Source organism: Nocardiopsis prasina DSM 43845 (assembly GCF_000341265.1).
GTDB classification, from domain to species: Bacteria; Actinomycetota; Actinomycetes; order Streptosporangiales; family Streptosporangiaceae; genus Nocardiopsis; species Nocardiopsis prasina.
In genome coordinates this window covers 56469-113953 of sequence record NZ_ANAE01000125.1, presented here as the reverse complement: position 1 = coordinate 113953, position 57485 = coordinate 56469, and the positions used below count along the sequence as shown (strand labels likewise).

Below are 57485 nucleotides of genomic sequence, written 5' to 3'. Positions count from 1 at the left end.
ACTCCACGGGGCACCAGAATAACAGGCCCCCCGTTCGTCCACACCCGGGAACGTCCGCCCTGCCCCCGCTGTTCCCCATCCCCACCTGCGCGGTTGCCGCGAACCCCTGGTGGCGCGGGCCTCCCGCGCGAACCACCGCCCGCCGGGTGGCGAAGGCAACACCGTTCCGAACTCCCCCATGGAGCCCATGGCGGCTCCGGACCACCACTCACCGGCCCGGAGCCCGTGCCGTGGGTCAGACGGGAAAGCCTCCGGCGCGGCCGAGGTAGGCGGGCGGCTGCTTGCCGAGCCGCTCGCCCATCCAGTCGCCCAGTGCGGCCGCCCCGGACAGGCTCACCCCGGTGCGCAGACCACTGCGGTGCAGCATGTACAGCAGGTCCTCGGTGCCGATGTTGCCGGTGGCGGCGGGAGCGAACGGGCAGCCGCCGAAACCGCCCAGGCTGGAGTCCAGGACCCGGACGCCCTCCTCCACCGCGGCCAGGGCGTTCGCGTAGCCGGTGTTGCGAGTGTTGTGGAAGTGGCAGCGCAGGGTCCGGCCGCCCGCCACCTCGGCGGTGCGGTGCAGGAGGTCGCGCACCTGCGCGGGGACGCCCACCCCGATCGTGTCGGCCAGGGCGATCTCCACGGCTGCGGTGTCCGCGATCCGCCGCACGACCTCCACCACGCGTTCCGGCGCGACCTCGCCGTCGAACGGGCACCCGAAGGCCGTGGAGACGGTGACGCTCAACGGCACCCCCGTGCCCTCCAGGGCCCGGTCCATCTCCACCAGGGAGTCCAGCATCGCCTCGACGGTGGTGCCCTGGTTGCGGGTGCTGAAGCCGTCCGTGGCCGGAACCGCCACGTTGACCTCGGACACCCCGGCCTCCAGCGCCCGGTCCAGCCCGCGCCGGTTGAGGGCCAGACCGATGAAGGAGACACCGGGCAGCCGCGTGACCCCGGCCATGACCTCCTCGGCCCCGGCCATCTGCGGCACCCGCTTGGGGTTGACGAAGCTGACCGCCTCGATCCGCCGCACCCCGGCGGCCACCGCACGGTCGATCAGCTCCACCCGGTCCTCCACCGACAGCACGGTGGACTCGTTCTGGAGGCCGTCACGCGGCCCCACCTCCACGATCTCCACGTGCTCGGCACCCTCGGGCCCACGGTCGTCCGCGCTCATCGACTCCACCTCTCCCCGCCACACTGCGCTTGCGCGCCCAGGCTAACCAGCCCGCCCCGTGAACTCCGTCACCGGGGCGCCGGTCAGTCGGGGGTGCGCGCCGAGGTCAGCGCAGCGCGAGGGCGGGACGGACCTCCCAGGTCGTCCACACCGGGCGGTAGCCCATCCGGTGCCAGAACGGCCCGGAGAGCGGGTTCATGGCGGCGTAGTTGAGCACCGACACCCCCACACCGTGGCTGTCCAGCGCCTGGTGCGCCTGGCTCACCAGAGCGGTGCCGATCCCGTGGCCGCGCTCGGCCTCGGAGACCACCCCGTAGCCGATGTGCGCGATCGGCCGAGCCCGGACCAGGGACTTCGCCCAGCGGGAGCGCTCCGGCGGTGACACCCACAGCAGCCCCACGGCCCGGCCCCGGCGCTCGGCCAACCAGATCCACGAACGCGAACGGTTGAGCGCCCGCGCGGCGACCTTGCGGGTCTGCTCGGCGGTGTCGGGCTGGAGGAACACCCCGCCGAAGTGCTGTTCGTACCGGTGCTCCTCCATCAGCAGACCCACCACCTGGGTGAGGTCGCTGGTGTCGGCCAACCGGATGACCACGTCACGCGGGGGCAGGGAGGGCGGCACACCGCGGCGGCGCTGGCGCGCGGCGAGCACGGTGTAGGGCTGGAGGCCGTGGCGTTGCAGGGGGATGATCCCGGCGACGTCACGCGCGGGCCAGCTCACGAGGGCCGCCGACTCCGAGCCGGTGCCCGTGGGCAGGTCCTCGATCTGGTCGCGCCAGCTGGTGAGCAGGGAGTCCAGCGCGCGGGCGGGTTCGGGGCCGCCGACGATGGGGGTGAGCCAGTGCTGGTCGGGCACGCCCCAGATGCGGCCCACCTCGCCCGGCTGGTACCAGGTGTAGTGCATGCTGCCCGCGGCGACGGTTCGGCCGTCCTCGTCGCTGACGGTCAGCAGGGGGTAGGAGTTGGCCGCGAACCCCACGGGTTCGGGCAGCAGGGGGTCCGACTCCGCCCAGCGCTGGGCAGCGGAGTGCACCAGCGGATCGAGTCCGATGTCGCCGCCAGGCGACTCATCATGCCGCACCCGAGCGACATAACCACTCACCCGCCCCACCCCTCCATTCGTCAAGAGCGTGCCCCGACCGGACTGACGGGTGCGGTCGCGTCGCGGCGCCCTTCGCGGACCCCGGACCGTCGTCCGAACCAACCGACGTGTCGGGACAGGATCGACCGTACCGCCTCGAAGCGGTACGGGTGACCGAAAGCCGGAGAACACGGGCCCGTCCGTCTCTCCGGAGGGGTCTCGGCGAACCCCTGCCCGACCACGCCGACACGGCAAGCTCGCGAACGCGCACCACGGTAACGGATGGAGGGGTCGCGCCCGAAGGGCGGGGAGGCTCCTCGGTGACGGGGCTATTCGGCCTCGGGGCTGGCGGTACCGCCCTCGGAGACCGTGGTGTTGCGTCCGTGGTTGATCACCTCGGGGTCGCCGGAGGCGAAGGAGACCTGGTTGTCCACGCCCACGAGGACGATCTTCTTCGCCGTGCCCACCTCCACGACGGAGTTGCGCCCGGTGGCGCGGACCAGCCCGCAGTCGCCGTCCAGTATCACGACGGCGTCGTCTGCCTTGACCACGACCTCGCGGTCGGCGCAGTCCTCGTGCACCTCGGCACCGTCGTCGACCACCACGATGACCTGGTCGTTGGAGACTCCGTCCACCGGCTCGTCCTCCGGCCCCTGGCCGAGGTCGGGAGTGGGGGCGATCTCCTCCGGGTCGTCACCGCCCCGGTCGAGCCCGCACCCGGCCACCAGGAGACCCGTCAGCACCGCGACGAACGCGATACCCAGAACTCGACCGACCATGAACTCCCCCACACCCGAAAAAGGCAAAAGCGACATTCGACTTACGCAAAGCACAAGAATATGTCACGTGAAGGTAACTATGCGACCCAACCGTACTGGGATCGTGCTCGATTCGAGACGGGAACGGCGGTCGCCGTGGGGATTCCCGGTGCGGAACCCCCGCACCGACAGGCCTGGAGGCACCCTACCGGGTGCAGCCAGGATCACTTCAACCCGGCCGCGTCCATCCCCCGAAGCTCCCGCTTCAACTCGCCGATCTCGTCCCGCAGCCGGGCGGCCAGCTCGAACTGGAGATCGGTCGCGGCCTGGTGCATCTGATCGCTCAGCTGGTCGATCAGCCCGGCCAGCTCCGCACGCGGCATGTTCGCCACGTCCGCGCGCTCGCCCAGGGCGGGCACCGGCGCCCGGCCCGCCTTGGCGCCCTGGCGGTACCCCGTCGACATGAGCTCCTCGGTGTCCACGTCCTCGCGGTTCAGGGTGTCCAGGATGTCCGCGATCTGCTTGCGCAGCGGCGTCGGGTCGATCCCGTGCTCCGCGTTGTAGGCCAGCTGCTTGTCCCGGCGCCTCGTGGTCTCGTCGATCGCCGCGCGCATCGAGTCCGTGACGTTGTCGGCGTACATGTGCACCTGACCGTCCACGTTGCGCGCCGCGCGGCCGATCGTCTGGATCAGCGAGGTCTCCGAACGCAGGAAGCCCTCCTTGTCCGCGTCCAGGATCGCCACCAACGACACCTCCGGCAGGTCCAGGCCCTCACGCAGCAGGTTGATGCCCACCAGCACGTCGAACTCGCCCACCCGCAGCTCACGCAGCAGCTCCACCCGGCGCAGCGTGTCCACCTCGCTGTGCAGGTACCGCACCCGGATGCCCAGTTCCGCGAAGTAGTCCGTGAGGTCCTCGGCCATCTTCTTGGTCAGCGTGGTCACCAGCACCCGCTCCGAGCGCTCCGCGCGCTCGGTGATCTCGTGCACCAGGTCGTCGATCTGCCCCTCGGTCGGCTTGACCACCACCTGGGGGTCCACCAGGCCGGTCGGCCGGATGACCTGCTCGACCACGTCGCCGGCGGCCTGGCGCAGCTCGTACTTGCCAGGCGTCGCCGACAGGTACACCGACTGATCGATCCGCGTCGTGAACTCCTCCCACTTCAGCGGCCGGTTGTCCAGCGCCGAGGGCAGCCGGAAACCGTGGTCGACCAGGGTCCGCTTGCGCGCCGCGTCACCCTCGTACATGGCGCCGATCTGCGGGACCGTGACGTGCGACTCGTCCAGGACCAGCAGGAAGTCCTCGGGGAAGTAGTCCAACAGCGTGTTGGGGGCGCTGCCCGGCTCACGGCCGTCGAAGTGCCGCGAGTAGTTCTCGATCCCCGAACACGTGCCGAGCTGGCGCATCATCTCCAGGTCGTGGGTGGTGCGCATCCGCAGCCGTTGCGCCTCCAGGAGCTTGCCCTGGCCCTCCAGCTCGGCCAGCCGTTCGCCCAGCTCCGCCTCGATCGTGCCGATGGCCCGCTCGGTGCGCTCCTCACCGGCCACGTAGTGGGAGGCCGGGAAGATGAACATCTCCTGGCTCTCCCCCAGCACCTCGCCGGTCAGGGGGTGCAGGGTCAGCAGCCGCTCGATCTCGTCACCGAACATCTCGATGCGGATCGCCAGCTCCTCGTAGACCGGGATGATCTCGATCGTGTCCCCGCGCACCCGGAACGTCCCCCGTGTGAACGCCATGTCGTTGCGCGTGTACTGCATCTCCACCAGGCGGCGCAGCAGGTCGTCGCGGTCCACCTCCATGCCCACCGACAGCTGGGCCATGCGGTCCACGTACTCCTGCGGGGTGCCCAGACCGTAGATGCAGGAGACCGACGCCACCACGATCGTGTCCCGCCGTGTGAGCAGCGAGTTGGTCGCCGAGTGCCGCAGCCGCTCCACCTCGTCGTTGATCGAGGAGTCCTTCTCGATGTAGGTGTCACTCTGCGGGACGTAGGCCTCGGGCTGGTAGTAGTCGTAGTAGGAGACGAAGTACTCGACGGCGTTGTTCGGCAGCATCTGCCGCAGCTCGTTGGCGAACTGCGCGGCCAGGGTCTTGTTGGGCTGCATCACGAGCGTGGGCCGCTGGAGCTGCTCCACCGTCCACGCCACCGTGGCGGTCTTGCCCGTACCGGTCGCTCCCAGCAGCACCGTGTGCTGGTCGCCCTCCCGTACCCGCTTGGTGATCTGCTCGATGGCCCCCGGCTGGTCCCCGGCGGGGGTCATCTCCGAGACGACCTCGAAGGGTGCCTCACTGCGCTTGATGTCACTGACCGGTCGCACTTGCCCTCTTCTCCCTACGAACGTCGGGCCGCCCCTCGCCCACGTGTCCCTCACTCCAACGCTACAGACCGCCCACGACATCCCGGAGGCCACGGACGCCTCCCCGTCGGCCCCCGAACGGAGCGTCACCGCCGCCGAGCGCACCGTCCTCGCGGCACGTCGACCACGGCGCACGACTTCCCGAAGGCGTCGGGAACCGGTGGGGACCCGGCGGCATCTCACCGACGTCCGATCCCCGAAGAAGGGTGATGTGCACCGTGACCCCCAGCACACAGGCGACCTTCGACCCGAACCTGCGGTCCGGGACCCTCAGGCGTCTGAAGGCCTCCCCCGAAGGCCTCAAAAGCCCGAGCCCGATCAGGCTCCCTCTGCCGCGTTGGTACCTGATCGCCCTCGCCGCGGTGGCACCCGCCGTCCTCGGCGCACCTCTGGTCCTGACTCCCGGAGCGTCCGGCTTCGTGGTGCTCACGCCGCTCATCCTCGTGACCGGGCTCTGCTGCGCCTTCCTCTGCCTGAGGGTCGTGGTGCACGACATGCTGGACGACGAGGACGACAGGTTCTCCAACTTGGTCTTCGTCGTGGGCGCCCCCTTGGTGGGCTTCGTGTTCCCCACGTGGTGGATCCTGCTCATCGCCAGGATGCTCGCGGCGGAGGAGCCATCCGTCACGGCGCCCCTGATGCCGGGCACACCTGGCGCGGTCGTGCTCTGGTTCCTTCCCGTGATCACCCTGGTCGTGTTCCTCGTCGTCCGGCGCCCCTGGGACACCGCCGACCTCGCCGCTCGGCACCGTGACGACTACGTCATCCGCGCGGACCTCCGATTCACCCTGAGCGCCCAACTGCTGGACAGGCTCCAGCGGGTGACCGCGCGCGCCGAGCACGCGCACCTGGTCCTCGGCACACCGGTGGGTCTGGACCATGCGCTGCCCCTGCTGCGCTCGGAGGAGTGGCGCCTGGCCAGGGAGTGCCTGCACCTCGACCAGCTGCGCGGAAGGCTGGTCGACAGCCAGAGGGAGGGCACCAGCGCACCGCTCGGGGAGGCGCTCGCTCCGCAGTGGAGTGTCCTGGAGGAGGCCACGGAACGCCTGACCGAGGAGGTCGACCGGTTGAACGCCTACGGCGAGAGGATCCAGACCGCTGTGGAAACCCACAAGGAGTGGGTCAGGCTCCAACGCGTCGCCGACCAGGCGGGCGACTTCGCCGACCTCGCGGCCAGGACACCGACGGCGGCCCCGGGTACGCCGAACGCCCTTGACGACAGCCTCCACGGAGCCGAGGCCGCCCGGGCGGTACGGGAGGAGATGATCCGGGAGACCGTCCAGGCCACGGCCGACCTCTTCCGCGGCACTGACGGGTCGAAGGGCCCCTAGACCGTTGATGTGAAATGTGTGCCCTGGTCAGCGGTCGTCAGCGATCAACGACCGCTTGACTGGGGCACCGAGCATCCGCTTGTGCCAGGTCACCAGCCACATCGCGACCGTGAACAGGGCCGGGTCCGCCGAGCGCACTGGCGGTTGCGTTCGGACTGGTCGGGCAGGCGGGGTGCCCCGCACTGTGGCGCGGCTCGTAGGAAGTGATCACCTCAGCGTCCAGTTGGACGTGGAGCGCTATCGAAAGGGCGTCAAGGTCCCTGGGCACACTCTGGTCCTCGACGCCCTTCGTCCTGCCCGCAGGGGATTCAGGGATCTGCCATCAACGCCCTAGTCCGCTCGTGCCAGGAGTTCTCCCCACAGTTCGGCGACGCGGTCGGCCAGGTCCTCACGGGTTCCGGAGTTGTCCACCACCAGGTCGGCGGCGGCCAGACGGGTCGGCCGGTCGGCCTGGGCCGCGATCCGGGCCCGCACCTGCTCGGGCGGCAGGCCCCGGTCACGGGACACCCGCTCCACCCTGAGTTCGTCGGGGGTGTCCACCACGACCACCACGTCGTAGAGCGGCTCCAGCCCGTTCTCCACCAGCAGCGGCACGTCGTACACCACCACGCTGGCCCCGGAGGCCTCGGCCTGCGCCATGAGCTCACCGCTGCGCTCAGCCACCCGAGGGTGGACGATCGCGTTGAGCCTGGCCAGACGTGCCTCGTCGGCGAAGACGATCTCTCCCAGCGCGGGCCGGTCGAGGCCCCCGTCCGGGCCGAGCACCCCCTCGCCGAACTCGGCGACCACCTCGGCCAGTCCCGGCGTTCCGGGCGCGACCACCTCACGGGCGATGGCGTCGGCGTCGATCACGACCGCGCCGTAGGAGGACAACGCGGACGAGACCGCGCTCTTGCCCGAACCGATCCCACCGGTGAGACCCACTTTCAGCATGGGCCACACCCTAGGGGGCGCGGCGGTCAGGCGTCACGCCGACCCCGCGCCCACCCGGTCCAGTTCCTTGCGCATGTGCACCATCACGAGGTGGTCGGCGACCCGCTCACGGTGCGTCTCGGCGTACCCCAGAGTCCGGTACAGGCGCTGGTTCCTCGGGCTCTGCGCGCCCGTGAACAGAGTGAGAGCCGTCAGTTCGGGCCTGCGCTCACGCAGGTCGTCCTCGACCCGGGCCAGCAGCGCCCCGGCGATCCCCCGACGGCGCATGTCCGGGGCCACGACGAGGCGCCCCACCACCCCGGTGGTCTCGGTGGTCCCGGCCCGGACCGCCCCGACCACACGGTGCCCGACCACGGCCTTGAGCACGAGGGCGTCACCGTCGGCGAGCAACCCCTCGATCCGTGACAGCCCCTCGGTGAGCGGCAGGATGAACGGGTCCCCGTAGGCCTGGGCCTCGTCCACGTAGGCGGCCCGTTGCAGGGTGAAGATCTCACCGGCGTCGTCGGGGGTGGCCGGGTGGATGTCGAACACGTCGCCTCCTCAACTGGTCCCCGCCCTCGGCGGGTACCAGGCAACCCTAGCCGCCGGTACGTAGCCTTGACCCATGGTGAGCAGCAACGCAGTCGATGTCGACGCCTATCTGGCGGAACTTCCCGAGGCCGACCGGGCCGCGCTGAGCGGGCTCCGGGACCTGTTCCGCGCCGAACTCCCGGGGTTCGAGGAGGTGATGGCGTACGGGATGCCCGCGTACCGCAGGGGCGGGGCACCGGAGGTGGCCTTCGCCCGTCAGAAGCGCCACGTCTCCGTCTACCTGATGCGCGAGGACGTCGCGGCGGCCCACGCCGACCGGCTCGCGGGCCAGGACACGGGCAAGGGATGCCTGCGTTTTCGCACCCCCGCGGCCGTCGACCTCGACCTGGTACGGGACCTGCTGCGGACCGTCGCCGCCACCCCGGGACCGAACTGCTGACACGCGGAAGGGCCGCCCCCACCCGTGGGTGGGGACGGCCCTTCACTCAGCCATCACTCGGGCCGGAGCCCGGCGAGGAGACCCTCAGGCCTCGCCGCCCGCGAGCTTCTCGCGGAGGGCGGCCAGAGCCTCGTCAGAGGCGAGCGCACCGCTGGTGGAGTCCGAGCCGGACGACGAACCGCCGGAGCTCTGCGCACCACCGGTGTAGTCCTCCTCGTCCTCCTCCACGGCAGGAGCGTTGGCGGCGTCGGCCTCGGCCGCACGCGCCTCCTCGACCTGCTTGCGGTGAGCCTCGAAGCGGGCCTGCGCCTCGGCGTAGCTGCGCTCCCACTCGTCGCGCTGGGCCTCGAAGCCCTCGAGCCACTCGCCGCTGTCCGCGTCGAAGCCCTCGGGGTACTTGTAGTTGCCCTGCTCGTCGTAGTCGGCGGCCATGCCGTACAGGGTGGGGTCGAAGTCCACCTGGTCGGGCGAGACGCTCTCGTTGGCCTGCTTCAGCGAGAGGCTGATGCGACGGCGGTCGAGGTCGATGTCGATGATCTTGACGAAGATCTCGGTGCCGACCTGGACGACCTGCTCCGGCACCTCGACGTGGCGCTCGGCCAGCTCGGAGATGTGGACCAGGCCCTCGATGCCCTCCTCGACGCGCACGAACGCACCGAACGGAACGAGCTTGGTGACCTTGCCGGGAACGACCTGACCGATCTGGTGGGTCCGGGCGAACTGCTGCCACGGGTCTTCCTGGGTCGCCTTGAGCGACAGGGAGACGCGCTCGCGCTCCATGTCGACGTCCAGGACCTCGACCGTGACCTCCTGGCCGACCTCGACAACCTCGCTCGGGTGGTCGATGTGCTTCCAGGACAGCTCGGAGACGTGCACCAGACCGTCGACGCCACCCAGGTCCACGAAGGCACCGAAGTTGACGATCGAGGAGACGACGCCCTTGCGGATCTGACCCTTCTGGAGGGTGTTGAGGAACGTCTGACGGACCTCGGACTGGGTCTGCTCCAGCCAGGCGCGACGGGACAGGACCACGTTGTTGCGGTTCTTGTCCAGCTCGATGATCTTCGCCTCGAGCTCGCGGCCGACGTAGGGCTGAAGGTCGCGGACGCGACGCATCTCGACCAGGGACGCCGGAAGGAAGCCGCGCAGGCCGATGTCGAGGATGAGACCACCCTTGACGACCTCGATGACGGTGCCGGTGACGACGCCGTCCTCTTCCTTGATCTTCTCGATCGTGCCCCAGGCCCGCTCGTACTGAGCGCGCTTCTTGGACAGGATCAGACGGCCTTCCTTGTCCTCCTTCTGGAGAACGAGGGCTTCGACCTGGTCGCCGACGGCAACGACTTCACCGGGGTCGACGTCGTGCTTGATCGACAGTTCCCGAGAGGGGATGACACCCTCGGTCTTGTAGCCGATGTCGAGCAAGACCTCGTCTCGATCGACCTTCACGATGGTGCCCTCGACGATGTCACCGTCGTTGAAGTACTTGATGGTCTCGTCGATCGCCGCGAGGAAGGCTTCCTCGGACCCGATGTCGTTGACCGCTACCTGGGGTGTCGAGGTGGCCTCGGTGCTGCTCGTCATTTGTGGGTGGACTCCGGATACGGACAGGAACAGGAAATGGGCACGCCGCAGGTTCGAGCCCGTCGATCCGCAGTCCAGAAGTAAGAAGCGAAGGTCACATGTACGGAACGAGCCGTCCGTGACCGCCAGCCGCCGGTCCAGAGTGGAGACCGAAGCGGTGCAACCCTCCTGCCCCCTATCGGAGACAGCGGACGCCCGCACGAACCCACAACGCTGACGCCAGAATATGAGACGTGAGCGCGCAGGTCAATCGGAATCCGGGAAGAGGGCACCGTACAAGGCTGTCGTGGCCGCAATTTACCCGAGCGGGGTGGGGAAGATCAACTAGCTCTTCAGCCATGTCTGCCAGGGCCTGACGCGCCCCGCGCGCCATCCGCGCGGGGCCGGGGCCGGACGTCCGGAAAAAAGTCCGAAACGTGTGGTTCGCTCGACGCTCGTCAGTCCATCGGAGGCCGCGAGCGCGACTTCTTCACGTCACTCCGTCGACGCTTGGCGTCCAGCCGGCGCCGCTTCGAGGCCCGGCTCGGCCGTGTGCCGCGCCGCTGCGGCGGCGGGGGCGCGATGGCCTCCGCGAGGATCGCGGCCAGCCTCTCCCGCGCCTCGGCCCGGTTGCGCACCTGGGAACGGTGTGTCTGCGCCGACACCGTGAGCACCCCGTCCACGAGGCGCCCGGACAGCCGCTCCAGGGCGCGGGCCCGCCGCGTGGCGCCCAGCGCCCGGCACGACGCCACGTCCAACGACAGCGACACCCGGGTGTCCGACGTGTTCACGTGCTGCCCGCCCGGCCCCGAGGACCGTGAGAACCGCCACGTCAACGCGTCGGCGGGAACGGTCACGGGTCCCACGGCCAGTCCGCCCGTGGTCTCTTCCTGCCCCGCCACCGTTCCCACCTCCGAGATCAGCGCCGCGCCCTAGTGCGCGGCGTCATGCCAGTTCTGCCCGCTGCCGACCGAGACGCCCAGCGGGACACGCAGATCATAGGCGGAGCCCATCTCGTGCGTCACGAGGTTTTCGACCGCCTCGCGCTCACCCGGAGAGACCTCCACCACGAGCTCGTCGTGCACCTGCAACAGCACCCGGGAGCGGAATCCTCCCTCGGTCAGCGCCGCGTCCACCTGGAGCATCGCCACCTTGATGATGTCGGCCGCCGACCCCTGGATCGGCGCGTTCAACGCCATCCGCTCCGCCATCTCGCGTCGCTGTCGGTTGTCGCTCGTCAGGTCCGGCAGGTAGCGCCGCCGCCCCAGGATGGTCTCGGTGTACCCCACCTTGCGGGCCTCGTCCACCACCTGGTTCAGGTAGTCGCGCACCCCGCCGAAGCTGGCGAAGTAGTCCTCCATCAGCCTCTTCGCCTCGTCCGGGGTGATCGCCAGCTGCTGCGACAGGCCGTAGGCGCTCAGCCCGTAGGCCAGCCCGTAGCTCATCGCCTTGATCTTGGACCGGGCCTCGCCGTCGACCTCCCCGACCTCGATGTCGAAGACCTGCGCCGCCATGTGCGCGTGGAAGTCGTACCCGCTGTTGAACGCGTCGATCAGCGCCCGCTCACCCGACAGGTGCGCCATGATGCGCAGCTCGATCTGGCTGTAGTCCGCCGTGAGCAGCTCCTCGTAGCCCTCACCGACCACGAACGCGCGCCTGATCCGCCGTCCGACGTCCGTGCGCACCGGGATGTTCTGGAGGTTGGGGTCGGTGGAGCTCAGCCGCCCCGTAGCCGCCACCGTCTGGTTGAACGTGGTGTGGATGCGGCCGTCGTCGGCGACCGTCTTGATCAGACCCTCGACCGTCGTGCGCAGCTTCGTCTGGTCCCGGTGGTGCAGCAGCACCCCCGGCAGCTCGTTCTCGGTCTGGGTCGCCAGCCACGCCAACGCGTCCGCGTCCGTCGTGAACCCCGTCTTGATCTTCTTCGTCCTGGGCAGTTCCAGGTCCTCGAACAGCACCTGCTGCAACTGCTTGGGCGAGCCCAGGTTGAACTCCCGGCCCACGATCTCGTGCGCCCGCTCCACCGCACCGCGCGCCGCCGAGGCGAACTCCCCCTGGAGACCCTCCAGGTACTCGCGGTCCGCGGCGATCCCCGCGCGCTCCAACCGCGCCAGCACGTCGACCAGCGGCAGCTCCACCTCGTGCAGCAGGTGCGTGCCGCCCCGCTTGTCGAGCTCCGCCACGAGCACGGCGGCCAGGTCACGGGTGGCGGCGGCCCGCACGGCCAGCCCGTGACCGCGCCCGCTGCCGCCCTGCTCCCCCAGGTCCAGGGCCATCTGGTCGCCGTCGGTGTCCTCCTCCAGCTCCCGGCCCAGGTACTTGCGGCACAGGTCGGCCAGGTCGAAGCGGCGCTGCCCCGGCTGCGCCAGGTAGGCCGCCAGGGCGGTGTCGCTGACCACCCCGTTCAGGTCCCAGCCGTGCGCGCCCAACGCCAGCAGCGCGCCCTTGTACTCGTGCACGGCCTTGGGCCGCCCGGAGTCCGCGAGGAAGGCGGCCAGCGCGTCGGTGTCGGCGGTGTCCAGCACGGTGGGGTCCACGTACAGCGAGGCCCCGCCCGGCACCGTGACGGCCAGGGCGTCCACCCGTCCGGTGCCCGCGCCCCAGGTCCCGTCGATCGCCAACCCGGCCGGGGCCTGGTCCGTCAGCGACTCGGCGGAGGCGTGCTCGATGATCCAGGCCGCCACCCCGCCGGTGGCCGCCATGGTCACGTCCACGGTGAAGCCCTCGACGGCCGCGCCCTCCTCGGCGCCCTCCTCGCCGCCGTCCGCGCGGATCACCGCGTACAGGCGCTCACGCAGGTTGGAGGCGAACTCCAGGTTGTCGAAGAGCGCGTCGACCCCGGCCCGGTCGGCCTCGCCCAGCCCCAGGTCCCGCACAGCCGTGTCCAGCTCCACGTCGGTGACCAGTTTGTTGAGCCTCTGGTTGCGCAGCACGTCGTCGAGGTGGTCGCGGAAGTTCTGCCCCGCCTTGCCCGGGACCTCGTCCGCGCGGGCCACCAACTCCTCCAGGGACCCGAACTTCGTGATCCACTTGGCGGCGGTCTTGGGACCCACCCCCGGCACCCCGGGGAGGTTGTCGGCCTTCTCCCCCACCAGGGCCGCGAGGTCGCGGTACCGCTCCGGGGTGACCCCGTACTTGTCCTCGACCGCCTCCGGGTCCATCCGGCGCATGTCCGACAGGCTCTTGCCCGGGTACAGGACCGTGCAGTCCTCGTTCACCAGCTGGAAGGCATCCCGGTCACCGGAGGCGATCAGCACCTCCATGCCCGCCTCGCAGCCCTGGTGCGCGAGGGTGGCGATCACGTCGTCGGCCTCGAAGCCGGGCGCGGACAGGTTCGCGACCCCGATCAGGCGCATCAGGTCCTGGGTCAGCGGCACCTGGGAGGGGAACTCCGGCGGGGTCTCCGACCGGCCGCCCTTGTACCCGTCGTACTCCTCGTCCCTGAAAGTGGGGCCCGAGAGGTCCCACGCCACCGCGACGTGCGTGGGCTCCTCGTCGCGCAGCAGCTTCACCAGCATGGAGGCGAAGCCGTACACGGCGTTGGTGGACTGCCCGGTACTCGTACCGAACTTCTCCACGGGGAGCGCGAAGAACGCGCGGAAGGCCATCGAGTGGCCGTCCAGGAGGAGCAGCCGGGCGCGCCCGCCGTCGGCCCGGGATGTCTGTTCAGGGGTCTCTCGCTTGGTCACCACAGAACGAATCCTAGGATGCGCTACGGACAGCCCGCGGCCATCACCACGGGAACACCTCCCCGCACCGGTCGGTTCGACCGGTTACGGGGCCACCTGACCGGATCGGAAGGCAACACCATGACCACAGACGCCGAGGGCCTGCGCGAACTCATGGACTCCGGGGCGCTCTCCGGCGGCCTGGGCCAGAGCATGGGCATCGAGATCACCGAGGCCTCCGCCGAGCGCGTCGTGGGCCGCATGCCGGTCGAGGGCAACCGCCAGCCCTTCGGGCTGCTGCACGGCGGCGCCTCGTGTGTGCTCGCCGAGTCCCTGGGATCGATCGGCTCCACCCTCCACGCACAGGGGTTCGGCCGCGTCGCCGTGGGCATCGAGATCAACGCGACCCACCACCGGTCCGCCACCGAGGGGCACGTCACCGGGGTGGCCACCCCGGTCCACCTGGGCCGCACCCTCGCCACCTGGGACATCACCATCACCGACGACCGGGGCCGGAAGGTCTGCACCTCGCGTCTGACCTGCATGCTGCGCGACGCCCCCCAGTAGAGAAGCCCGGACGGCGGGGCGCCCCCGCGCCCCGCCGTTGGACACCCGCCACCGGGGATGAAGCCCGGCTAACGACGGCCCCCGTCACTCCGAACACTGGACGAACCGGCACCCCACGCCCTCACACCACGACAACCAGTCATCACATCCCCCCACCACACCATGCATCCGTCCAGTCACGCCCGGCCACACGGCTACAGAGTCATAACGAGCAGAAGGCGACTGAGACGCAACCGCTCCCCGCTGCTTCCGCCGGAACCCGATACCGGATTAAGCTCCGCTAACGCTCCTGATTAAGTCATGCCACACATAACGGGCAACAGGACGCAACAGAGCTATCGGCACGGCTGCGCAAGATCAGCCGGTTGAACGGAGTGACCACGAACATGGCAAGCAAGAAGTTCCTGAGCCTCACTGCCGCAACCGCGGCCCTCGTGCTCGGACTGACCGCGTGTGGCAACGGGGACGGCGGCGACAGCGCCGACGGAGGAGAGGGCTCCGGCGAGGAGTTCACCTTCGGCATCCTCTACCCCCAGACCGGCAGCCTGGCCTTCCTGGGCCCGCCCCAGGTCACCGCCGCGAAGTACGCCATCGACGAGATCAACAAGGCCGGCGGCATCCTCGGCACGGACGTCCCCGCCATCGTCGAGGCGGACGAGGCCGGTGACGCCGCCCAGGCCAACCAGGCCGCCAACGACCTCGTCTCCGCCGACGTCAACGCCGTCATCGGCGCCGCCGCCTCCGCCATGACGCAGGCCAGCTACGACACCGTCACCGCCGCCAGCATCGTCCAGTGCTCCGGCTCCAACACGGCGCCCGACCTGAGCGAGATCGACGACAACGGCTTCTTCTTCCGCACCGCCCCCAGCGACCTCCTCTCCGGACCGGTCCTGGCCCGCCAGATGGTCGACGACGGCGCCTTCGACGTCGCCGTGGTCGCCCGCGCCGACGACTACGGCGACGGCTACCGCAGCGCCGTGGAGGCCGAGCTCGAGGCCCTCGGCGCGAACGTGGTCGCGACCGAGAACTACGACCCCGACGCCACCAACTTCGACTCCGTCGTCAACTCCGTCTCCAGCGCCGACCCCGACGCCGTCGCCCTGATCTCCTTCCAGGAGGGCGCCCAGGTCATCGCCGAACTCATCGAGTCCGGCATCACCGGCGACCAGCTCTACATCACCGACGGCCTCAACGACCCCGAGCTCGGCGACACCGTCAACTCGGACGACCCCGACGTCGTCACCGGCGTCACCGGCGTCGCCCCCGGCGCGGACAACCCCGAGTTCAACGAGGGCCTGCGCGCCTTCGACTCCGAGCTCGACGTCTTCCAGTTCGCCCCGCAGGTCTTCGACTGCGTCACGGCGATCGCCCTGGCCGCCGAGTCCGCCGGATCCGTCTCGCCCGCCGACTACGTCGAGCACCTCCCCGAGATCAGCCGTCCCGACGGCACCGAGTGCGGCAGCTTCGAGGAGTGCCGCGACCTCCTCAACGACGGCGAGGAGATCGACTTCCAGGGCACCAGCGGCAACATCGACTTCGACGACAACGGCGACCCCACCTCCGCCACCTTCGAGGTCTTCCACTTCGGTGACGACGGCTACGAGACCCTCGGCTTCGAGGAGTACTCCGTCGACGAGTAACGACGGATGACACCGCCTCCCGCCCGGGGGTCACCACGACCCCCGGCGGAGGCGCCGTCCGCCACACACCACGCGAACCGTCCGGGGGTGCGGGGCACCAGCCCCGCACCCCCGGACCCGTCCGAACACGACCACCGCGAGACCCCCGGCACGGCCGCACCCCGCGCGCCGTGCCTCGTCGTACACGGGCCAGGCGGCCGCACAGCGGCACCGCACGCACCGGGGCCCGACGCCCACGCGTCCAACCCCGGACGCACCACGCCACTCGAACGGACGACCACGCCATGCCCACCCACAGGGCCCTCGCCCTCCCAGCGGCAGCACTCGCCGTCAGCCTCGCCCTCACCGCCTGCGGCGCCCTGGACCTCGGAGACGAGACCGCGGACGACACCGGTTTCACGTTCGGCCTCCTCTACCCGCAGACCGGCAACCTGAGCTTCCTCGGCCGACCCCAAACCGCCGCCGTCGACTACGCCATCGACCAGATCAACGACGCGGGCGGCATCCTCGGCGCCACCGTCCCGCCGCCGGTCGTGGCGGACGAGGCCGGAGACGCCGCCCAGGCCAACCAGGCCGCCAACGACCTCGTCACCGCCGACGTCAACGCCGTCATCGGCGCCGCCGCCTCCGTGATGACCCAGGCCAGCTACGCCACCGTCACGGGCGCCGGGATCGCCCAGTGCTCCGGCTCCAGCACCGCTCCCGACCTCACCAACGTCGACGACAACGGCTACTTCTTCCGCACCGCCCCCAGCGACCTCCTCGCCGGACCCGTCCTCTCCCAGCGCATCGTCGACGACGGCCACCTCGACGTCGCCGTCATCGCCCGCGCCGACGACTACGGCAACGGCTACCTCAACGCCGTCGAGGCCGAACTCAACGCCCTCGGCGTCAACGTCGTCCTCACCGAGACGTACGACCCCGACGCCACCAACTTCGGTGCCGTCATCAGCTCCACCGTCACCTCCGGGGCCGATGCCGTCGCCCTCATCTCCTTCCAGGAGGGCACCCAGCTCATGGCCGCCCTCATCGAGAGCGGCACGGAGAGCCAGTTCTACCTCACCGACGGCCTCAACGACCCCGACCTGGAGGCGACCATCGGCGCCGCCTCCACCAACGCCGTCACCGGCACCACCGGTGTCGCCCCCAGCGCCGACAACCCCCAGTTCAACGAGGACCTACGCGCCTTCGACCCCGAACTCGACGCCTTCCAGTTCGCCCCGCACATCTTCGACTGCGTCACCACCATCGCCCTGGCCGCCGAGTCCGCGGGCTCCACCGACCCCACCCAGTACGTGGACCACGTCGCCGAGGTCACCCGCCCCGAAGGCACCGAGTGCACCTCGTTCGCGGAGTGCCGCGACCTCCTCGCCGACGGCCGGTCCATCGACTACCAGGGGATGAGCGGCAACATCGACCTCGACGACAACGGCGACCCCACCTCCGCCACCTTCGAGATCTTCCACTTCGGCGAGGACGGCTACGAGATCCTCGAATACGTCGAGTACACCAACGACTGAGCCCGCACCCCCCGCACCGGGCACGGCACACACCGGGCACACGAAAGGGGGCGGGACCCGCGACGGGTCCCGCCCCCACACACGCCCTGATCAGCCCTTCGCGAGCGTCCCCAGGTACAGCTCGATCACGTTCGGATCGTTCAGCAGGTCCCGACCCGACCCCGTGTACGCGTTCCGGCCCTGGTCCAGCACGTACCCGCGGTCACAGATCTGGAGACACCGCCGCGCGTTCTGCTCGACCATGACGACCGAGACCCCGGCGGCGTTGACCTCCTTCACCCGCTGGAAGACCTCCTCCTGGTAGATCGGCGACAACCCCGCGGTCGGCTCGTCCAGCAACAGCACCGACGGGTCCATCATCAGGGCCCGGCCCATGGCCACCATCTGACGCTGACCACCCGACAGCGAACCCGCCTTCGCCCGACGCCGGTCCGCGAGCAACGGGAACAACCCCGCCACCACCTCGAACCGCTCCGAGAACGACCTCGGCCGCAGGAACGCCCCCATCTGGAGGTTCTCCTCGATCGTCAGGGACGGGAACACGTTGCGCGTCTGCGGGACGTAACCCACGCCCCGCTCCACCAACGAGTGCGCCGCCAGCCCCGCGATGCTCGAACCCCGCAGCGTCAGACCGCCCTCACGCACCGGGATCAGACCGAAGATCGTCTTGATCAGCGTCGACTTGCCCGCGCCGTTCGGACCGATGATCGCCACGACCTCACCCTCGGTGAGAGTCAGCGTGCACCCGTTCAGGATGTTCACCCCGGGTACGTAGCCGGCCACCAGGTCCCGGGCCAACAGCAGGTAGTCGTCCGGACCACCCACCTCGAGCGACTCCGCCCGGGCCTGCTCCAGCACCTCCTCGCGGTGCTCCTGCACGGCCGCGGCCTCCTCAGCCTCCTCCGGAACCTCCTCCGGCTCCGGACGGACCCCGCCGTTCCCCTCACTCATCGCCACTCCCCTGGGTCTCACCCTCGACCTCCTGGGCACCCAGGTAGGCGTCGATCACCTGCTGGTTGGACCGGATGTCCGAAGGACGCCCCTCCGCGATCACCTGGCCCTGGGCCAGCACCACGATCCAGTCACTGATGCCCATGATCACGTCCATGTCGTGCTCCACGAACAGGACCGTCTTGCCCTCGTCACGCAACGACGTGATGTGGTGCAACAGGGACTGCACCAACGCCGGGTTCACACCCGCCATCGGCTCGTCCAACATGATCATGCTCGGATCGGTCATCAGCGCGCGAGCCATCTCCAACAGCTTGCGCTGACCACCCGACAGAGCGCCCGCCATGTCCCGGCGCTTGTCGATCAGCTTGAACCGCTCCAACAGGTCCAGGGCCTTCTCGGTGTTGACCTTCTCTTGGCGGCCCCACACCGGACGCAGGAACGCCCCCGCCATGCGCTCACCCGTCTGACCCGGAGCGCCCAACAACATGTTGTCGAGCACCGTCATCCGCGTGAGCGCCTTGGTCAGCTGGAAGGTCCGCACCATCCCGGCCCGGGCCACCTGGTGACCCCGACGACCGTTGATCCCGCGACCCTCGAACGACCACTGGCCGCCGTCGACCCGGTCGAACCCCGTCAACAGGTTGAACAGGGTGGACTTGCCCGCACCGTTCGGACCGATCAGCGCCGTGATCGTCCCCCGCTGCACCTCCAGGTGCTCCACGTCCACGGCGGTCAGACCGCCGAAGGAACGCTTCACCCCGTCAGCCACCAGGATCGGATCCGGCTTGGCCGAACCCGGCTCCGGGACCGCCCCGGCCATCCGGTCGACCTCGACATCCGCCCCGGAGGCGTTCACCTCGTCACTTGACATTGATCAACATCTCCTTGCGGTCACCGATCAGGCCCTGCGGCCGGAAGACGATCAGCAGCACCAGCAGCACACCGACGAACGCCAGCTGGATGGCGCCGAAGTCCGGACCCGACAGGAACGGCAGGTAACCCTCACTGCCCAACCCGCGCAGCAGCTTGTCCGTGAAGTTCATCAGGAACCAGAACACCATCGACCCGACGATCGGACCCAGGACACGGCCCGCACCGCCCAGCAGCAGGATCACCCACAGGAAGAACGTCACCTGCGGCTTGAACTGGTCCGGCGCGATCGCACCCTGGTGCACCGCCATCATGCAACCGGCCAGCGAACCGATCAGGCCGCCCAGGACCAGCGCCTGCATCTTGTACGCGAAGACGTTCTTGCCGAGGCTGCGCACCGCGTCCTCGTCCTCGCGGATGCCCTTCACCACGCGGCCCCACGGGCTGTGGATCAGCGCCCAGGTCAGCGCCGCCATCAGCGCCACCAGACCCCACGTCACCGTCATCATCCACATGTGGTTGCCGCTGAACGAGAACGAACCGATCCCGTAGCGGCCGGCCGGGTCGAACAACCCCAGCGCCTCGTTCCACTGACGGAACTCCGTGGACAGGTTCTGCAACCCGTAGACACCGTTGGTCAGCGGCTCGGCGAAGCCCGCCCGGTACACCAGCCGCAGCACCTCGGCCGCGGCGATCGTCGTGATCGACAGGTAGTCCGCCCGCAACCGGAGCGTCGGGATACCCAACAACAGCGCCAACACCACCGCGCAGGCCAGGCCCACCAGGAACCCGACCAGCAACGGCAGCTCGAACACCGCGACGCTGATACCGACGCCGTAGGCGCCCACCAGCATGAAGCCGACCTGACCGAAGTTCAGCAACCCCGCGTAACCGAAGTGCATGTTCAGGCCGATCGCGGCCAGCGCGTAGATCGCGGCCACCGGTCCCACCGCGGATCGGGCGGACTCGGCGAGGATCAAGAAAATATCCATCGTCTACCTCTCCTAGCCGACCCGCTCGCGCCGACCGAGCAGGCCCTGGGGCCTGATCAGCAGCATGAGGATCATCAGGGCCAGAGCCCACGCTTGCATGAGCTGTGCGGGGAACCACAGGGTGGACAGCATCGCCACCAAGCCCACGGCGATGCCGCCGACCATCGCGCCGTAGGCCGTACCCAGGCCGCCCAGGATCACCGCGGCGAACATGAGCAGCAGCAGACGGAAGCCCATCTCGTAGTCCACGACCTGGTTCAGGCCGAAGAGCACACCGCCCAGGGACGCCAGGCCGCCGCCGAGGAACCACACGTACAGCGTCACCCGGTCGACGTCGATGCCCGACGACTCCGCGAGGTCCCGGTTGTCCGAGACCGCGCGCATCGCCTTGCCGATGCGGGTGAACTGGAGCATGCAGGCCACGAGCACCAGCACCACGATCGCGACGGCCATGATCACCAGGTCGCGCGGGGGCATGGAGATCGGACCGAAGTGCACCATCTCCTGCACCTGGAACCCGGCGTACCGGCGCCGGTTGGCTCCGAAGAGCACCAGCAGCACGTGCCGCAGGACCAGGGCCAGGCCGATGGAGACGATGAACATCTGGATCAGGGCGACGTTGCGCCTGCGCAGCGGACGCCACAGATAGCGCTCCATCGTGCTGCCCAGCACACCGCCCATGATCACCGCGATACCGGCCGCCGCCCACAGCGGCACCTGCCAGCCGAGGTCGTCCCCGAGCACGCCCATGAGCGTCGCCAGCGCGATACCGCCGAAGACCGAGGACCACTGGAGGACGATCAGCGTCGTCCGGTTGAGCCGGTGCTCCAGGAAGGCGCCCAACAGGACGGCGATCCCCAGACCGGCGAAGATCGCCAGCAGGGAGTTGCCCAGTCCCGCGGCGCCGGTACTGAACAGCAGGGCCATCATCGCGCCGAAGGTGACCATGTCACCGTGCGAGAAGTTGATGACCTGCGTCGTACCGAAGATCAGTGAGAGGCCGATCGCGGAGATCGCGATGACCAGGCCGAACAGCAGACCGGCCGCGGTGAGCTGCGCGAAGCGCTCACCGAACCCGCCGCTGACGCCCTCGACCGCCACGGACTCGTCCTCGGCGGCCGCGTCCTCCTCCGTGTCCTCGGTCGCCTCGGCGTCCGGGGAGGGGGAGCTCTCGTCCTGGCCGCCCGCGGAGTCGCCCGGGTTCTCCAACCCGATGAGGAGCAGCCGCTGCTGGCCGGACTCGACCTCAACCTGGGCCTCACCCTCTGCCATGAGGGACGTCTCGCGTACGGCGAACTCGCTGGGGACGGACTCCTGGTCCACCACTACGCGGTAGTCGCCCGGTCCGGGCAACTCCACTTCCCACATTCCATCAGAGTCGGTTTCCACCGCATCGATCTCGTCGTCACCCTGGAGGACCGTGATCAGGATGCCCTCGACACCCTGGTCCCGGTCGTCCGGCTGACCGATCTGACCGTGCAGCGTCTCACCGCCCTGTTCGTCTGCCGTCGCCGCCGCCCCGGGGATCACCAGGAATGCGGTGATCAGGGCGAGCAACACGGTCACGAGGCGTGTGCGCACGCGCGCTCCTTGCGCATCTGAGGTTGGCGGCACCCGAATGGAAGGCATTCGAGGGCCGCTGTCCTTTAGCTGTTCGGTGCGGTGAGTTTAGCCCGATTTATGCCGGTCATTCAGTGTCGCTTAAACCACGTGACCCAACCGTCACCCCATCGTGCGCAACCGAGATCTAACCGGTACTGGATGCGCGTTGACCCTGGACACTCGGACACGTTCCGGAGCCGAAACCTGTCAATCTGTAGGCTCCTCGGCCGGGGGCACCCGAGACACACGAAGGGGCCGCACCCGTTCGGGTACGGCCCCGGTTCAGGGCTGCGGCGGTCGGTCCGTCAGGAGGACTGTCCCCCGAGCGTCTCGACGACGGTCTCGGCGACCTTGCGCATGGTCAGCCGGCGGTCCATGGAGTTCTTCTGGATCCACCGGAACGCCTCGGGCTCACTCATCCCGTGGCGGGTCTGGAGCAGGCCCTTGGCCTGCTCCACGAGCTTTCGGGTCTCCAGTCGCTCCTGGAGGCTGCCGACCTCGGCCTCCAGCGCGGCCAACTCGGCGTAGCGCGAGGTGGCCATCTCGATCGCCGGCACCAGGTCCGACTTGCTGAACGGCTTGACCAGGTAGGCCATGGCCCCGGCCTCGCGGGCCCGCTCCACCAGCTCCCGCTGGGAGAAGGCGGTCAGGATCACGACCGGGGCGATGCGCTCCCCGGCGATGCGCTCGGCGGCCGACAGGCCGTCGAGCACCGGCATCTTGATGTCGGTGATCACCAGGTCGGGTTTGAGCTCCTGGGCAAGCCGAATGGCGGCCTCACCGTCGCCAGCCTCCCCGACGACGGCGTAACCGTCCTCTTCGAGCATCTCCTTGAGATCCAGGCGAATCAGGGCCTCGTCTTCCGCGATCACCACACGGCTCTGCGTCCTCGTCACGTACACGAGGTTACCGAGATCCGCTAGTATGCTGACCGTTGGCCCCGGCAATGCGCGTCAATCGTGACTCCACCGTTGACGGAGCGTCGCCCCGGGAGGCCGAACAGGCAAACCGGACAATCGGAACCAACAACTCAAACGCCCCGATAGACCAACCGGCAGAGTCAATGGTCTCAAACACCATCAAGTGTGGGTTCGAATCCCACTCGGGGCACCAGCAGCCACCCCCACGGGTGGCTTTTCTGCGTTCGAAGCCATCCGGGAATGTCCGAGGCGTGAGTGAACATGCACCGTATGTACTCACCGCATGTCAGGCGCGAGGCCGTCTCCCTCATCGATTCCGGAATCTCCTGCGCGGAGGTCAGCCGTCGGACGGGCATCAACCGGTCCACGCTTCGGACGTGGATCCTCGACCGTTCACTCGTGGACAGGTACGTCGGCACCGACCTGTGTCCCCGGTGTGAACCCGTACCCGCCCCACCCCGACGAACGGATGCGTACGGGTACCTCCTGGGCCTCTACCTCGGCGACGGGTGTCTCACCCCGGCCGGAGACCCCACGAAGGGGGTCTGGCGGCTGCGTGTCATGTGCTCCGACACCTGGCCCGGACTCATAGAACTCTGCGCGGGGAGTATGGCCGCGATCCGCCCCGACCACAGGGTCTCCCGGGTCCCCTCCACGGGGTGCACCGAGGTGCACAGCAACTGGAAGCACTGGCCCTGTCTGTTCCCCCAACACGGGCCGGGCAAAAAACACGACCGCACCATCGCTCTGGAGCCCTGGCAGGCCGCCATCGTGAACCAGCATCCCGAAGCCCTGATACGCGGCCTCATCCACTCGGACGGTTGCCGGGTGATCAATCGGATACGCAGGAAGCGACGGAACGGGGAGACGGTGCACTACGAGTACCCGCGCTACCACTTCACGAACTCCTCGACGGACATCGTGGGGGTGTTCACCGACGCTCTGGACCGGTTGGACATCGCGTGGAAGGTCCACGTGATCAGGCAGGAACCGCGCTACCGGGACAAACACGTCGTTTCGGTGTCCCAGCGGGACGCGGTGGCGCGGATGGACGCGTTCGTGGGGCCCAAGTACTGAGGACGCCCGAGCACCCGTGGGGCACGGGCGGGCGGGGCTACTCCTCACCCCGCCAGCGCCTGAGGTCCTCCTCGGTGATCTCCTGCATCGGTGTGGGCTGGGTGATGCGGAGGTGGTTGCCGAAGGGGTCGCGCAGGGCGCAGTCGATGCCGTAGGGCTGCTGGGTCGGTTCCTCGGTGAACTGGACTCCTCGCGCCCGCAGGGTGTCGTAGGTGGCCTGGCAGTCGTCGGTGTTGATGATGGCGGCGACGCCGAGGGCGCCCTTGGTGAGGAGTTCGCGGACCTGGGCGCCGTTCTCGTCCTGGGAGGGCACCTCCAGGAGGATGTGGCGGTCCGGGTCGGCGGGCAGGGTGATGGTGAGCCACCGCATGAATCCCATGTCGACGTCGTCGCCGACCTCGAAGCCGAGTTTGCCGACGTAGAAGTCGAGGGCCTCGTCCTGGTCGAGGACGGTCACGGAGTGGATGGCGATCTGTGTGAGCATGCCTCAACGCTACGTCTGAGCTGGTCTGTTGTTCCTCTACGGCACGTCAGTTTCGGGTCTGGTCAGGTGGCGCGGAGGTGGTCGCGGAGGGTGCGGGCGGCGCGTCCGATGAGGGCTTCGGCGGCGGGTTGGTGGCGGGCGGGGACGGAGGAGGCGGTGAGGGCGGCGATGGCGTAGGCCTCGCCTCCCCTGTGTTCGACGACGCCGACCTCGTGGCGGTGGTTGAGGACGCTGCCGGTCTTGGAGGACCAGGTGCTGGCGTCGGTGCTGAACTCGGGGGCGAGGCGGTGGCGGATGACGTTGTCGGCCATGAGGGAGCGCAGGCGGGCGGCGGTGTCGGGGTGGATGGTGGTGGGTTTCCACAGGGCCTGGAGGAGGTCGACGTGGGCGCGGGCGGAGCCGGAGTTGGCGCGGGTGACGTCGAGTTGGGGGATGCGGTGTCCGCGTCCGGCGCTGGCCGCCTGGATGGCGAGGGTGTGGGCGAGGTGGGTCTCGTCGGGGGCGAGGCGTTCGGCGGGGGTTTCGTTGAGGTCGCGGACGCGGTGGCGGACGGTGATGCCGTGGATGCCGTGGGCGCGGAGGACGTCGGTGGTCCGTGCGGGTGGGGTGAGGTCGAAGAGGGTGTCGGCGGCGACGTTGTCGCTGAGGCACATGGCGAGGTAGAGGAGGTCGTCGACGGCGACGGTGGCGGGGTGGCGGAAGCGGCCGAGGCCGATGGGGCCGGTGGTGGGGCCGCCGGGTTCGACGCGGACGGGGGTGGTGCCGTCGAGTTCGCCCTGGTGGAGGCGTTCGAGGGTGGCGAGGGCGAGGGGGATCTTGACGAGGGAGGCGGTGGCGTACTCGGTGTCGGGGTCGATGCCGATCTCGTGGCCGGTGTTGAGGTCGCGGACGAGGAGGGAGGCCTGGAGTCCGGCCTGTTCGAGTTCGGTCTGGAGTCGTTGGGTGATCACGGGGTGGCTCCGAGGCATTGGGCGATGTGTGGGTGCAGGTGTGTGCGGAGTGTCTCGGACTGTTCTCCGGTGGCGGTGTAGGTGCGGGTGGGTTGGATCTCTCCGATGGGGCGCCAGTGGAGGTTGAGGTCGTCGGCCTGGCGGGGTGAGCAGAGGAGGAGGTCGTGGGTGGTGAGGATCTCGGCGGTGGCGGTGGTGAGGGTGGTGGCGCGGGTGATCTGGGTGGGTTGGAGGCCGATTGTGTCGCCGGTGTGGGTGAGCGGGTCGCGGATGTGGGGGGTGTCGTCCTCGGGCTGGATCCAGAGGCGGCGGGGCGGGGTGGTGTCGTCGCGGTGGGGGCGGAGGGTTTCGAGGTAGTGGGTGTTGGCGTGGGGAGGGTGGTGGGTGGCGAGGCCGAGGGGGACGGTCCAGTGCGCGCGGTCGGGTGGGACGGCGGTGATGGCGGTGCGGACCTGTCGGGTGTGGAGGAGTTCCTCGCGTTGGGCGGGTGGCGCGGGGTGGGGGTCGAGGTGGAGGTCGTGGCGGCGGGCCTGGGCGGTGAGGTGGGCGAGGTCGTGGGTGGTGCAGGTGGCGGGGACGGCGAGGCGCAGGGGTGTGCGGCGGGCCTGGGCGGCGTCGTGTTCGAGGGTGTGGGCGAGGTCGACGAGGCGTCGTGCGGTGGGCAGGACGGTGTGGCCGAACTGGGTGAGGGTGGCGCGTCGTGTGGTGCGGTCGAAGAGGGGTGCGCCGAGGTGTTTCTCCAGGGCGGCGATGCGGCGGCTGGCGACGGGTTGGGGGATGCGCGCGGCGGCGGCTCCGAGGGTGAAGCTGCCTCGGTCGCTGACGTGGATGAAGGCGGTGCAGGCTCCGACGAGGTCCATGGTCTGAGCTTATGTCGAAATAGCATGGGTGTGGCTGTTTGTGTCTTGGACAGCATGGGTGGTGGTTGGTGAGACTGCGGGGGCGGGTCGGTTCTGGCTCGCCTCTCTTCTGATTCCTGTTCCTTTGGGGGCTTTCGTGGGCTTTGCTGTGCGCGGTGTGTGGTGGCGCGGTTTCGTTGCGTCGGTGGCGTTGGTGCCTCTGGTGGGGTGTGGTGCTGCCGAGGGTGCGGGGGGCACGGGTACGCCCGCGGAGTCGGCTTCGGTGACGGTGGACTTCGAGGCGGAGTTCGAGGCCCTGGAGGAGGAGTTCGACGCCCGGTTGGGTGTGTACGCGTTGGACACGGGATCGGGCGAGGAGGTGGCGTTCCAGGAGGGTGAGCGGTTCGCGTTCGCCTCGACGTTCAAGGCGTTGTTGGCGGGGGTGGTGTTGTCGGGGAACTCGTTGGAGGAGATGGAACGGGTGGTGACCTTCGACGAGAGTGTGCTGGTGCCGCACTCGCCGGTGGTGGAGGAGCACCTGGAGTCGGGGATGTCGTTGTTGGAGCTGTGTGACGCGACGGTGCGCTTCAGCGACAACGCGGCGGCGAACCTGTTGTTGGAGGAGATCGGCGGCCCGGAGGGGTTCGGTTCCGCGTTGGAGGAGCTCACCGGCGACGACGTGACCAACCCGGTGCGGTGGGAGCCGGACCTCAACGAGGCCGTTCCGGGTGACGAGCGCGACACGAGCACCCCGGAGGCCCTGGCGGGGAGCCTGGAGGCTTTCACTCTGGGCGAGGTCCTGCCGGAGGACCGCCGTGAGGTGCTGGTGGATCTGCTGGTGCGGAACACGACGGGTGACGATCTGATCCGTGCGGGTGTGCCGGAGGGCTGGGTCGTGGGCGACAAGACCGGTGGCGGAGGTCACGGGACGCGTAACGACATCGCGGTGCTGTGGCCGGAGGAGGGCGAGGGCGACCCGATCCTGCTGGCCGTGCTGTCGAGCCGTGACGTCGAGGACGCGGAGTACGACGACGCGCTGGTCGCGGAGGCGACCGAGGTGGTCGTGGAGGCCCTGGGCTAGGGGGTTTTCGGCGGTTGTCGCGGGGGTTCTGGCCGGGTCGGGACAGACTGGCCAGAACCTCTGTAACTACCCGACCTATTCGACCCCAAATAGGCCTTTTGTCATTTTATGTAGCTACAAGCTGGCTGAACCGGTCACATCACGGCCACAACCTGAGCACAACCCGTGGGTTCGGTCGCCTGGAAGCCGTCGCGTCCCTGATCCTTGATGGCGGAAAGCCCAGTCGGATCGGGCACGCAGCGAGAGAGGGGCGACGGTTGTTGACCGCGGTGGCCGGGGTGATCGGCGCGCTGGTGATCGGGGCCTGGGTCGTGGTGGCCTGGGGTTCCCGGCGTCGGCAGCCGTGGTTGTGGACCCCGGTGGCCCTGCTTGCGGTCCTGCTCGTCGCGGTGGACCTGCCAGGCTGGTCGTTCCTTCCCCTGCTGGTCCTGGCCGCGGGTTCCTTCGCCGAGTTGGTGGTGGGCTCGCGTGAGTCGCCGACGATCCGGACCAAGGACCCCGAGGCCCCGTTGAGCACCGAACGCTGGGCCGCCGCGGCGGCGGCCCCGTTCCGTGTGGCGCTGGCCGAGCCCTGGGACGTGGTGGCGCGGCCGAGTCTGCGCCGCCGGTACCGGCGGATGCTGGAGCGCCAGTGGTCGGTGGTGGACCGGGAGTCCCTGCTGGCCGCGGTCGACACCCTGTTGGCGGGGCTGCACCAGGGGCCGAGCCTGGACCTGGCGGTGGACCTGCGCGCGGGCACGGCCCGGTCGCGGCTGCCCCTGGACCAGGGCGGGCTGGACACCGGCGAGACCGTGGAGCTGTCTCCGGAGCAGGTGGCCCGGCTGCGGTCGGTCACGCGCGTGACCGAGGCCGACGAGACGGTGATCATCGGCGCCTACCAGTGGTGGAAGTCGGTGCACGTCATCCGGTTGGTGTGCGGCGGGGCGACCCTGGACTGGCTGAGCCCGGTGGAGACGCAGACGCTGCTGCGGCGGGTGGCCTCCGACCTCCAGCGCCGTTACTCGTCGTGGGGACAGCTGTCCACGGCCTTCCACGCCGGTTACCTGCTCTGGCCGGACAAGGGCGTGGACGGTGACCCGGTGGAGTTCGACCGGCCGGACGCCGACCGTGTGTGGGTGGCACTGGGTCTGTTGGACGAGGACCCGAGGAGCCCCTGGAACCTGTTGCCCTGGGACATGCCGTTGGACCGGGTGACCTTCGAGGGCGGGGTCTCCTCCCACCAGGAGCAGTGATCCCCGGGGAGCAGTGACCCCGGAGAGCCGTCGTGGCGCTTCCGCGTGCTCCGGCGCACGCCCCTCCCCCGCGTCGGCCCGACCCCGGACATGACATCGGCCGCACCGGTCGGCCCGGAGAGGTCGGCGCGGCTCAGTACGCCTTCCCCCGGGCCGGACCTGATGCGGCCCGTCAGGTGGCGCCCGGTCGGGGCGCCCGTTCACGCGTCAGCTGGTTCAGCTGGTACCGAGGGCGACGGCGTCGCCGAGTCGGTGGACACGCAGGGAGTTGGTGGAACCGGTGGTTCCGGGCGGGCTGCCGGCGACGATGACGACCTTGTCGCCCTTGTGGTAGTCGCCGAGCTGGAGGAGCTCGTTCTCGACCTGGCGGACCATGTCGTCGGTGTTGTCGACCCACGGGACCTGGTTGCTCTCGGTGCCCCAGGTCAGGCAGAGCCTGCCCCGGGTCTCGGCCTCGGTGGTGAAGGCCAGGAGCGGGATGGGTGAGCGGTAGCGGGCCAGGCGCCGGGCGGTCTCACCGGACATGGTGAAGGCGACCAGGGCCTTGGCGCCGACGGTGGCGCCGATCTCGGCGGCGGCGCGGGCGATGGCCCCGCCGGTGGTCTCCGGCACCCGGTTGAGGATGTGCGAGGCGCGCAGGGACTCCTGCTCGGCGGCGCTGACGATGCGCGCCATGGTCTCGACGGTCTCGATGGGGTACTGGCCGACACTGGTCTCGCCGGAGAGCATGACGGCGTCGGCGCCGTCGAGGACGGCGTTGGCGACGTCGGAGGCCTCGGCCCGGGTGGGTCGGGGCGCGCTGATCATGGACTCGAGCATCTGCGTGGCGACGATGACCGGCTTGGCCTTGTCGCGACAGCGTTCGACGGCGCGCTTCTGCACCATCGGGACGTTCTCCAGGGGCAGTTCGACACCGAGGTCGCCTCGGGCGACCATGACGCCGTCGAAGACCTCGATGATGTCCTGGAGGCGCTCGACCGCCTGGGGCTTCTCGATCTTGGCGATGAGGGGGACGGTGACGCCCTCCTCGTCCATGATGCGGTGGCACTCCTCGGCGTCCGCGGGGCTGCGGACGAAGGAGAGGGCGACCATGTCGACGCCCTGGGCGAGGGCCCAGCGCAGGTCGGCCTCGTCCTTGTCGGTGAGGGCGGGCACGCTGACGGCGACTCCGGGGAGGTTGAGTCCCTTGTGGTTGGAGACGGTGCCGCCGAAGATGACGCGCGTGTGGACTTCGGTGCTGGTGGTCTTGGTGCACTCCAGCACGACGCGGCCGTCGTCGATGAGGACGCGGTCGCCGGGGCGGACGTCGCTGGGAAGCCCCTTGTAGGTGGTGGAGACGCGCTGGCGGTCGCCGGGCACGTCCTCGATGGTGATGGTGAACTCGTCGTCCGCGGCGAGTTCGACGGGTCCGTCGGGGAAGGTTCCCACGCGGATCTTGGGTCCTTGGAGGTCCGCGAGGACCCCCACTGCTCGGTTGGCGTCCGCCGCGGCCTGCCTGAGATTGGCGAGGCTGGCGCGGTGGTCGTCGTGGGTTCCGTGGCTGAGGTTGAGACGGGCGACGTCGAGGCCCGCGTCGACGAGGCGCCGGAGTGTCTCCGGGCTCGATGTGGCGGGGCCAAGGGTCGCAACGATTTTTGCTCGACGTGTCACGACTATCACTTTAGAGCGTCTGGGGGATGGAGTGGTCTAAACCAGGTTGCGAATACACGTATCTGAGGTGGAGTTGGGGCGAACGTGGTGACCCTGCGTAAGGGGTGTTGGATGTGGGCGCGGCCGTGGAGCCGTGTTCGGTGTCTGACGGAGGGGTTGTCGGTGTTCGATCGTTCTGTGGTGGAGTCCGCTCTGGTGGCGGAGGTCATGGCGCTGGAGGGGGTCCTGCTGGGCCTGTCGGAGGCCGAGGTGGTGTTGCCCACACGGTGTGTTCCGTGGGACGTGGCGGCGTTGTCGGTGCACACCGCGGGTTCGTTGAACCAGGTGCTGGTGGCCCTGGACCAGGGTCGGCCGGGCGTGTCGGAGGGGTTGGTCTCGGCGGCGGGGTACTACGTGCCCGAGGTGCGGTTCTCGCCGGAGGTGAACGCGGCGCGTGTGGAGGGCGCGGTGGAGCGGGCGGCGCGGCGTGAGGACGCGGCGGAGCCGGGCCGGGTGCTGGGCGGGATCTGGGACGCTCTGGCGGGGCGTCTTCCGGGTGAGCCGGCGGACCGGCGGATCGTGACGCGGCACGGGGACCCGATGCTGTTGACGGACTACCTGGTGACCCGGGTGGTGGAGTTGGCGCTGCACGGGTTGGACCTGGCGGACGCGCTGGGCCGTGAGCCGTGGACGTCGGGGGCCGCGTTGGACGTGCTCCGCGGGGTGCTGTTCGGGTCGGTGGACCCGGAGGAGCTGCGGCGGGTGCTGCCGGAGGGGGTGGGTCCCCGGGGCCCGTCGTGGGCGGCGGTGCGCGCGGTGACGGGGCGGTCGGACTCCGAGGTGGACCGGGCGGCGTTGGCTGCGGCCGGGGTGCGTCTGCTGGCTCTGGGCTGAGCCGGGTCTCGGTGCCGTGGGCGGCGGTCCGCTCCTGCTGATCGCCGCCCCCCTGTCGGCCCGCTCCCCCGCGCGGGTCCCTCAGCCGGCGCGGCGGGGGCGGGGCAGGTCGGGCTGCACGTGCCCGTAGGCCCGCAGGATGCGCAGCCGCTGGATGGTGCGCATGCCCTCGCGTTCGAGGGTGGCGACGGTGTCCCAGTCGTCCCAGCACGCGTCCCAGCCCCCGTCGGGGCGCTGCTGGTCCTCGAAGGCCTGGAGGTTGCGTTCGATCTCCTGGTCGGTGAAGAGCGGCCGGGCGATGTGGCCCGGGTGTGAGGCCAGGTCCAGCGGCGTGTGGACGTGCCCGGTGGCCCGGGGGTGGACGTCGATGACGGCGCGGATCATGTGGGAGAGGTGGTTCATCGCGACGATGGCACGGGGGCGGTCCGGGACGTGCTGGAGGAAGCAGCAGATGCCGATGGCCTCGTGCGGGTTGGTCCACTTGAGCGAGTCGACGTGCTTCCAGCAGAAGGCCGTGGCGTGGTCGCGCCAGGGGTGGGTGATGTTGTTCTTGTGGAGGAGCCCGGTGATCATCGCGGTGATGTCGAGCCGGCTCCCGAAGTCGTGGTTGTGGCGGTACCAGGGCGCGGACGCGGTGTAGCGGGCGTTGGGGAGCGAGGTCGGGAGCCCGCCGTCGTCGTTGCTGACGGTGGCGAGGTACCGGCAGACGCCGGCTCCGATCTGGTCGGGGACGGGGCCGAGTTCGTCGAGGTAGCGCAGGGCGATCTCGGTGGCCACGGGCTGGCTGGCGTGGCCCCTCAGGTCGGGGTCGAGTCCGTTGCCGTAGCCGCCGTCGAGGTTGCGGTAGGCGGAGAGTGTGGCGCGGACCGGTTCGGCTGGTCCGCTCTGGAAGAGGTAGGCGAAGCGGTGCCGGTCGACGAGCCGGGCGCTGCGCATGGTGAAGTGTTCTGCTGCGCGGTACGAATCCCAGGTCACAACGGTCATAATTCGACGGTACGGCGGGGTCTGGGCAGGGAGAACAGTGTGGCCCTGATCCATTCGCGATCTTTACGCGGCGTTCTCGGGGCGCTTGCGTTGGCGGTGCAGGTAAAGCGCTCCGGCCCAGGACACGGCGACGCTCAGGGCCACCAGAAGCTGCGCTGTGAGGAGGTGCTCGGCGGGGTAGATGACGCCGGTGAGGTAGTGCGCGATGAACCCCTCGGGCGGGAGCCCGGCCTGTCCGGCGTTCCGGCGGCCCCAGTCCTCCACATGGGTGAGGGGGCACTGCCAGCCGATGACGGTGATGCCCAGGCCGTAGAGGGCGATGGCCAGGTGGGGCCAGAACAGGCGGGGCCAGCGCCAGGCCGGGAAGCCGCCGAGCGCGACGTAGGCGAGGAAGACCAGGTGCAGGACCATGGCCCCCTCACCGATGACGCGGTACACCATGGCTCGATGGTAGGGGGAGGGCCGGGCGCGGGGACAGGCCCCCGCGCCCGGGTGGTGGTCTCCTACACGAGCGGGCGCTCGGTGGGCGGGATGGCCACGGGCAGGACGGTGTCCTGGGTGAGGTGGCGGTCCACCCCGGCGGCGGCCGAGCGGCCCTCGGCGATGGCCCAGACGATGAGCGACTGGCCCCGGCCCATGTCCCCGGCGCAGAAGACGCCGTCGACGGTGGTCCGGTAGTCGGCGTCGCGGACCACGTTGCCGCGGCCGTCGAGTTCGACGCCGAGCTGGTCGAGCAGGCCCTCCTTCTCGGGGCCGACGAAGCCCATGGCGAGGGTGACGAGGTCGGCGGGGATCTCGCGCTCGGTGCCCTCGACCGGTTCGAAGCCGTTGGAGCCGCGCTTGACCTCGACCAGCTTCAGGGCGCGGACGTTGCCCTCCTCGTCCCCGAGGAACTCCAGGGTGTTGACGGAGTAGATCCGCTTGCCGCCCTCCTCGTGGGCGCTGGTGACCTTGTACAGCATCGGCATGGTGGGCCAGGGCTGGTGATCGGGGCGCGTGGTGGGGGGCTTGGGCATGATCTCCAGCTGGGTGACCGAGGCGGCCCCCTGCCGGTGGGCGGTGCCGACGCAGTCCGCGCCGGTGTCGCCGCCGCCGATGACGACGACGTGCTTGCCCTCGGCGTGGATGGGCGCGCGGTCGAGGTCGCCCTCCTGCACCCGGTTGGCCAGGGGCAGGTACTCCATGGCCTGGTGGATGCCGTTGAGTTCGCGGCCGGTGGCGGGCAGGTCGCGCCACTTGGTGGCGCCGCCGGTGAGGACGACGGCGTCGTGGTCGGCCCGGAGCTGGTCGCCCGTGACGTCCACGCCGACGTTGACGCCGGTGCGGAAGGTGGTGCCCTCCGCAGTCATCTGGGCGAGGCGGCGGTCGATGTGCCGCTTCTCCATCTTGAACTCGGGGATGCCGTAGCGGAGCAGGCCGCCGACGCGGTCGGCGCGCTCGTAGAGCGTCACGTCGTGTCCGGCGCGGGTGAGCTGCTGCGCGGCGGCCAGTCCGGCGGGGCCGGAGCCGACGACGGCGACCGTCCGGCCGGTGCGGTGGGTGGGGGGCAGGGGCTTGACCCAGCCCTCCTCCCACGCGCGGTCGATGATGGAGACCTCGACGTTCTTGATGGTCACGGCGGGCTGGTTGATGCCGAGCACGCAGGCGGACTCACAGGGCGCCGGGCAGAGGCGCCCGGTGAACTCGGGGAAGTTGTTGGTGGCGTGCAGCCGTTCGATCGCCTCGGCCCAGTCGTGCGTGTACACGAGGTGGTTCCACTCGGGGATGAGGTTCCCGAGGGGGCATCCGTTGTGGCAGAAGGGGATGCCGCAGTCCATGCAGCGCGAGGCCTGCTTGGTGACGGTTCCTCGGTCGAAGTCCTCGTGGACCTCGCGCCAGTCCTGGATGCGGACGTCGACGGGGCGGTGCTTGGGGAGCTCGCGCTCGGTGATCTTCAGGAAACCCTTGGGGTCAGCCATGGTTCCTCCTCCTCTCGTGTGCTGACTTCAGGACTGTGCGGAGGCCATGACGGCCTCGTTGACGTCGCGACCCTCGCGTTCGGCCTCGGCCTGGGCGAGCAGGACGCGCTTGAAGTCGCGCGGCATGACCTTGGCGATGCGGTCGAGCCCCTTGCTGCCCTCGGCCAGGAGGCGTTCGGCGACGGTGGAGCCGGTCTCCGCGTGGTGGCGGGTGAGGACGCCGGTGAGGAACTCGCGGTCCTCGTCGGTGAGGGCCTCGACCTCGACCATCTCGGGGTTGACGCGTTCGGTGTCCAGGTCGAGGACGTAGGCGATGCCTCCGGACATGCCCGCCGCGAAGTTGCGCCCGGTACGGCCGAGGATGACGGCGCGCCCGCCGGTCATGTACTCGCAGCCGTGGTCGCCGATGCCCTCGACGACCGCGGTGGCGCCGGAGTTGCGGACGCAGAAGCGTTCGCCGACGACGCCCCGGAGGAGGATCTCCCCGGAGGTGGCGCCGTAGCCGATGACGTTTCCGGCGATGATGTGTTCCTCGGCGGCGAGGGTGGAGGCCTGTGCGGGGCGGACGATGACGCGGCCACCGGACAGGCCCTTGCCGACGTAGTCGTTGGCGTCGCCGGACAGCCGCAGGGTGATGCCCTGGGGCACGAAGGCGCCGAAGGACTGCCCGGCGGAGCCGGTGAAGGACACGTCGATGGTGTCGGCGGGCAGGCCGTCGGCACCGTAGCGCTTGGTGACCTCGTGCCCGAGCATGGTGCCCACGGTCCGGTTGACGTTGCGCACGGGCAGCTCGAGGCGGACCGGCTGGCCGAAGTCGAGAGCTCCCTCGCTGAGCTGGATGAGGGTGTTGTCCAGCGCCTTCTCCAGACCGTGGTCCTGGATGCGCCGGTGGGCGCGGTGGTCCCCGGCGATGGGCTCGACCTCGTGCAGGATCGGCGACAGGTCCAGGCCCTGGGCCTTCCAGTGGTCGACGGCCTCGGCGGTGTCGAGCAGGTCGACGGAGCCGATGGCCTCGTCGAGGCTGCGGAAGCCGAGCTGGGCCAGGTACTCGCGGACCTCCTGGGCGATGAACTCGAAGAAGTTCACGACGTACTCGGCCTTGCCGGAGAACCGCTCGCGCAGGGCGGGGTTCTGGGTGGCCACGCCCACGGGGCAGGTGTCGAGGTGGCAGACGCGCATCATGACGCAGCCCGAGACGACGAGGGGCGCGGTGGCGAAACCGTACTCCTCGGCGCCCAGCAGGGCGGCGACGACGACGTCGCGGCCGGTCTTCATCTGGCCGTCGGCCTGGACGACGATGCGGTCGCGCAGGCCGTTGAGCAGCAGGGTCTGCTGGGTCTCGGCGAGGCCGAGCTCCCAGGGGGTGCCCGCGTGCTTGAGGGAGGTCAGCGGCGAGGCGCCGGTGCCTCCGTCGTGACCGGAGATGAGGACGACGTCGGCGTGCGCCTTGGACACGCCGGTGGCGACGGTGCCCACACCGGCTTCGGAGACCAGCTTGACGTGGACCCGCGCGGACGGGTTCGCGTTCTTGAGGTCGTGGATGAGCTGGGCGAGGTCCTCGATGGAGTAGATGTCGTGGTGGGGCGGCGGCGAGATGAGGCCGACGCCGGGGGTGGAGTGGCGGGTGTTGGCCACCCACGGGTAGACCTTGTGGCCGGGCAGCTGGCCGCCTTCGCCGGGCTTGGCGCCCTGGGCCATCTTGATCTGGATGTCGTCGGCGTTGCTGAGGTAGTGCGAGGTGACGCCGAAGCGGCCGGAGGCGACCTGCTTGATGGCGCTGCGGCGCAGGTCACCGTTGGCGTCCGGGGTGAAGCGGGCCGGGTCCTCGCCGCCCTCGCCGGTGTTGGACTTGCCGCCGAGGCGGTTCATCGCGATGGCGAGGGTCTCGTGGGCCTCGGCGGAGATGGAGCCGTAGGACATGGCGCCGGTGGAGAAGCGCCTGACGATCTCCGAGACGGGCTCGACCTCGTCGATGGAGACGGGTTCGCGCACGCCCTCCTTGAGGCGGAACAGTCCCCGGAGCGTCATGAGCCGGGCGGACTGGTCGTCGACCCTGTTCGTGTACTCCTTGAAGATGTCGTACTTGCGGTCGCGGGTGGAGTGCTGGAGCCGGAAGACGGTCTCGGGGTCGAACAGGTGGGGCTCGCCCTCGCGGCGCCACTGGTACTCGCCGCCGACCTCCAGGCGCCGGTGGGCGTTGGGGTTGGCGGCGTGGGCGCGGCGGTGGCGGAGCGCGACCTCCTCGGCGAGGATGTCGAAGCCGACGCCGCCCAGGCGGGAGGTGGTGCCCGTGAAGCAGCGGTCGATGACCTCCTGGCCCAGGCCGAGGGCCTCGAAGATCTGGGCGCCGGTGTAGGAGCTGACCGTGGACACGCCGATCTTGGACATGACCTTCAGAACGCCCTTGCCGAAAGCCTTGACGGTGTTGCGGACGGCCGTGTCGGCCTCCACACCGCCGAGGGTGCCGCGCTCGACCAGGTCGCGGACGGTCTCCAGGGCCAGGTACGGGTTGACCGCCGAGGCTCCGTAGCCGACGAGGAGGGCCACGTGGTGGCACTCGCGGACGTCGGCGGCCTCGACGAGGAGGCCGACCTCGGTGCGGGACTTCTCGCGGACCAGGTGGTGGTGGACCGAGCCGGTGAGCAGCAGCGACGGTACGGGGGCGCGTTCGGCGTCGGCACGGCGGTCGCTGAGCACGAGGATGTGGGCGCCGTCGGCGATGGCCTGGGAGACCTCGGTGTTGATCTCGTCGAGGCGGGCGGAGAGGGCCTCGCCGCCGCCGTCGACGGGGTAGGTGCCGTCGACGGTGAAGGTGCGCAGCGCGGGGTTGTCCCGCCCGGCGGCGACGATGGCGGCGAGCTGGGCCTGGTCGACGACCGGGGTGGGCAGGACGAGGCGCTGGGTGTCGCCCGGGGAGGCCTGGAGGAGGTTGCCCTCGGCTCCGAGGAGGGTGGACAGGCTGGTGACCATCTCCTCACGGATGGCGTCCAGCGGCGGGTTCGTGACCTGCGCGAAGTTCTGCGAGAAGTAGTCGAAGAGCTGGCGCGAGCGCGCGGACAGGGCGGCCACCGGGGTGTCGGTGCCCATGGAGCCGATGGGTTCGGCGCCGGTGCGGGCCATCGGTGTGAGGATGATCCGCAGTTCCTCCTCGGTGTAGCCGAACACCTGCTGGGCGAGGTTGAGTTCGGTGACCGGGGCGGGTTCGGCGGCGGGGAGGTCGGCCAGGCGCAGGACGCCGGAGTCGATCCACTCCTGGTAGGGGTGTTCGGCGGCGAGTTCGGCCTTGATCTCCTCGTCCTCGATGATCCGCCCCTGGGCGGTGTCGACGACGAAGATGCGGCCGGGCTGGAGCCGTCCCTTGCGCACGACCGTGGCGGGGTCGATGTCGAGGACGCCGGCCTCGGACGCGAGGACGACGAGGCCGTCGTCGGTCACCCAGTAGCGGCCGGGGCGCAGTCCGTTGCGGTCCAGGACGGAGCCGACGACGGTGCCGTCGGTGAAGGACACCGAGGCGGGGCCGTCCCAGGGCTCCATGAGGGTGGAGTGGTACTCGTAGAAGGCCCGGACGGCCGGGTCCATCTCGGTGTGGTTCTCCCAGGGCTCCGGGATCATCATGAGGACCGCGTGCGGCAGCGAGCGGCCGCCCAGGTGGAGCAGTTCGAGGGCGTCGTCGAAGGACGCGGTGTCGGAGTCGTCGGGGTCGACGATCGGGAACACGCGGGACAGGTCGCCGGGGATGAGCTCGGTGGCGAGCTTGGCCTCGCGTGACCGCATCATGTTGCGGTTGCCCTTGACCGTGTTGATCTCACCGTTGTGGGCCACGTAGCGGAACGGGTGGGCGAGCGGCCAGGACGGGAAGGTGTTGGTGGAGAACCGGGAGTGGACCAGGGCCAGGCCGGAGGCGTAGCGGCGGTCGGACAGGTCCGGGAAGAACGGCTCCAGCTGCGGGGTGGTGAGCATGCCCTTGTAGGCGATGGTGCGCGGGGACAGGCTCGGGAAGTAGACGTCGGCCTCGTGCTCGGCGCGCTTGCGCACGCAGTAGGCGTGGCGTTCGAGGTCGATCCCGGTGAGGCCCTCGGTGGCGGTGCCGGGGGTGCCGGTGATGAAGAGCTGCCCGAAGTAGGGCATGGCCTCGCGGGCGGCGGGGCCGCTGTACTGGGGCTCGAAGGGGACCTCGCGCCAGCCCAGGAGGGTGAGGCCCTCGTCGGCGACGATGGTGTTGATGGTCCGCACGGCGGCGGCGCGCTCGGCGGCGTCGGAGGGCAGGAAGCCGATGCCGGTGGCGTAGGCGCCCGCGGCGGGGAGCGGGAAGTCGCAGACCTCGGTGTAGAGCTCGTGCGGGATCTGCGTGAGGATGCCCGCGCCGTCGCCGTCGTCGGGGTCGGCTCCGGAGGCGCCCCGGTGGTCGAGGTTGCGCAGGACGGTGAGCGCCTTGCTGACGATGTCGTGGCTCTGACGACCGGTGAGGTCGGCCACGAAGCCCACTCCGCAGGCGTCGTGCTCGAAGGCGGGGTCGTACAGGCCCTGGGGGGTGGCGTCTGCGTTCGTTCGGACGGACGAACGCCGCACGTTTCCAGCGGGCATCTGCCCTCCAGTCGTCTCTCGTCGGCTTCGTGAAAAGCGCATCCGGGACGACGTTGGCCCTGCTGCGTGCGTGATTCTGTTGTTCCGCCCGGGGGCGGTTCCCGACCGTGTGGGTTGCCCGTTCCGTGGCACCGTGTCGCGTACACGTCCTCGTGTCGCCGGTGGCGGTGGGCGGCCCGTGTCGGGCAGGTTCTCTTATACAGGCTGGTCCGGCCCCGATGCGAATCGGAGGTCTAGACCAGATGGCGCCGCGGTGCGCCGTGGCCCGTGGTGTGCCCGCTCCCTGGGGAGTGGCGTGGGTCCCTCTCGGACCGGGGTCCGATGAGGGCTGGCCTTGCGGGTTTTTCCACGAGGGAAACCCGCTAAACCTCCCAAAGGGGATGAAAGACCGATCGTTGTCCGGTTCTTCTCCCGACGCGTGAAGGCGCTGAGCACTGCCTTCCCACGTTACCCCGGGGGTGACACCACTCCCAAGGGCGAACGGAACGCACCGGGCAGTGATATCCCCCTCATCCGGTGGGGACCGCCCCGTCCGCGGCGCCTCCGGGGCGTCCGCGACGTGGGAGGATCACGGAATGGCAGGACACCCGACTTCCCCCGGCCCGGTCGATCCCGGAGCCGACTCCCCCGAGGCCGCCCGCGTAGCCGGCGCCCCGGAGACTCAGACGCCCCCTCGGCGCGCCGACCGCCCGCCCCTCCCCGAGGCGGTGGAGGACTTCCTGCGCGAGTACGGTCCCGACGCCCCGCGCCCCCGGTCGGTCCTGGCGCTGCTCTCCGACGGCCGTTGGTGGAGCGCCAACGACCTCGTGCGCGCCAGCGGTGTCGCGCACGCCGTGGTGGCCTCCCTGTTCAGGGCTCTGGAGGCCGCTGGAGAGCTGGAGCGCGAGCCCTCGGGCGACCGGCACCGGCTGACGCGGCCGGCCCCGTACACCGGTGCGCCCGCCCCGGCGCTGGCCGACCCGGTGGCCCACCTGCTCCCCGCCCACACAGGGGCCACCGCCGAGCTGGCGCGGGCGATCTCCGAGGGACCCGCCTCCGACCTGGACCTGGACCACGTGTCCGCGACCGCCGAGACCGCGCTGCGCCGCGCCCTGTTCCTGGCCACGAGGTTCGACCTCCGCCAGCGCACGCTGCTGTGCGTGGGCGACCACGACCTCACGTCCCTGGCGCTGGCGCTGGTGCAGCCGGAGGCCCGGGTGCGGGTGGTGGACCTGGACGAGCGGGTGCTGGCCCACATCGACGCGGTGGCCGAGCGGCTGGGACTGCCGGTGCGCACCCACACCGCCGACCTGCGCCTGGGGTTGCCCGCGTCGCTGCGCGAGGGCGCCGACCTGGTCTTCACCGATCCGCCCTACACCCCCGACGGGGTGGACCTGTTCGTACGGCGCGGTGTGGAGGGTCTGGCCGATCCCAGGCGCGGCCGGGTGCTGGTGGCCTACGGTGCCAGCGAGACCACCCCGAAGCTCGCGGCCGCCACGCAGGCGCGGATGGTGCGCTCGGGTCTCCTCCTGGAGGCGGTGTGGCCGGACTTCAACCGCTACCTGGGGGCGGAGTCGATCGGCGCCGCCAGCGACCTGTACGTGCTGCGTCCCCTCGCGCGCACCCTGCCCTCCCCCGGCGGTGACGCCTCGCGGGTGTACAGCCAGGGGGTCAACGCCAAGGAGGCGCGCGGGGGGCTCGACGCGGAGCGGGCCACGGCGGCGTTGGAGCGGATCGCCGAGCTGAGCCGATCGGGTACCGACGACACCGCGCCCGCCCTCGTCGGTGACTGGCCCCGGGAGGTGTCCGGAGAGGCCCGGGTGCGTCTGTCCACGTGGATGGACTCCCCCACCGCCGTGGGGGCGCGCGCCGTGGTCAACCTCACGGGCGGGTGGGAGCGGTTGGCGCCTCGCGTCGCGCTGGCGTCCACCACCGACGACACCTTCGTCCTGGTGCCCTCGTCCTCGCGCTGGGTACGTGACGAGGCGGGCCAGAAGGGATTCCGTGCCCTGGTGGAGCCCGGGTGCCGGGTCCGCTTCCTGCGGGGGGTGGGTGCCGCCGACCTCACCGCGATCCGGTGCACCCGGGACCCGGAGCCGGGCGAGGGCGCCGACCACGTGCTGGCGCACGTGCGGGGGCGGGCGCACGGGACGCTGACGGCGACCCTGCGTACGGGACTCGTGGAGGCGGCGGCCAGGTCGGGGCGGCCGATCAACAAGCGCACGGCCCGGCACGCGGTGGCCTCGGCCCCCGAGTGGGTGGCGGGGCACGGCCTGCTGGACCTGCCCGAGCACAGGTTCGCGGAGCTGCCGGGGGTGGCCTCGGAACTCCTGGCCCGGGTCGAGGAGTCCGCCGCGACGGAGTCGCGGGCCGACGGCGAGGACTGACCCGGATCGGTCCGGGTCCACGAACAGGGGCGGGGCCCGGAGGGAAGTGGTTCCCACCGGGCCCCGCCCGCGTGTTCGAGGGGTGGCGCCGCTACTCGCCGGGTACCCCCGGCGCCTCCACGGTGCCGTCCGCCGGGGGCGGGTCCTCGACCGTCTCCTGGCCGACGCCCTCCCCGGTACCGTCGCCCGCACCGGGCACCTCCTCCGTGCCGGTGCCCTCCTCGGTACCGGTGCCCTCCTCGGCACCGGCGGGCGCGTCACCGCCGAGCTCACCGATCCTGCGGAAGAAGGGGTTGCGGAAGTTGGCCAGGGTCACCAGCGGTGTGACCAGGCTGACCCGCTCGTCGACCGACTCGGAGTCGGTGGGCTGGACCCACACCACGACCAGGTAGTGGCCGGTGATGATGGCGTCCGCCGCGCTGTAGCCGGTGCCGAGACGGTTCAGGGGGTCCTCACCGGAGGGGGAGAGCACGAAACCGGGGTCGGCCGGCTCCTCACCCTCCTCGGCCTCGGGCAGTTCCATGGCCTCGGCCACGGCGCGGCTGCCCTCGATGTCCGCGAGGTTGAACACCGCGACCACACCGAAGACGTCGTCCTCGGACAGGTAGGTGGCGCGGCCCGCCTGTGTGCAGTCGGCGTCGGCCAGGGCCCGCTCCACCTGCTCGCCCCAGACCGCCGCGGAGCATTCCTCGGTCAGATCCGAGTCGCGCAGGGTGAAGCCCAGGCTCTGCCCGGAGATCTCGGAGTTGTGGCGCTCGAAGAGTTCGCCCTCGTTGAGCGGCCGGGTGTCCTGCTCCCGGGAGGCCAGCACCGAGTTCATGTTGCTGTCCTGGGAGTCCTGGACCTTGTACAGGGCGGGCCGGGTCTCCTGGGCGACCTGTTCCCCGCCGTCGTCTCCGGAGAACTGGAAGAACAGCACCGTGCCCAGGGCGATGAGAGCGACGACGAGCGCGCCGACCAGGAGGGTCAGCATCCCGCGGAGGCGGCGGGGCTCCTTCTTGCGTCGGCCGCCGCCCTTGCGGCGCCCGCCCTCGCGGTTCTCGGACCGGTTCTGGTCCTCCTGGGCGGTGGGTTCGGCTGGCTCGCTGTTTTTCCTCCGGCGGCCCGGCCTGCCAGGCGTCGACGGTTCAGAAGGGGACACCCAAAGGACCTTTCCGTGGATGCGGGCCGGTCACGTGAGGTGACCGGCCCGGTTGCGCTCGGGAACGGCGGGGGGACGCCTCCCGCCTGGTGTCGGCCCCGGGGCCGTGTTCCCAGAAATCCCTGGAACACACCCCTGCGGGCGGATCGATCTGTCCGAGATCCTATCGGGGCGCCCGACGGGGCCGGACAGACCCGCTCCTACTCTCCCTCTTCCTCTTCCTCGGGCTTGTGCGCGACGACCTCGTCGTAGACGAACCCGAAGGCGCTCTGCGAGACCACGCTCGCGGTGGCCAGACCGGAGTCGTCCCCCGGCAGGGAGCCATCGGTGCGCGCGACCCAGTACACGGCCAGGTAGTGACCCATGACCTGGGTGGTGGCCTGGCTGTAGCCCTCCTGGAGTCCCTCGACGCCGTCGAGTTCACGGGACAGCAGGAAGCCCGCCCCGGTCTCCACGTTGCCCGGGTCCATGGCGGCGGCCACCTCGGTGGCGCCCGCGCTGTCGGAGAGGTCGAACAGGGTCACCTGGGCGACGTAGTCGTCGTCGGAGTCGGTGTACACACCGGAGGCCGCGTTGAGGCAGTTGGCGTCCAGGAGGCTCTGGCCGAGCTGTTCGCCCCACACCAGTGAGGTGCAGGAGTCGGTGACCTCGGACTCCTGGAGCTCCAGCTTCATCCCGGCCATGTCGAGTTCCTCGACGGGCCCGAAGACGGACTCGTCGGTCATGGGCTCGACGTCGTCGGGACGGTTCTCGATGGAACCGAACACCTCGGGCCGGTCGGGCTCGGACAGGTACAGCTCCGGAGTGATGGTGCTGTGCCCCTCCGGCGGCGCGACGATGCTCTCCTCACCCCGGTCGGTGTTGCCGCCGGTCCCGGTGACGAGCTGGTAGGTCAGCAGTCCCAGGAGGGCGACCAGGGCGATGCTGAAGGCGCCCAGGAGCACTCCGAGCACGGCGGTGCCGCGCTTGCGCTTGCTCTGTTCGGCAAGGGTGTAGACGATCTGGTTGGGCCGGTCGCCCAGGACCGACACCTTCTTGATCGCGGACGCGGAGAAGGCGGAGACGAGTCCCACGCCCTTCTTGTCCTTGCGTCGGCCCTTGCGGCCCTCGGCACGAGTGGCCCCGTGTTCCGGGTCCTCCTCGTCCTCGTAACCGTCCTCGGGGTCGTCGTAGTCGTCGTACTCGGCGTCCGGGCGGGCCTGGGTGTGGCCGTACTCCGCGGAGAAGTCCTCCTCCGGGTCGTACTGCTCCTCGTACCCGTCCTCGGGGCCGTGTTCCTCGACGTGCTCTTCGGTGCGGGCGCTTTCGGCGCGGCGCGATCCGCCGCGCCGACGTCTGCGTCCGTGACCGGACTCGGCTCTGCTCACGGTCTTTCTCAATCGTCAACCCGTGGTCTGCTCGACTGTTGCGGGCTTCGTCGTACGGCGCGCACGGCCACGGGCCGGTGCGCCGGTTTTCGGAATGTCCCGCTCTACTCGGGCTTCGACCCGGAGTTGCCTTCCGCGCCGTCGGCGCCGTCCTCCGCCGAGCCCTCGCTACTAGATCGCTCAGGGCTCGGGTGGTATTCCGTCCCGGCTCCCTCGGAACCGCTCGTGGCCTGGTCGAACACCGAGTCGTCGCCGTCGACGGCACTGTAGACGGTGCCTTCGTCGGCCTTCTCGCCGGCGGATGTGTCTCCGAACACCTGGGTCCCGGCGTCCTGTCCGTGGGGGACGACGGCGGTGGAGAAGGAGTCGAGGCGGCGGCCGGCCCAGACGAAGTAGGCCAGGGCGCCGAGCAGGACCGCGATGGAGGTCCAGTTGTTCAGGCGCATGCCGAAGAAGTCGTTGGCGGGGTCGACGCGCAGGTACTCGATCCAGAAGCGGCCGACGCAGTAGCCCACGACGTAGACGGCGAAGAGGCGTCCGCCCTGGAGGGAGCCCTCGAAGCGGCGGCCGAGGTAGGCCAGCAGGACCGCCAGGACCAGGCACCACAGGGACTCGTAGAGGAAGGTCGGGTGATAGGTGGTGACTCCCACCTCCATGCCCGCCCGCATGTGGCCCTCGGGGGTGGGGTAGATCTCCAGCGCCCAGGGCAGGTCGGTGGGACGCCCGAAGAGCTCCTGGTTGAAGTAGTTGCCCCAGCGGCCGATGGCCTGGGCCAGCGGGAGGGTGGGGGCGATCGCGAAGGAGAGCTTGGACATCGACAGTCCGCGCTTGCGGGCGACCAGCCACACACCCACGGCGCCCAGCGGGATGGCGCCCCAGATGCCCAGTCCGCCCTCCCACACGTAGAGGGCCCGGATGGCCTCGCGGTCCGGCCCGAAGTACAGGTGGGCGTCACTGATGACGTGGTAGAGGCGTCCGCCGATCAGCCCCAGGATCACGGCCCACACGGCCATGTCCATGATGGTGCCGGGCTCGCCGCCCATCGCCTTCCAGCGGCGCTCGCTCCAGTAGACCGCGACGATGACCCCGGCGAGGATGCACAGGGCGTAGAAGTGGATCTGGAACGGCCCGATGGGGATCGAGTTGATCTCGGGGCTGGGAATGGCCGCGAGGGCGCGGCCGAACTCGGCCGCGCCCTCGGAAGCTGTCGACGACAATGTCACTGCTCTGCTCTCGGGTTCGCCCCGCGTGCGGGGGTGGTGATCAGGGGTTCTCCTCCGCGTCACCCCCGCCGTCGGAGTCCATCGGCTCGGTGTTGACCTCGCCGTCGCCCGCCTCTGCGATGGCGTCGGACAGGCCCCTGGCGGACATGGCGGTGTTGCCGTCGAGCAACTCGCCGTTGATGTAGACGGAAGGCGTGGCGCGGAACTCGTTGGCTCCGCTGTAGCGAGTGTAGGCCTTCCCTGTGGCGTCGATGATCTCGCCCGTGTAGGTGCCCTCCAGGAAGGCGGGGTCGTGTCCGTTGCTGGCTCCCCAGCTGATGAGGTCGGACAGGACCATGGTTCCGATGTTCTCCTCGCCGATCTGCTCGGTGGCGTCGGCGGTGAGGGCGGGCAGGTACTCCTCGGTGAACTCCTTGACGATCTCCGCCTCGCCGTCGACGCGGTCGTCGAAGGCCTGCGCGTCCTCGTCGGAGGGCTCGGTGTCGCGGAACCACTGTTTGAGCTCGTCGACGGTGAAGCCGTCCTTGCCCTCGGTGGGCTGGTTCTCGAAGAGGGTGTCGTTGTACTCGACGAAGACGCCGTAGTCCGCGGCGGCGCGGGCCGCGGCACCGGCGCGCAGTGAGTTCGAGCTGATGGGGACGGGCTGCTGGGCGAAGATGCTCATCGGCCGGTAGTGGACGATGGCGGTGCCCGCGGCGGCCTGCTCCTTGAGGACGTCACCGCCGAAGTGCTCGAACTGGCGGCAGGCGGGGCACTGGTAGTCGGCGTAGACCTCGACGACGGGGGCGGAGGCGTCCGGCTCGGCCATGACGACGCTGCCGTCCTCCTGGAGGGTCTGGGCGGCCAGCGGGCCCTCGTAGCCGTCGCTGTTGTCGGAGGTGAGGACGGCGTAGCCGATCCCGACGACGAGCAGGACCACGGCCGCGGCGGCGCCGACGACGATGAGGGTCCGGTTGCGTTTGGCGGCCCGCTTCTCCTTCTCCCGCTGTTCCCTGAGCTTCTCGCGGGAGCGCTTGCGCGCTTCACTCCCCATGGTGTTCCTCTGTTTCTGGCTTTCTGGAGGTGGTCGACCGTCGCGTCGGTGGTGCCGGGGCACCGTGTTCCGGGACTAGCGGAAGAGCCCGAGGGCGCGGTCGAGGGCGAAGGGGGATCGGGGCCAGAGCGCGATGAAGGCGCCCATGGCCGCGAAGGCGATGTCCCGTGCGATGGAGAGCCCGTATGTGGTCTCGCCGGGGTCGACCTGGCCGCCGCCGCCGAAGCAGCCGCAGTCGATGTTGAGGCCCCGGGCCATGGCGGAGAGGATTCCCGCGATGAAGACGATCATCAGCAGGGCGCCGACGGCGCCGACCTGGCGGGTGGCCAGGCCCACGAGGAGGAGCAGGGCGAGGGCGAGCTCGAACAGCGGGAGGACGTGGCCGATGAACTGGGCGACCTCGGTGGGGAAGAGGTCGTAGGCCTCGACCGCCTGCACGGAGAGGGCGGGCGGGAACTTGGTGACGGCCGCGGTGATGAGGACGGCGGCGAGACCGACCCGGCAGGCGAGGGTGAGCCAGGGTTGGACGGTCTCCCAGCGGCCGGTGGGCCGGGAGGTGGGGGTGTCGTCGTGGGTTTCCGTCATCTGCGAGGCCTTCGGGAGTGGGGGTCGGTCGTTCGCGCTCATGCCACTGGGTGCGCGCCTGGTCGCTCTTCGTGTTGGAACAAAGCCTACTGTGTGTAGTGACTTTGTGGCACAGGGCGTCGGAACCGGAGAGCACGGCGGGCGGCCACGCGTCCGGGACACCGCCATCACACCACCCGGAGCCCGAACGGGTGGCCGGTTCACGGGGATCCGAGGGCGCCTCTCACCCGATTCTCACCCTCTTAACCCTGGGCTTGACCTGCCCGGGACGGCTGGGGTGCGGACACGAGAGCGGTGGGCCGCGCCTTGCTGGCGCGGCCCACCGCGGGGGTTGTGGCATGGGCCGGGATCGGCTCCCGAGCCCTGGGGTCGGGCTACCGGGAGCGCACCCCGGCGGAGAGGTCCTCGGCGAAGGAGCGGACCGCGACGAGCCCGGTCTCCAGGTCCGGGGCGTCCAGGACTCGCTGGCAGAACCCGGCGCCGACGATGACGCCGTCGGCATAGGCGGCGACCTCGGCGGCCTGCGCGGCCGTGGAGATGCCCAGCCCCACGCAGATCGGCAGGCCCGACTCACGGGTGACCGCCCGGGTGCGGCGCACCAGGGCCTCGGCGGTGTCGGCGACCTGGGCGCGGGTACCGGTGACACCCATGAGCGAGGCCGCGTACACGAATCCGCTGCACGCGCCGGTGGTGAGTTCCAGGCGCCGGTCCGTGGAGGACGGGGCGACCAGGAAGATCCGGTCGAGTCCGGCCTGCTCGGAGGCCGCGTACCACTCCTCGGCCTCCTCGGGGATGAGGTCGGGGGTGATGACCCCCGCCCCGCCCGCCTTGGCGAGTTCGGTGGCGAAGCGCTCCACGCCGTAGCGTTCGATCGGGTTCCAGTACGACATGACCAGGGCGGCGGCGCCGGTCGCGGCCGTGGCCTCCACGACCCGGAGGACGTCGTCGGTGGTGGTACCCGAGGCCAGCGCCCGGTCGGCGGCGCGCTGGATGGTGGGACCGTCCATCATGGGGTCGGAGTAGGGCAGGCCGACCTCGATGACGTCGCACCCGCCCTCGACCATGGCCTGGATGACCCGGATCGAGGAGTCGACATCGGGGAAACCGGCGGGCAGGTAGCCGACGAGCGCGGCGCGGTCGGCCTCGCGGGCCTGGGCGAGCTTGGTCTGGAGCGTGGTCGCGGTCATCACGCCTGTCCCTCCGAGTCGACGAGGCCGAAGTAGGCGGCCGCGGTGTTGACGTCCTTGTCTCCGCGTCCGGAGAGGTTCACCAGGATCACGGCGTCGGGCCCGAGGCGCTTGCCGAGCCTCATCGCGCCGGCCAGCGCGTGCGCGCTCTCGATGGCGGGGATGATGCCCTCGGTGCGGCAGAGCAGCCGGAAGGCCTCCATGGCCTCGGTGTCGGTGACGGGCTCGTAGACCGCGCGTCCCGTGTCGGCCAGGTAGGCGTGTTCGGGGCCCACCGCGGGGTAGTCGAGCCCGGCCGAGATGGAGTGGCTGGGCAGGGTCTGGCCGTACTCGTCCTGGAGGACGAAGGTGCGCGCGCCGTGGAAGACGCCGTGGCTCCCGGCGGTGATGGAGGCGGCGGTCTGGTCGGTGTCGGCGCCCGCTCCCCCGGCCTCGAACCCGTAGAGGGCCACGCTCTCGTCGGGGATGAAGGCGGCGAAGATCGCGATCGCGTTGGATCCGCCGCCGACGCAGGCTGCGACGGCGTCGGGGAGCCTGCCGGTGAGTTCGAGGACCTGCTTGCGCGCCTCGGCGCCCACGACGAAGTGCAGGTCGCGGACGAGCTTGGGGAAGGGGTGCGGACCCGCTGCGGTACCGAAGAGGTAGTGGGTGTGGTCGACGTTGGCCACCCAGTCGCGGAAGGTCTCGTTGATCGCGTCCTTGAGGGTGCGGCTGCCGATGGTGACCGGGACGACCTCGGCGCCGAGCATGCGCATGCGGGCGACGTTGAGCGCCTGGCGCTTGGTGTCCTCCTCCCCCATGTAGATCACGCAGTCCAGACCCATGAGGGCGCAGGCGGTGGCGGTGGCCACGCCGTGCTGGCCCGCACCGGTCTCCGCGATCACGCGGGTCTTGCCCATGCGTTTGGTGAGCAGCACCTGACCCAGCACGTTGTTGATCTTGTGCGAGCCGGTGTGGTTGAGGTCCTCGCGCTTGAGCAGGACGCGCGCCCCGCCCGCGTGCTCGGAGAAGTTGCGGGCCTCGGTGAGGAGGCTGGGACGCCCCGCGTAGCTCTTGAGGAGTTCGTCGAACTCGGCCTGGAAGGCGGGGTCGTCCTTGGCCTTGGCCCACTCGGCCTCGACCTCGTCGAGGGCCGCGATGAGGGACTCGGGGGCGAACCGGCCGCCGAAGCGGCCGTAGTGCCCGCGGTCGTCGGGTACCGGTTGGGCGTGGCTCATGGGAAATTCTCCTGGGAAGAGGAGGCCGAGCGCGCGGAGTCGGCCCGGGGCGTCGCGCCCACGGGAGCCGCGCGCCGACCGGCCGTGCGGCCGCCTGGCTCGGGCGGCGCGAGTTGCTTCGGGTCAACGCGGCGACGGGAACCCGCGGGTCGTGCCTACGGGCTCCCTAGAGCCATCGCCATCGGCGCCGGAGCGGGCGCGCGGGCGTGTGCCGCGCGTGCTCCGTGTACGCCTTCGTCGATCCCATCGTGTTCGTCCCGTCAGTTCCGGTCGCGCAGCGCGGGGTGGGCGCCGGCGGTCACCAGGTCGGCGACGGCCTCGCGCGGGTTGCGTCCCCGGACCAGGCTCTCGCCCACCAGGACGGCCCCGGCTCCGGCTCCGGCGTGGGCCAGCAGGTCGTGCGGGCCCCGGATCCCGGACTCGGCGATTCTGACACGGTCCGCCGGGATGAGGGGGGCGAGCCGGGCGAAGGTGTCCCGGTCGACCTCCAGGGTCCTGAGGTTGCGCGCGTTGACGCCGATGACGGTCGCTCCGGCGTCCAGGGCGCGGGCGACCTCGTCCTCGTCGTGGACCTCGACCAGCGGGGTCAGGCCCAGCGAGCGGGCGCGTTCGACGAGGGAGACCAGGGCGTCCTGGGGCAGGGCGGCGACGATGAGGAGGATCGCGGAGGCTCCGTGGACGCGGGCCTCCCACAGCTGGTAGGAGCTGACGACGAAGTCCTTGCGCAGCAGGGGGGTCTCGACGGCGGCGTGGACGGCGCGCAGGTCGTCCAGGCTGCCGTTGAACCGGCGCCCCTCGGTCAGCACGCTGATCCAGGTGGCGCCGCCCGCCTCGTAGTCGCGGGCCAGGGCGGCGGGGTCGGTGATGGAGGCGAGCGGGCCCTTGGAGGGGCTGGCCCGCTTGACCTCGGCGATGACGTGCACGCCCGGGCGGCGCAAAGCCGCCTCGGCGTCCTTGGGGACGGGCACCGACTCGGCTTGGGCCTTGAGGCGGTCCAGGGGGAGTTCCGCCTGTCGCTGCGCCAGGTCAGCGCGTACTCCGTCGAGGATCTCGTCGAGCACGCTCACAGGTTCTAGCTCCCTCGTCCATGGTTGCGGTTCACGGCGGCCGGTCCGGAGGTGGACACGGCGGTCCGGTCGGGGTGTCGGCGCGGGGCCGTCACACCCTGTGCTGGTCATCGTATCGACCCTCGGGGGCCGTGGGGCCGCCGCCCCCGGGTCACCGCGCGGGAGGATTCGGCGCGATCGGGCAGGAACCCGCATCATCGGGGCGGGTCCGTTCTCACCAGGAGGGCAGGAGCGGGGTGCCGGGGGCGAGGAAGGAGAACCAGGGCAGGTTGCGGGCGATCCAGAAGACCACGAAGGAGACGAGGATCGTCCAGACGAACCAGGTGGGGGCGGGTCCGGGCGGTCGTGCGCGTGGCCGCAGGGTCCCGGCCAGCCAGGTCGCGTAGGTGAGGGCGAGGTAGGGCAGGAGCAGCACCAGGAGCGGGTTCATGGCGAGGGCGCCGAGCACGTCCAGGTGGGTGAGCAGTGCCACCGCGCGCATGGTGCCGCAGCCGGGGCAGAACGTGCCAGTGAGGAGCAGCCAGGGGCAGGTGGGGTAGTTGCCCGGTTCGTTGGGGTCCACCAGGTGGAGGAGGACGAGCCCGAACACCCCGAGCACGCCCAGGGACACCGGCCAGGTGGCCGGGTGGACCCGCTGGACGAGACGGGTGACCCATCCCGTGGTCACGCCTCCCCCGGACCGGTCCGCGGGTCCGGCCGGGCGGGTCGGGACGGGTGGCCGGGGGCTGGCGGGTTCGTCGTCTTGCTGCACCCGCCCAGACTACTGGCGGGTCCGCGGGTGTCCCCGGGTCAGGCCGCGATCGACGCGACGATGACGACGCCCATCGAGAGCAGGTACAGGGCCGTGACCACGAAGCAGCACAGGCCGATGATGCCGAGCACCTTCGCGGTGCTCGCGGCGGACTCGGCCCCGGCGTAGTCGCCGATGTGCCACTTGCTGCTGACCTGGAGGGCGAAGATCAGGCCGATGATGCCGATGATGCTCGTCATGCCGAGGCAGCCGAAGATGCCCAGGATGTTGAAGGCCAGGTAGTTCTTGGGCGGGTCCGAGGCGGGAGGCTGCACCCCGTACGGACCGGGTACCCCGTAGGGTCCGGGAGCGCCGTAGTGCTGCATGGGCTGGCCGTAGGGAGCGTACGGCTGACCGTACTGCGGGACCGGAGGGCCGTAGCCGCCGGTGGACTGGTCGTGTCCCGCGGGGTCGCCCGGGGGCGGAGGCCCGTAACTCATGGATGGTGTCCTTCCGGACGTGTGTCGGGCGAGGGGGCGGGGAGACCGGCCCGCGCGACCTGCGGGTCGACGGCGGGTCCGGTGAGGTGAATGTACCCGCCCCGGGGGTACCCGTCCATTTCCGTGGCCCACCCGGGGTGGGCCACGGACGCTCCGTGCGGGAGGGACTACTTGGCGGTGGCGGTGGCGGCGGTGGCTCCGCGACCCGCCTCCCACTCCTCGCGCGTGGGCGGGACGGGGCGGGGCTCCTTGCGGCCCAGGCCGACCTTCTTCATCACGCCGGCGACGGCGGCCAGGGCGATGCTGGCGACCAGCGCGATGACGGTCCAGGTGACGAGGTCGCCGCCGAAGATGATGGCGACGGCGGCCACGGTCCAGGCGACGATCCAGGAGACGGTCAGGAACCAGGCGGACACGGTGTTGCCGTGGTCGTCGTGCTCTTCGTGGTGGGCGTCGGCCATCAGGGGCTCTCCTTGGGTTGGGCTGGCCGCTCGGCCAGCGGTGCGGGTTCGGTGTCGTCACCGGCTTCGGCGCGGACCGCCGGGTCGGTTCCGGCGGGCGCTCCGACCTCCGGGGCGCCAAGAGTGGGGTCGTCACCGGCGTCCAGCGATTTCCACAGGTCGGCTGGTGTCTCCGCCTGGCGCGGACGCGGTGCGGCGTCCCGATCGTACCGGTTGCCCATGCCCGGCCAGGCAGGGGCACGTACCAGCGAGACCAGGCCGGCCAGGAGCAGCAGGACCGCCCCCGCGGCGCCCATCGCGGGGGCGAGGGCGTGGAGTTCCGGTGCTCCGGCGGTCTGCGCGGCGCCCGCGGTGTCCGTGGCCAGCCGCGTGACGGCGTCGGCCAGCGTGTCCGGGCGGGTGGCCGACCAGAGCGAGGTGAGCGCGAACACACCGCAGGCCGTGACGAGCAGGGCGACGACGCGGCGGGCCCACGAGCGGGCCGCGTACAGGCCGACGACCCCGGCGAGTCCGGCCCAGCCCAGCCCGCGAAGGGCTCCGGTGAGGTCTCCTCCGGTGAGCTCCACGGGGACGGCGGCGACGGGCCCGGGCGAGGCGAGTTCGCCGGTCGCCCACACGCGTCCGGAGGCGGCCAGCATGAGCGCCGCCCCGGCGGCCATGGCGAGCGTGGTCACGCCGTACTCGCGGCGGGCCCGGGGCGCGGCGCGGGTCACAGCAGCCGTCCGGCGTCGAAGCACGTGCGGTCCCCGGTGTGGCACGCGGCGCCGGTCTGGTCGACGCGCACCAGGAGGGTGTCCCCGTCGCAGTCGAGTGCGACGGACACCACGCGTTGGGTGTTTCCGGAGGTGGCGCCCTTGACCCAGTACTCGCCCCTGCTGCGCGACCAGTACGTGGCGTCGCGGGTGGTGAGGGTGCGGTGCAGGGCCTCGTCGTCCATCCAGGCCAGCATGAGGACCTCCCCGGTGTCGTGCTGCTGCACGACGGCGGGGACCAGGCCGTCCGCGGTGTGCTTCAGACGTGCGGCGATGTCCGGGTCGAGGTTGGTGGCGCTCATGCACTCCAGGTTATGGCCGCCGTCGGCGCGTTGCCCACCGGGTGCTGGTTGACGCCGGTCACTCCCCCGCGCTCGGCGGGGGGATTAGAGTTCGTGCGTCCGTGACGTCGCCGTTCCGACGGTTCTGCCAGCTTGGGAGCTCCCGTGACCGCCGAGCACCTGTCCGCCGACCTGGCGGGGAAACCCGCCGTGTTGACCGAGCTCGCCCAGCGCTTCCCGCGCTGGGACCCCTACGCGGCGCTGCCCGCGCTGTTTGAGGACGAGCCCGCGTCGGTGCGGTTCCTCGCCCTGGGCCCGGCGCGGCGCGCGTGCGAGGTGGCGGCCGCCCGGTTGCGGCGCGGGGGTGTGGCGGCCCACGCCGACTTCTCCTCCTCCGCCGAGGAGCCCCCGACGGGCCCGGAGACGCTCGTGGTGGCGGTGAGTCTGGGAGACGGCCAGCGGGAGCTGCACTCGGCGCTGGACCGGTACGTGGGGCGGTCACCGGTGATCGTGCTGGCGCCGGACGAGGACGCCGTGGTGGGGCGCTACGCGGACCTGCTGGTGCCGTTGCGCGCGGGTGAGGAGCTGTCCGGACTGGGGTGCCGCGCCTACCAGCACGCCCTGGCGCTGCTCCTTTTGTTGGGTCACCGGTTGGGGGCGCCCGCCACGGGAGGGAGCACGAACTTCCCGGGACTGCTCCGGCGGGTCGCCAACGCGTCCCGGGTGTTGTTGGAGGGCGCCCCGGAGTGGGTGCCCGAGGCCGCCCGGTTGCTGGACTCCCCCGACGGGGTGCGACTGGTGGCCCCGGCCGAGCGGCTGGCCTCCGCCGAGCAGGGGGTGCGGGTGCTGCGCAGGGGACCGATCCGGGTGGCGCACACGGCCGAGACCGGTGAGTGGTCGCACTCGGACCGGTACCTGGCGGCGGTGACGGACTACCGGGCCCTGCTGTTCGCGGGGTCCGCCTACGACCAGCGCTTCGCCGAGCACCTCGGGCAGCTGCGCGGTTCGTTCGTCGCGGTGGGACCCACCCCCGGACACGAACGCGTTCCGGGGGCGGGCCTGAGCGTGCGCTACCCGGGGGACGCGGACCCGGACGTCAGCCTGCTGACCGAACCCCTGGTGGCGGAACTGTTGGCCGCGCACTGGTGGAGCTGAGGTTGGTTCTCCTTGGGCCTCCGCTGCGCGTCGGCCCGGGTCGGGTGAGGGAACCTCAGGCGGAGGAGCGGATCCAGGAGGCGTAGAGGTCCGCGTACACGCCGGGGCGGTCCACCAGTTCGTCGTGGGAACCGCTCTGGACGATGCGGCCGTCGTCGAACACCAGGACCCGGTCGGCGGCCTCGGCCGTGGACAGGCGGTGGGCGATCGCGACCGAGGTGCGTCCCCGGGTCAGCCGGTCCAGGGCCCGCTGGATGCGGACCTCGGTGTGCGGGTCCACCGCCGATGTGGCCTCGTCCAGGACGAGCAGGTCCGGGTCGGCCACGTACGCGCGCACGAGGGCGACCAGCTGGCGCTCCCCCGCTGACAGGGACTCGCCGCGCTGGCCCACCGGGGTGTCCAGACCGTGGGCGAGGCTGCCCAGCCAGTCGGAGAGGCCGAGTTCGTTGACGGCCGTCTCCAGCTCGGCGTCGGTGCTCTCTGGGCGGGCGAAGCGGATGTTGTCACCCAGGGAGCTGTCGAACAGGAACCCCTCCTGGGGAACCATGACGACGCGGCTGCGCAGCGAGGAGAAGGAGACCTCCCGCAGGTCGACCTCGTCCAGGCTGACGGTGCCGGACGCGGGGTCCATGAGGCGGGTGAGGAGCTTGACGAAGGTGGTCTTGCCCGACCCCGTCTCGCCGACGACCGCGACCCTGGTGCCGGGCGTGATCTCCACGTCCACGTCGTCCAGGACCACGGGGCCCTCGGGGTAGGAGTAGGTGACCCTGTCGAACCCGACCCGCACCGGTCCGCGCGGCAGCACGCGTCCGGCCTCGCCGGGGTCGGCGATGTCGGGGGCGGTGTCCAGCACCCCGAGCACGCGCCGCCAGCCCGCGATGGCGTTCTGGGCCTCGTTGAAGATCTCCGTGGCCATCATCATCGGCTGGATGAACAGCGTCATGAGGAACAGGAACGCGATGAGCTGACCCGCGGTGAGGTCTCCCGCGATCCCCAGCCACACGCCGACCAGGACGACGGCGACGTTGCCAAGCGCGGCGACGATCTCGGCGAACGGCGAAACGGCCATGGACAGGCGCTGCGCCTTCACCTGGGCCCGCCTGGTGGCCAGCACCGTGGTGTCGATGCGTCCGGCCGTGCGCTCCTCGGTGCCGTGGGCGCGGATGACGGCGGCGCCCATCACGGTCTCGCCGATGGCGCCGAGCATGTCGCCGGTGCGCTCGCGGACCGTGAGGTAGGCCCTGGACAGGAGCTTCTGGAGCCAGCGCACGCCGAAGAACAGCGGCAGGACGCAGATCCACACCACGAGGGTGAGCTGCCAGGAGTAGACCGCCATGAGGGTGGTGGCGACCAGGAGCTGGCCGGTGCTGACCAGCAGGAGCAGCCCGCCCCACTGCATGAAGGTGCTGATCTGGTCGACGTCCCCGGTGACCCGGGAGACCAGGGCGCCCTTGCGCTCACTGTTCTGGGTCAGCACGGACAGGTCGTGGACGTGCCGGAAGGCCTTGCGGCGCAGGGTCGCCAGCCCGGACTCGGTGGCCCGGTACAGGCGCAGGTTCATCAGGTAGGAGCAGAACATGGTGACCACGAGCAGTCCGGCGCAGACCGCGACCATGCGGGCCACGAAGCCGAGGTCGGGACCTCCCTCCCCGGTGAGCCCGTTGTCGATGATCTGCTGGACGGCGACGGGCACGATGACCTTGCCCGCGGTCGCGACCAGGGCGAACAGCAGGGTGAGCCACAGGCCCCGGGCGAACTCCGGGGACAGTTGGAGACCGCGCCGGATGGTACCGAGGGCGGTGTCCTGGTTCTGGTGCAGGGACAGGACGGGGTCGCGTTCGGGGCGCCCCGCCCCGGCCGCCTGTTCCGAGCTGTCGTCGGTACGGGCCTGGGTCGGTGCGCTCATCGGCTGGTCTCCTCGGCGGCGTCGGTGGAGTGTCCTCCGGTGGGAAGGCGGGGTTCCGCGGGTCCGGGCTCCTCCGGGATCGGGGCGCGCTCGGCCTCGTTCTCGGCCGAGGCTCGTTCGTAGGCGGTGACGAGCCTGTTGTAGCCGCTGGAGGTGGACAGGAGCTCGGTGTGGGAGCCGCGTGCCAGGACGCGCCCGCCCTCCATGTAGAGGACCTCGTCCGCGAGCTCGATGGTGGCTCTGCGGTAGGCCACGACGACCACGGTGGCGGCGTCGTCGCGTTCGCGCAGGCCGGCCAGGATCTGGGCCTCGATCTGCGGGTCCACGGCCGAGGTCGCGTCGTCCATGATCAGGAGCCGGGGGCGGCGGACGATGGCACGGGCCAGGGCCAGGCGCTGGCGCTGGCCTCCGGACAGGGTGGTGCCCTTCTCTCCGAGGCGCGCGTCGAGTCCGCCGTCGAGTTCGGCGATGAAGCCGTCCGCGCGGGCCAGTCGGAGCGCGGCCCAGATCTGTGCGTCGTCGACCCCGGCCGCGCCTAGGGCGATGTTGTCGCGGACGGAGTCCTCGAACACGAAGGTGCCCTGGGGCACGAGGGCGGCGTGACTCGGGATCTGGTCCCTGGCGAGGTCGCGCAGGTCGACGCCGTCGTAGCTGACGGCACCGGATTCGGGGTCGACCAGCCGCATGAGGACGGTGGTGAGCGTGGACTTGCCGGACCCGGTGGGACCGACGAGGGCGACGGTGCGTCCGGGGGCGATGTCGAGGTCGACACCGTTGAGGACGGTGGTGCGGGCCCCCGTGACGGTGTCGTCCAGGAGGTCGCGGACGCCGCCGTCGGCGTCGTAGGCGTCGGCGTAGGAGAAGGTGACGTCGCGGGCGCTGAGCGCGAGACCGCGTTCGGTGGGCTCCAGGGTCCGGTCGCCGTGTTCCATGGTGCCGCCGGAGTTGAGGACGGACTGGACGCGGTCCCAGCCGACCACGCTGCGGGGCAGGTCGCCGAGGATCCACCCGAAGGAGCGGATCGGCAGGGCCAGGAGCGTGAAGAGGAACGCGATCTGGACGAGTTCGCCGGGTTCGATGGCGCCGGTGGACAGGCGCCACATACCCAGGAGGAGCACGGCGAGCACACCGAAGTTGGGCAGGGCCTCGGTGAAGGGGTCGAAGATGGAGCGCATGCGGCCGACCTGGATGAGGGCGTCGCGCAGGCGGTGGGCGGACCGGGTGAAGCGTTCGGTCTCGGTGTCCTCGCGGCCCAGGGTCTTGACGACGAGGGCGCCGTCGAACGACTCGTGGGCGACGCCGCTGACCTCGGCGCGCAGGGCCTGGGCGCGGGAGGCCATCGGTGAGACCCTGCGCTGGAAGACGACGTTGGCGGCGGCCAGGATCGGGAAGACCACGAAGGCGACCAGGGCCAGGACCGGGTCGGTCACGACCATCGCAATGGAGGCGATGACCAGCATGAACACGCTGCCGACGGCCATGGGGAGCGGGGCAAGGGGCTGCCAGGCGGCCTCGACGTCGGCGTTGGCGTTGGACAGGAGCTGGCCGGTGGGGTGGCGGTGGTGCCAGGAGAGCGGGAGTTCCAGGTACTTGCGGGCGACGGCGCGGCGGTAGCGGGCCTGCATACGGAACTGCATGAGCCCGGCGAGCAGGCGGCGCAGGGCCAGGCCCACGGCCTTGCCGAGGCCGACCGCCATGAGCAGGGCCGCGGCGGCGACGAGCGCGGCCGCGGTGGTCTCCCCCGCGGAGAAGGCCGGGAGGATGGTGTTGTCGGTGAGGTACCCGAGCACCGAGGCGGAGCCGACGGTCACGCCCGCGTGCAGCATGGCTCCGGCGACGGCGGCGAGGAAGATCCACGGTTCGGTGCGGGCGGCGACCCCCAGGACACGCATCCCCCGGGCGAAGACGCCCTTGTGG

The 57485-nt window shown here is 70.5% G+C and carries 48 protein-coding genes and 1 tRNA gene (1 of these 49 only partly in view); 12 read left to right on the top strand and 37 right to left on the bottom strand.

Annotation, left to right across the window (positions count from 1 at the left end):
* Window positions 1–235: 235 nt before the first annotated feature.
* The 4 genes from D452_RS0113005 to uvrB form a co-directional block, all read right to left on the bottom strand.
* Window positions 236–1159, bottom strand: a complete 924-nt coding sequence (locus D452_RS0113005) for a hydroxymethylglutaryl-CoA lyase (protein ID WP_026129263.1) — start codon at window positions 1157–1159, stop codon at window positions 236–238.
* Window positions 1160–1265: 106 nt separating this feature from the next.
* Window positions 1266–2261 (bottom strand): GNAT family N-acetyltransferase, encoded by a 996-nt coding sequence (locus D452_RS0113000; protein WP_026129262.1) that lies wholly within the window; start codon window positions 2259–2261, stop codon window positions 1266–1268.
* A 308-nt stretch (window positions 2262–2569) separates the two neighbouring features.
* A complete protein-coding gene (locus D452_RS0112995) occupies window positions 2570–3019 on the bottom strand; it encodes a DUF3060 domain-containing protein (RefSeq protein ID WP_193374232.1) in 450 nt (149 codons plus the stop codon).
* A gap of 203 nt (window positions 3020–3222) precedes the next feature.
* On the bottom strand, window positions 3223–5316 hold the full coding sequence (uvrB, locus tag D452_RS0112990; RefSeq protein WP_017544584.1) for an excinuclease ABC subunit UvrB: 2094 nt from the start codon (window positions 5314–5316) through the stop codon (window positions 3223–3225).
* A 257-nt stretch (window positions 5317–5573) separates the two neighbouring features.
* Here uvrB and D452_RS29250 point away from each other — a divergent pair, with 257 nt between their 5' ends.
* On the top strand, window positions 5574–6686 hold the full coding sequence (locus D452_RS29250; RefSeq protein WP_152498583.1) for a hypothetical protein: 1113 nt from the start codon (window positions 5574–5576) through the stop codon (window positions 6684–6686).
* A gap of 330 nt (window positions 6687–7016) precedes the next feature.
* Here D452_RS29250 and coaE read toward each other — a convergent pair whose 3' ends face one another.
* Together coaE and D452_RS0112970 are read right to left on the bottom strand one after the other, a co-directional pair.
* The gene (gene coaE, locus D452_RS0112975; RefSeq protein WP_017544581.1) at window positions 7017–7619 is read right to left on the bottom strand and encodes a dephospho-CoA kinase; all 603 of its coding nucleotides are present in this window, start codon (window positions 7617–7619) and stop codon (window positions 7017–7019) included.
* Window positions 7620–7652: 33 nt separating this feature from the next.
* A complete protein-coding gene (locus D452_RS0112970) occupies window positions 7653–8150 on the bottom strand; it encodes a GNAT family N-acetyltransferase (protein ID WP_017544580.1) in 498 nt (165 codons plus the stop codon).
* 73 nt (window positions 8151–8223) lie between these two features.
* Between D452_RS0112970 and D452_RS0112965 the strand changes: the two genes are divergently transcribed.
* A complete protein-coding gene (locus D452_RS0112965; RefSeq protein WP_017544579.1) occupies window positions 8224–8589 on the top strand; it encodes an iron chaperone in 366 nt (121 codons plus the stop codon).
* Between the two features lie 84 nt (window positions 8590–8673).
* On the opposite strand, the gene rpsA is transcribed toward D452_RS0112965, so the two are convergent.
* From rpsA to polA, 3 genes are all read right to left on the bottom strand, one after another.
* A complete protein-coding gene (gene rpsA, locus D452_RS0112960; RefSeq protein ID WP_017544578.1) occupies window positions 8674–10173 on the bottom strand; it encodes a 30S ribosomal protein S1 in 1500 nt (499 codons plus the stop codon).
* Window positions 10174–10610: 437 nt separating this feature from the next.
* Complete coding sequence (gene arfB, locus D452_RS0112955) at window positions 10611–11054, bottom strand: alternative ribosome rescue aminoacyl-tRNA hydrolase ArfB (RefSeq protein ID WP_026129261.1); 444 nt, start codon at window positions 11052–11054, stop codon at window positions 10611–10613.
* A gap of 30 nt (window positions 11055–11084) precedes the next feature.
* Entirely contained in the window at window positions 11085–13844 is a 2760-nt protein-coding gene (gene polA / locus D452_RS0112950; RefSeq protein WP_026129260.1) for a DNA polymerase I, read from the bottom strand.
* Between the two features lie 117 nt (window positions 13845–13961).
* Here polA and D452_RS0112945 point away from each other — a divergent pair, with 117 nt between their 5' ends.
* The 3 genes from D452_RS0112945 (at window position 13962) to D452_RS0112935 (ending at window position 17547) form a co-directional block, all read left to right on the top strand.
* Window positions 13962–14387: a PaaI family thioesterase gene (locus D452_RS0112945; protein WP_026129259.1), complete on the top strand. Its 426-nt coding sequence runs from the start codon at window positions 13962–13964 to the stop codon at window positions 14385–14387.
* 386 nt (window positions 14388–14773) lie between these two features.
* Window positions 14774–16027 carry an ABC transporter substrate-binding protein gene (locus D452_RS0112940; protein WP_017544573.1) on the top strand — a complete coding sequence of 418 codons (1254 nt, stop codon included), beginning with the start codon at window positions 14774–14776 and terminating at the stop codon, window positions 16025–16027.
* A 284-nt stretch (window positions 16028–16311) separates the two neighbouring features.
* The gene (locus D452_RS0112935; RefSeq protein ID WP_017544572.1) at window positions 16312–17547 is read left to right on the top strand and encodes an ABC transporter substrate-binding protein; all 1236 of its coding nucleotides are present in this window, start codon (window positions 16312–16314) and stop codon (window positions 17545–17547) included.
* A gap of 90 nt (window positions 17548–17637) precedes the next feature.
* On the opposite strand, the gene D452_RS0112930 is transcribed toward D452_RS0112935, so the two are convergent.
* The 5 genes from D452_RS0112930 to D452_RS0112910 form a co-directional block, all read right to left on the bottom strand.
* Entirely contained in the window at window positions 17638–18498 is an 861-nt protein-coding gene (locus D452_RS0112930; protein ID WP_017544571.1) for an ABC transporter ATP-binding protein, read from the bottom strand.
* Window positions 18491–19372, bottom strand: coding sequence for an ABC transporter ATP-binding protein (locus D452_RS0112925; RefSeq protein ID WP_026129257.1), 882 nt, complete (start codon window positions 19370–19372; stop codon window positions 18491–18493). Before D452_RS0112925 ends, D452_RS0112930 begins: the two co-directional genes overlap by 8 nt.
* Window positions 19362–20363, bottom strand: coding sequence for a branched-chain amino acid ABC transporter permease (locus D452_RS0112920; protein ID WP_026129256.1), 1002 nt, complete (start codon window positions 20361–20363; stop codon window positions 19362–19364). Before D452_RS0112920 ends, D452_RS0112925 begins: the two co-directional genes overlap by 11 nt.
* Window positions 20364–20375: 12 nt before the next feature.
* The gene (locus tag D452_RS0112915; RefSeq protein WP_017544568.1) at window positions 20376–21944 is read right to left on the bottom strand and encodes a branched-chain amino acid ABC transporter permease; all 1569 of its coding nucleotides are present in this window, start codon (window positions 21942–21944) and stop codon (window positions 20376–20378) included.
* Window positions 21945–22270: 326 nt separating this feature from the next.
* A complete protein-coding gene (locus D452_RS0112910) occupies window positions 22271–22840 on the bottom strand; it encodes an ANTAR domain-containing response regulator (protein ID WP_017544567.1) in 570 nt (189 codons plus the stop codon).
* 161 nt (window positions 22841–23001) lie between these two features.
* Between D452_RS0112910 and D452_RS0112905 the strand changes: the two genes are divergently transcribed.
* Window positions 23002–23078, top strand: a tRNA-Leu gene (locus D452_RS0112905).
* A 77-nt stretch (window positions 23079–23155) separates the two neighbouring features.
* The gene (locus D452_RS0112900) at window positions 23156–23962 is read left to right on the top strand and encodes a transposase (RefSeq protein WP_017544566.1); all 807 of its coding nucleotides are present in this window, start codon (window positions 23156–23158) and stop codon (window positions 23960–23962) included.
* Window positions 23963–23999: 37 nt separating this feature from the next.
* Here D452_RS0112900 and D452_RS0112895 read toward each other — a convergent pair whose 3' ends face one another.
* The 3 genes from D452_RS0112895 to D452_RS0112885 all read right to left on the bottom strand — a co-directional run bounded on the left by D452_RS0112895 (window position 24000) and on the right by D452_RS0112885 (window position 26256).
* Window positions 24000–24446 (bottom strand): VOC family protein, encoded by a 447-nt coding sequence (locus D452_RS0112895; RefSeq protein WP_017544565.1) that lies wholly within the window; start codon window positions 24444–24446, stop codon window positions 24000–24002.
* 62 nt (window positions 24447–24508) lie between these two features.
* On the bottom strand, window positions 24509–25396 hold the full coding sequence (locus tag D452_RS0112890; RefSeq protein ID WP_017544564.1) for a serine hydrolase: 888 nt from the start codon (window positions 25394–25396) through the stop codon (window positions 24509–24511).
* Entirely contained in the window at window positions 25393–26256 is an 864-nt protein-coding gene (locus tag D452_RS0112885; RefSeq protein WP_017544563.1) for a LysR family transcriptional regulator, read from the bottom strand. Before D452_RS0112885 ends, D452_RS0112890 begins: the two co-directional genes overlap by 4 nt.
* A gap of 136 nt (window positions 26257–26392) precedes the next feature.
* On the opposite strand from D452_RS0112885, the gene bla reads away from it, so the two are divergent.
* Window positions 26393–27316: a class A beta-lactamase gene (gene bla, locus D452_RS0112880; RefSeq protein ID WP_239646376.1), complete on the top strand. Its 924-nt coding sequence runs from the start codon at window positions 26393–26395 to the stop codon at window positions 27314–27316.
* Window positions 27317–27573: 257 nt separating this feature from the next.
* Window positions 27574–28548, top strand: coding sequence for a DUF1266 domain-containing protein (locus D452_RS0112875; RefSeq protein ID WP_026129254.1), 975 nt, complete (start codon window positions 27574–27576; stop codon window positions 28546–28548).
* Between the two features lie 216 nt (window positions 28549–28764).
* On the opposite strand, the gene pyk is transcribed toward D452_RS0112875, so the two are convergent.
* Window positions 28765–30198 carry a pyruvate kinase gene (gene pyk, locus D452_RS0112870; RefSeq protein ID WP_026129253.1) on the bottom strand — a complete coding sequence of 478 codons (1434 nt, stop codon included), beginning with the start codon at window positions 30196–30198 and terminating at the stop codon, window positions 28765–28767.
* Between the two features lie 162 nt (window positions 30199–30360).
* Here pyk and D452_RS0112865 point away from each other — a divergent pair, with 162 nt between their 5' ends.
* Window positions 30361–31071 (top strand): maleylpyruvate isomerase N-terminal domain-containing protein, encoded by a 711-nt coding sequence (locus tag D452_RS0112865; protein WP_026129252.1) that lies wholly within the window; start codon window positions 30361–30363, stop codon window positions 31069–31071.
* Window positions 31072–31152: 81 nt separating this feature from the next.
* On the opposite strand, the gene D452_RS0112860 is transcribed toward D452_RS0112865, so the two are convergent.
* The 4 genes from D452_RS0112860 to gltB form a co-directional block, all read right to left on the bottom strand.
* Entirely contained in the window at window positions 31153–32046 is an 894-nt protein-coding gene (locus D452_RS0112860; RefSeq protein WP_017544558.1) for a prenyltransferase/squalene oxidase repeat-containing protein, read from the bottom strand.
* Window positions 32047–32118: 72 nt separating this feature from the next.
* Complete coding sequence (locus D452_RS0112855; protein ID WP_017544557.1) at window positions 32119–32496, bottom strand: DUF2784 domain-containing protein; 378 nt, start codon at window positions 32494–32496, stop codon at window positions 32119–32121.
* 62 nt (window positions 32497–32558) lie between these two features.
* Window positions 32559–34013 (bottom strand): glutamate synthase subunit beta, encoded by a 1455-nt coding sequence (locus D452_RS0112850; protein WP_017544556.1) that lies wholly within the window; start codon window positions 34011–34013, stop codon window positions 32559–32561.
* Between the two features lie 27 nt (window positions 34014–34040).
* Window positions 34041–38597, bottom strand: a complete 4557-nt coding sequence (gene gltB / locus D452_RS0112845; RefSeq protein ID WP_017544555.1) for a glutamate synthase large subunit — start codon at window positions 38595–38597, stop codon at window positions 34041–34043.
* Between the two features lie 575 nt (window positions 38598–39172).
* Between gltB and D452_RS0112840 the strand changes: the two genes are divergently transcribed.
* Window positions 39173–40963, top strand: coding sequence for a bis-aminopropyl spermidine synthase family protein (locus D452_RS0112840; RefSeq protein WP_040693702.1), 1791 nt, complete (start codon window positions 39173–39175; stop codon window positions 40961–40963).
* 91 nt (window positions 40964–41054) lie between these two features.
* Here D452_RS0112840 and D452_RS0112835 read toward each other — a convergent pair whose 3' ends face one another.
* The 13 genes from D452_RS0112835 to hisI form a co-directional block, all read right to left on the bottom strand.
* A complete protein-coding gene (locus tag D452_RS0112835) occupies window positions 41055–41936 on the bottom strand; it encodes a hypothetical protein (protein WP_017544553.1) in 882 nt (293 codons plus the stop codon).
* Between the two features lie 368 nt (window positions 41937–42304).
* Window positions 42305–43471, bottom strand: coding sequence for a hypothetical protein (locus D452_RS0112830; protein WP_017544552.1), 1167 nt, complete (start codon window positions 43469–43471; stop codon window positions 42305–42307).
* 104 nt (window positions 43472–43575) lie between these two features.
* The gene (gene lgt / locus D452_RS0112825) at window positions 43576–44688 is read right to left on the bottom strand and encodes a prolipoprotein diacylglyceryl transferase (protein ID WP_017544551.1); all 1113 of its coding nucleotides are present in this window, start codon (window positions 44686–44688) and stop codon (window positions 43576–43578) included.
* A 46-nt stretch (window positions 44689–44734) separates the two neighbouring features.
* Complete coding sequence (locus tag D452_RS0112820; protein WP_017544550.1) at window positions 44735–45727, bottom strand: DsbA family protein; 993 nt, start codon at window positions 45725–45727, stop codon at window positions 44735–44737.
* A 75-nt stretch (window positions 45728–45802) separates the two neighbouring features.
* Complete coding sequence (locus D452_RS0112815) at window positions 45803–46312, bottom strand: MauE/DoxX family redox-associated membrane protein (RefSeq protein ID WP_026129249.1); 510 nt, start codon at window positions 46310–46312, stop codon at window positions 45803–45805.
* 374 nt (window positions 46313–46686) lie between these two features.
* Window positions 46687–47499 carry a tryptophan synthase subunit alpha gene (gene trpA, locus D452_RS0112810; RefSeq protein WP_017544548.1) on the bottom strand — a complete coding sequence of 271 codons (813 nt, stop codon included), beginning with the start codon at window positions 47497–47499 and terminating at the stop codon, window positions 46687–46689.
* Entirely contained in the window at window positions 47499–48716 is a 1218-nt protein-coding gene (gene trpB, locus D452_RS0112805) for a tryptophan synthase subunit beta (protein ID WP_017544547.1), read from the bottom strand. Before trpB ends, trpA begins: the two co-directional genes overlap by 1 nt.
* A gap of 260 nt (window positions 48717–48976) precedes the next feature.
* The gene (gene trpC / locus D452_RS0112800) at window positions 48977–49783 is read right to left on the bottom strand and encodes an indole-3-glycerol phosphate synthase TrpC (protein WP_017544546.1); all 807 of its coding nucleotides are present in this window, start codon (window positions 49781–49783) and stop codon (window positions 48977–48979) included.
* Window positions 49784–49997: 214 nt separating this feature from the next.
* Window positions 49998–50450: a DUF2752 domain-containing protein gene (locus D452_RS0112795; RefSeq protein ID WP_017544545.1), complete on the bottom strand. Its 453-nt coding sequence runs from the start codon at window positions 50448–50450 to the stop codon at window positions 49998–50000.
* A gap of 122 nt (window positions 50451–50572) precedes the next feature.
* Window positions 50573–51013 (bottom strand): CD225/dispanin family protein, encoded by a 441-nt coding sequence (locus D452_RS0112790; RefSeq protein WP_017544544.1) that lies wholly within the window; start codon window positions 51011–51013, stop codon window positions 50573–50575.
* 167 nt (window positions 51014–51180) lie between these two features.
* Window positions 51181–51474: an HGxxPAAW family protein gene (locus D452_RS0112785; RefSeq protein ID WP_017544543.1), complete on the bottom strand. Its 294-nt coding sequence runs from the start codon at window positions 51472–51474 to the stop codon at window positions 51181–51183.
* Complete coding sequence (locus D452_RS0112780; protein WP_017544542.1) at window positions 51474–52187, bottom strand: Trp biosynthesis-associated membrane protein; 714 nt, start codon at window positions 52185–52187, stop codon at window positions 51474–51476. Before D452_RS0112780 ends, D452_RS0112785 begins: the two co-directional genes overlap by 1 nt.
* Window positions 52184–52528, bottom strand: a complete 345-nt coding sequence (gene hisI, locus D452_RS0112775; protein ID WP_017544541.1) for a phosphoribosyl-AMP cyclohydrolase — start codon at window positions 52526–52528, stop codon at window positions 52184–52186. Before hisI ends, D452_RS0112780 begins: the two co-directional genes overlap by 4 nt.
* 144 nt (window positions 52529–52672) lie before the next feature.
* Between hisI and D452_RS0112770 the strand changes: the two genes are divergently transcribed.
* Entirely contained in the window at window positions 52673–53662 is a 990-nt protein-coding gene (locus D452_RS0112770) for a hypothetical protein (RefSeq protein ID WP_017544540.1), read from the top strand.
* 55 nt (window positions 53663–53717) lie between these two features.
* On the opposite strand, the gene D452_RS0112765 is transcribed toward D452_RS0112770, so the two are convergent.
* Together D452_RS0112765 and D452_RS0112760 are read right to left on the bottom strand one after the other, a co-directional pair.
* Window positions 53718–55568 (bottom strand): ABC transporter ATP-binding protein, encoded by a 1851-nt coding sequence (locus D452_RS0112765; protein ID WP_017544539.1) that lies wholly within the window; start codon window positions 55566–55568, stop codon window positions 53718–53720.
* Window positions 55565–57485, bottom strand: the 3' portion of a protein-coding gene (locus D452_RS0112760; RefSeq protein WP_017544538.1) for an ABC transporter ATP-binding protein. The gene runs 110 nt beyond the window's last position; 1921 of the gene's 2031 nt are visible here — the last part of the coding sequence; the start codon falls outside the window, past its right edge — the gene reads right to left on this strand; its stop codon occupies window positions 55565–55567. The genes D452_RS0112765 and D452_RS0112760 overlap by 4 nt, the downstream gene beginning before the upstream one ends.

Excerpts from the sequence above, each read along its gene's own strand:
- trpB (WP_017544547.1), bottom strand. The coding sequence starts at position 48,716 with ATGAGCCACGCCCAACCGGTACCCGACGACCGCGGGCACTACGGCCGC.
- coaE (WP_017544581.1), bottom strand. The coding sequence starts at position 7,619 with ATGCTGAAAGTGGGTCTCACCGGTGGGATCGGTTCGGGCAAGAGCGCG.
- gltB (WP_017544555.1), bottom strand. The coding sequence starts at position 38,597 with ATGCCCGCTGGAAACGTGCGGCGTTCGTCCGTCCGAACGAACGCAGAC.
- D452_RS0112790 (WP_017544544.1), bottom strand. The coding sequence starts at position 51,013 with ATGAGTTACGGGCCTCCGCCCCCGGGCGACCCCGCGGGACACGACCAG.
- D452_RS0112835 (WP_017544553.1), bottom strand. The coding sequence starts at position 41,936 with ATGCTGACCCTCCTGGTCGGCGCGCTCGTCGTCGCTCTCATCGCCCTG.
- D452_RS0112820 (WP_017544550.1), bottom strand. The coding sequence starts at position 45,727 with ATGGGGAGTGAAGCGCGCAAGCGCTCCCGCGAGAAGCTCAGGGAACAG.
- D452_RS0112885 (WP_017544563.1), bottom strand. The coding sequence starts at position 26,256 with ATGGACCTCGTCGGAGCCTGCACCGCCTTCATCCACGTCAGCGACCGA.
- D452_RS0112900 (WP_017544566.1), top strand. The coding sequence starts at position 23,156 with ATGTACTCACCGCATGTCAGGCGCGAGGCCGTCTCCCTCATCGATTCC.
- D452_RS0112895 (WP_017544565.1), bottom strand. The coding sequence starts at position 24,446 with ATGCTCACACAGATCGCCATCCACTCCGTGACCGTCCTCGACCAGGAC.
- hisI (WP_017544541.1), bottom strand. The coding sequence starts at position 52,528 with ATGAGCGCCACCAACCTCGACCCGGACATCGCCGCACGTCTGAAGCAC.
- D452_RS0112965 (WP_017544579.1), top strand. The coding sequence starts at position 8,224 with ATGGTGAGCAGCAACGCAGTCGATGTCGACGCCTATCTGGCGGAACTT.
- trpA (WP_017544548.1), bottom strand. The coding sequence starts at position 47,499 with ATGACCGCGACCACGCTCCAGACCAAGCTCGCCCAGGCCCGCGAGGCC.
- rpsA (WP_017544578.1), bottom strand. The coding sequence starts at position 10,173 with ATGACGAGCAGCACCGAGGCCACCTCGACACCCCAGGTAGCGGTCAAC.
- D452_RS0112855 (WP_017544557.1), bottom strand. The coding sequence starts at position 32,496 with ATGGTGTACCGCGTCATCGGTGAGGGGGCCATGGTCCTGCACCTGGTC.
- D452_RS0112920 (WP_026129256.1), bottom strand. The coding sequence starts at position 20,363 with ATGGATATTTTCTTGATCCTCGCCGAGTCCGCCCGATCCGCGGTGGGA.
- D452_RS0112850 (WP_017544556.1), bottom strand. The coding sequence starts at position 34,013 with ATGGCTGACCCCAAGGGTTTCCTGAAGATCACCGAGCGCGAGCTCCCC.
- D452_RS0112765 (WP_017544539.1), bottom strand. The coding sequence starts at position 55,568 with ATGAGCGCACCGACCCAGGCCCGTACCGACGACAGCTCGGAACAGGCG.
- D452_RS0112930 (WP_017544571.1), bottom strand. The coding sequence starts at position 18,498 with ATGAGTGAGGGGAACGGCGGGGTCCGTCCGGAGCCGGAGGAGGTTCCG.
- D452_RS0112935 (WP_017544572.1), top strand. The coding sequence starts at position 16,312 with ATGCCCACCCACAGGGCCCTCGCCCTCCCAGCGGCAGCACTCGCCGTC.
- D452_RS0112925 (WP_026129257.1), bottom strand. The coding sequence starts at position 19,372 with ATGTCAAGTGACGAGGTGAACGCCTCCGGGGCGGATGTCGAGGTCGAC.
- D452_RS0112785 (WP_017544543.1), bottom strand. The coding sequence starts at position 51,474 with ATGGCCGACGCCCACCACGAAGAGCACGACGACCACGGCAACACCGTG.
- D452_RS0112840 (WP_040693702.1), top strand. The coding sequence starts at position 39,173 with ATGGCAGGACACCCGACTTCCCCCGGCCCGGTCGATCCCGGAGCCGAC.
- D452_RS0113005 (WP_026129263.1), bottom strand. The coding sequence starts at position 1,159 with ATGAGCGCGGACGACCGTGGGCCCGAGGGTGCCGAGCACGTGGAGATC.
- D452_RS0112995 (WP_193374232.1), bottom strand. The coding sequence starts at position 3,019 with ATGGTCGGTCGAGTTCTGGGTATCGCGTTCGTCGCGGTGCTGACGGGT.
- D452_RS0112940 (WP_017544573.1), top strand. The coding sequence starts at position 14,774 with ATGGCAAGCAAGAAGTTCCTGAGCCTCACTGCCGCAACCGCGGCCCTC.
- D452_RS0112815 (WP_026129249.1), bottom strand. The coding sequence starts at position 46,312 with ATGACGGAAACCCACGACGACACCCCCACCTCCCGGCCCACCGGCCGC.
- D452_RS0112945 (WP_026129259.1), top strand. The coding sequence starts at position 13,962 with ATGACCACAGACGCCGAGGGCCTGCGCGAACTCATGGACTCCGGGGCG.